At 68.9% G+C, this 57,671-nt stretch carries 52 protein-coding genes and 1 pseudogene (1 of these 53 running past the window's edge); 23 read left to right on the forward strand and 30 right to left on the reverse strand.

The window, feature by feature from the left end:
• Positions 1-116: 116 nt before the first annotated feature.
• Together ACWF9G_RS27700 and ACWF9G_RS27705 are read right to left on the reverse strand one after the other, a co-directional pair.
• Positions 117-542, reverse strand: coding sequence for a hypothetical protein (locus ACWF9G_RS27700; RefSeq protein ID WP_452518896.1), 426 nt, complete (start codon positions 540-542; stop codon positions 117-119).
• 29 nt (positions 543-571) lie between these two features.
• Positions 572-928 carry a nuclear transport factor 2 family protein gene (locus ACWF9G_RS27705; RefSeq protein ID WP_452518898.1) on the reverse strand — a complete coding sequence of 119 codons (357 nt, stop codon included), beginning with the start codon at positions 926-928 and terminating at the stop codon, positions 572-574.
• A 158-nt stretch (positions 929-1,086) separates the two neighbouring features.
• On the opposite strand from ACWF9G_RS27705, the gene ACWF9G_RS27710 reads away from it, so the two are divergent.
• A complete protein-coding gene (locus ACWF9G_RS27710; protein ID WP_452518899.1) occupies positions 1,087-3,981 on the forward strand; it encodes an AAA family ATPase in 2,895 nt (964 codons plus the stop codon).
• Positions 3,982-4,007: 26 nt separating this feature from the next.
• On the opposite strand, the gene ACWF9G_RS27715 is transcribed toward ACWF9G_RS27710, so the two are convergent.
• On the reverse strand, positions 4,008-4,223 hold the full coding sequence (locus tag ACWF9G_RS27715) for a hypothetical protein (RefSeq protein WP_378853724.1): 216 nt from the start codon (positions 4,221-4,223) through the stop codon (positions 4,008-4,010).
• Between the two features lie 96 nt (positions 4,224-4,319).
• Here ACWF9G_RS27715 and ACWF9G_RS27720 point away from each other — a divergent pair, with 96 nt between their 5' ends.
• Both ACWF9G_RS27720 and ilvA read left to right on the forward strand, forming a co-directional pair.
• A complete protein-coding gene (locus tag ACWF9G_RS27720) occupies positions 4,320-4,754 on the forward strand; it encodes a nitroreductase family deazaflavin-dependent oxidoreductase (RefSeq protein WP_452518901.1) in 435 nt (144 codons plus the stop codon).
• A gap of 97 nt (positions 4,755-4,851) precedes the next feature.
• On the forward strand, positions 4,852-6,204 hold the full coding sequence (gene ilvA / locus ACWF9G_RS27725) for a threonine ammonia-lyase IlvA (RefSeq protein WP_379310128.1): 1,353 nt from the start codon (positions 4,852-4,854) through the stop codon (positions 6,202-6,204).
• Positions 6,205-6,208: 4 nt separating this feature from the next.
• On the opposite strand, the gene ACWF9G_RS27730 is transcribed toward ilvA, so the two are convergent.
• The gene (locus ACWF9G_RS27730) at positions 6,209-7,459 is read right to left on the reverse strand and encodes a serine hydrolase domain-containing protein (protein WP_452518903.1); all 1,251 of its coding nucleotides are present in this window, start codon (positions 7,457-7,459) and stop codon (positions 6,209-6,211) included.
• Positions 7,460-7,535: 76 nt separating this feature from the next.
• Positions 7,536-9,287 carry a malto-oligosyltrehalose trehalohydrolase gene (gene treZ / locus ACWF9G_RS27735; RefSeq protein ID WP_452518905.1) on the reverse strand — a complete coding sequence of 584 codons (1,752 nt, stop codon included), beginning with the start codon at positions 9,285-9,287 and terminating at the stop codon, positions 7,536-7,538.
• A 172-nt stretch (positions 9,288-9,459) separates the two neighbouring features.
• Between treZ and ACWF9G_RS27740 the strand changes: the two genes are divergently transcribed.
• Positions 9,460-9,678: a hypothetical protein gene (locus tag ACWF9G_RS27740; protein ID WP_379310131.1), complete on the forward strand. Its 219-nt coding sequence runs from the start codon at positions 9,460-9,462 to the stop codon at positions 9,676-9,678.
• Positions 9,675-10,295: a hypothetical protein gene (locus tag ACWF9G_RS27745; protein ID WP_452518908.1), complete on the forward strand. Its 621-nt coding sequence runs from the start codon at positions 9,675-9,677 to the stop codon at positions 10,293-10,295. Before ACWF9G_RS27740 ends, ACWF9G_RS27745 begins: the two co-directional genes overlap by 4 nt.
• A 37-nt stretch (positions 10,296-10,332) precedes the next feature.
• Here the strand turns inward: ACWF9G_RS27745 and ACWF9G_RS27750 are convergent, their stop codons facing one another.
• On the reverse strand, positions 10,333-12,342 hold the full coding sequence (locus ACWF9G_RS27750; RefSeq protein WP_452518909.1) for a hypothetical protein: 2,010 nt from the start codon (positions 12,340-12,342) through the stop codon (positions 10,333-10,335).
• 101 nt (positions 12,343-12,443) lie between these two features.
• Positions 12,444-15,989, reverse strand: coding sequence for a DNA polymerase III subunit alpha (gene dnaE / locus ACWF9G_RS27755; RefSeq protein WP_379310134.1), 3,546 nt, complete (start codon positions 15,987-15,989; stop codon positions 12,444-12,446).
• 363 nt (positions 15,990-16,352) lie between these two features.
• Here dnaE and ACWF9G_RS27760 point away from each other — a divergent pair, with 363 nt between their 5' ends.
• Entirely contained in the window at positions 16,353-17,534 is a 1,182-nt protein-coding gene (locus ACWF9G_RS27760; protein ID WP_452518911.1) for a sensor histidine kinase, read from the forward strand.
• Positions 17,535-17,585: 51 nt separating this feature from the next.
• Here ACWF9G_RS27760 and ACWF9G_RS27765 read toward each other — a convergent pair whose 3' ends face one another.
• From ACWF9G_RS27765 to ACWF9G_RS27775, 3 genes are read right to left on the reverse strand one after another with little or no spacing between them, the layout of a single operon-like run.
• Complete coding sequence (locus tag ACWF9G_RS27765; RefSeq protein WP_452518913.1) at positions 17,586-18,026, reverse strand: hypothetical protein; 441 nt, start codon at positions 18,024-18,026, stop codon at positions 17,586-17,588.
• Positions 18,023-18,610, reverse strand: coding sequence for a hypothetical protein (locus tag ACWF9G_RS27770; RefSeq protein WP_452518914.1), 588 nt, complete (start codon positions 18,608-18,610; stop codon positions 18,023-18,025). The genes ACWF9G_RS27765 and ACWF9G_RS27770 overlap by 4 nt, the downstream gene beginning before the upstream one ends.
• 25 nt (positions 18,611-18,635) lie before the next feature.
• Entirely contained in the window at positions 18,636-19,763 is a 1,128-nt protein-coding gene (locus ACWF9G_RS27775; RefSeq protein WP_452518915.1) for a hypothetical protein, read from the reverse strand.
• Between the two features lie 166 nt (positions 19,764-19,929).
• On the opposite strand from ACWF9G_RS27775, the gene ACWF9G_RS27780 reads away from it, so the two are divergent.
• The 7 genes from ACWF9G_RS27780 to ACWF9G_RS27810 all read left to right on the forward strand — a co-directional run bounded on the left by ACWF9G_RS27780 (position 19,930) and on the right by ACWF9G_RS27810 (position 27,913).
• The gene (locus ACWF9G_RS27780; protein ID WP_452518917.1) at positions 19,930-20,727 is read left to right on the forward strand and encodes a LytR/AlgR family response regulator transcription factor; all 798 of its coding nucleotides are present in this window, start codon (positions 19,930-19,932) and stop codon (positions 20,725-20,727) included.
• The gene (locus ACWF9G_RS27785; RefSeq protein WP_452518919.1) at positions 20,724-21,089 is read left to right on the forward strand and encodes a hypothetical protein; all 366 of its coding nucleotides are present in this window, start codon (positions 20,724-20,726) and stop codon (positions 21,087-21,089) included. The genes ACWF9G_RS27780 and ACWF9G_RS27785 overlap by 4 nt, the downstream gene beginning before the upstream one ends.
• Positions 21,090-21,314: 225 nt before the next feature.
• Positions 21,315-23,069: a sodium/solute symporter gene (locus ACWF9G_RS27790; protein ID WP_452518921.1), complete on the forward strand. Its 1,755-nt coding sequence runs from the start codon at positions 21,315-21,317 to the stop codon at positions 23,067-23,069.
• Positions 23,070-23,218: 149 nt separating this feature from the next.
• Positions 23,219-23,575 carry a DUF485 domain-containing protein gene (locus tag ACWF9G_RS27795; protein ID WP_379083629.1) on the forward strand — a complete coding sequence of 119 codons (357 nt, stop codon included), beginning with the start codon at positions 23,219-23,221 and terminating at the stop codon, positions 23,573-23,575.
• The gene (locus ACWF9G_RS27800; protein WP_379310143.1) at positions 23,572-25,206 is read left to right on the forward strand and encodes a solute symporter family protein; all 1,635 of its coding nucleotides are present in this window, start codon (positions 23,572-23,574) and stop codon (positions 25,204-25,206) included. The genes ACWF9G_RS27795 and ACWF9G_RS27800 overlap by 4 nt, the downstream gene beginning before the upstream one ends.
• Before the next feature lie 72 nt (positions 25,207-25,278).
• A complete protein-coding gene (gene acs, locus ACWF9G_RS27805; protein WP_452518923.1) occupies positions 25,279-27,222 on the forward strand; it encodes an acetate--CoA ligase in 1,944 nt (647 codons plus the stop codon).
• Positions 27,223-27,280: 58 nt separating this feature from the next.
• Positions 27,281-27,913 carry an LON peptidase substrate-binding domain-containing protein gene (locus ACWF9G_RS27810; protein ID WP_452518925.1) on the forward strand — a complete coding sequence of 211 codons (633 nt, stop codon included), beginning with the start codon at positions 27,281-27,283 and terminating at the stop codon, positions 27,911-27,913.
• A gap of 6 nt (positions 27,914-27,919) precedes the next feature.
• On the opposite strand, the gene ACWF9G_RS27815 is transcribed toward ACWF9G_RS27810, so the two are convergent.
• A complete protein-coding gene (locus ACWF9G_RS27815) occupies positions 27,920-28,894 on the reverse strand; it encodes an NAD(P)-dependent alcohol dehydrogenase (RefSeq protein WP_452518927.1) in 975 nt (324 codons plus the stop codon).
• A gap of 175 nt (positions 28,895-29,069) precedes the next feature.
• On the opposite strand from ACWF9G_RS27815, the gene ACWF9G_RS27820 reads away from it, so the two are divergent.
• Positions 29,070-29,489, forward strand: a complete 420-nt coding sequence (locus ACWF9G_RS27820) for a QcrA and Rieske domain-containing protein (RefSeq protein WP_452518929.1) — start codon at positions 29,070-29,072, stop codon at positions 29,487-29,489.
• On the opposite strand, the gene ACWF9G_RS27825 is transcribed toward ACWF9G_RS27820, so the two are convergent.
• A complete protein-coding gene (locus ACWF9G_RS27825; RefSeq protein WP_379309846.1) occupies positions 29,490-29,960 on the reverse strand; it encodes a VOC family protein in 471 nt (156 codons plus the stop codon).
• Positions 29,961-30,114: 154 nt separating this feature from the next.
• Here ACWF9G_RS27825 and ACWF9G_RS27830 point away from each other — a divergent pair, with 154 nt between their 5' ends.
• On the forward strand, positions 30,115-30,969 hold the full coding sequence (locus ACWF9G_RS27830; protein WP_452518931.1) for an LLM class F420-dependent oxidoreductase: 855 nt from the start codon (positions 30,115-30,117) through the stop codon (positions 30,967-30,969).
• 4 nt (positions 30,970-30,973) lie between these two features.
• Here the strand turns inward: ACWF9G_RS27830 and ACWF9G_RS27835 are convergent, their stop codons facing one another.
• Entirely contained in the window at positions 30,974-31,669 is a 696-nt protein-coding gene (locus ACWF9G_RS27835) for a hypothetical protein (RefSeq protein ID WP_379309848.1), read from the reverse strand.
• On the reverse strand, positions 31,666-32,619 hold the full coding sequence (locus ACWF9G_RS27840) for a hypothetical protein (protein ID WP_379309849.1): 954 nt from the start codon (positions 32,617-32,619) through the stop codon (positions 31,666-31,668). The genes ACWF9G_RS27835 and ACWF9G_RS27840 overlap by 4 nt, the downstream gene beginning before the upstream one ends.
• Positions 32,620-32,704: 85 nt before the next feature.
• On the opposite strand from ACWF9G_RS27840, the gene lspA reads away from it, so the two are divergent.
• From lspA to ACWF9G_RS27855, 3 genes are all read left to right on the forward strand, one after another.
• Complete coding sequence (gene lspA, locus ACWF9G_RS27845) at positions 32,705-33,322, forward strand: signal peptidase II (protein ID WP_452518933.1); 618 nt, start codon at positions 32,705-32,707, stop codon at positions 33,320-33,322.
• Between the two features lie 73 nt (positions 33,323-33,395).
• A complete protein-coding gene (locus tag ACWF9G_RS27850; RefSeq protein ID WP_452518935.1) occupies positions 33,396-34,322 on the forward strand; it encodes an RluA family pseudouridine synthase in 927 nt (308 codons plus the stop codon).
• A complete protein-coding gene (locus tag ACWF9G_RS27855; RefSeq protein WP_452518936.1) occupies positions 34,315-35,055 on the forward strand; it encodes a hypothetical protein in 741 nt (246 codons plus the stop codon). The genes ACWF9G_RS27850 and ACWF9G_RS27855 overlap by 8 nt, the downstream gene beginning before the upstream one ends.
• Positions 35,056-35,110: 55 nt before the next feature.
• Here the strand turns inward: ACWF9G_RS27855 and ACWF9G_RS27860 are convergent.
• Positions 35,111-35,562, reverse strand: a pseudogene (locus tag ACWF9G_RS27860) (hypothetical protein); the annotation flags it as partial.
• A gap of 253 nt (positions 35,563-35,815) precedes the next feature.
• Here ACWF9G_RS27860 and ACWF9G_RS27865 point away from each other — a divergent pair.
• Entirely contained in the window at positions 35,816-36,610 is a 795-nt protein-coding gene (locus ACWF9G_RS27865; RefSeq protein ID WP_452518937.1) for a hypothetical protein, read from the forward strand.
• An 86-nt stretch (positions 36,611-36,696) separates the two neighbouring features.
• Here the strand turns inward: ACWF9G_RS27865 and ACWF9G_RS27870 are convergent, their stop codons facing one another.
• The 3 genes from ACWF9G_RS27870 to ACWF9G_RS27880 all read right to left on the reverse strand — a co-directional run bounded on the left by ACWF9G_RS27870 (position 36,697) and on the right by ACWF9G_RS27880 (position 39,523).
• Complete coding sequence (locus tag ACWF9G_RS27870; protein ID WP_379309855.1) at positions 36,697-36,870, reverse strand: hypothetical protein; 174 nt, start codon at positions 36,868-36,870, stop codon at positions 36,697-36,699.
• Positions 36,867-37,019 carry a hypothetical protein gene (locus ACWF9G_RS27875; protein WP_452518938.1) on the reverse strand — a complete coding sequence of 51 codons (153 nt, stop codon included), beginning with the start codon at positions 37,017-37,019 and terminating at the stop codon, positions 36,867-36,869. The genes ACWF9G_RS27870 and ACWF9G_RS27875 overlap by 4 nt, the downstream gene beginning before the upstream one ends.
• Before the next feature lie 80 nt (positions 37,020-37,099).
• Positions 37,100-39,523: a cation-translocating P-type ATPase gene (locus ACWF9G_RS27880; RefSeq protein WP_452518940.1), complete on the reverse strand. Its 2,424-nt coding sequence runs from the start codon at positions 39,521-39,523 to the stop codon at positions 37,100-37,102.
• Between the two features lie 35 nt (positions 39,524-39,558).
• Between ACWF9G_RS27880 and rarD the strand changes: the two genes are divergently transcribed.
• Positions 39,559-40,482 (forward strand): EamA family transporter RarD, encoded by a 924-nt coding sequence (gene rarD, locus ACWF9G_RS27885; RefSeq protein ID WP_452518942.1) that lies wholly within the window; start codon positions 39,559-39,561, stop codon positions 40,480-40,482.
• 170 nt (positions 40,483-40,652) lie between these two features.
• Positions 40,653-41,573 (forward strand): ADP-ribosylglycohydrolase family protein, encoded by a 921-nt coding sequence (locus ACWF9G_RS27890; RefSeq protein ID WP_452518943.1) that lies wholly within the window; start codon positions 40,653-40,655, stop codon positions 41,571-41,573.
• Between the two features lie 127 nt (positions 41,574-41,700).
• On the opposite strand, the gene ACWF9G_RS27895 is transcribed toward ACWF9G_RS27890, so the two are convergent.
• From ACWF9G_RS27895 to ACWF9G_RS27905, 3 genes are all read right to left on the reverse strand, one after another.
• Positions 41,701-44,946 carry an arabinosyltransferase domain-containing protein gene (locus ACWF9G_RS27895; protein ID WP_452518945.1) on the reverse strand — a complete coding sequence of 1,082 codons (3,246 nt, stop codon included), beginning with the start codon at positions 44,944-44,946 and terminating at the stop codon, positions 41,701-41,703.
• 109 nt (positions 44,947-45,055) lie between these two features.
• Positions 45,056-45,553 (reverse strand): hypothetical protein, encoded by a 498-nt coding sequence (locus ACWF9G_RS27900; protein ID WP_379309861.1) that lies wholly within the window; start codon positions 45,551-45,553, stop codon positions 45,056-45,058.
• A gap of 108 nt (positions 45,554-45,661) precedes the next feature.
• Entirely contained in the window at positions 45,662-45,946 is a 285-nt protein-coding gene (locus tag ACWF9G_RS27905) for a hypothetical protein (RefSeq protein WP_379309872.1), read from the reverse strand.
• A gap of 36 nt (positions 45,947-45,982) precedes the next feature.
• Here ACWF9G_RS27905 and ACWF9G_RS27910 point away from each other — a divergent pair, with 36 nt between their 5' ends.
• Positions 45,983-46,519 (forward strand): RNA-guided endonuclease InsQ/TnpB family protein, encoded by a 537-nt coding sequence (locus ACWF9G_RS27910; RefSeq protein WP_452518964.1) that lies wholly within the window; start codon positions 45,983-45,985, stop codon positions 46,517-46,519.
• On the opposite strand, the gene ACWF9G_RS27915 is transcribed toward ACWF9G_RS27910, so the two are convergent.
• A complete protein-coding gene (locus ACWF9G_RS27915) occupies positions 46,402-47,703 on the reverse strand; it encodes a DNA polymerase IV (RefSeq protein WP_452518966.1) in 1,302 nt (433 codons plus the stop codon). The two genes, ACWF9G_RS27910 and ACWF9G_RS27915, sit on opposite strands and share 118 nt — an antisense overlap.
• 180 nt (positions 47,704-47,883) lie before the next feature.
• Between ACWF9G_RS27915 and ACWF9G_RS27920 the strand changes: the two genes are divergently transcribed.
• Positions 47,884-48,759 carry a UTP--glucose-1-phosphate uridylyltransferase gene (locus tag ACWF9G_RS27920; protein WP_379309862.1) on the forward strand — a complete coding sequence of 292 codons (876 nt, stop codon included), beginning with the start codon at positions 47,884-47,886 and terminating at the stop codon, positions 48,757-48,759.
• A gap of 367 nt (positions 48,760-49,126) precedes the next feature.
• Here ACWF9G_RS27920 and ileS read toward each other — a convergent pair whose 3' ends face one another.
• The 8 genes from ileS to ACWF9G_RS27960 all read right to left on the reverse strand — a co-directional run.
• On the reverse strand, positions 49,127-52,258 hold the full coding sequence (ileS, locus tag ACWF9G_RS27925; RefSeq protein ID WP_452518947.1) for an isoleucine--tRNA ligase: 3,132 nt from the start codon (positions 52,256-52,258) through the stop codon (positions 49,127-49,129).
• Between the two features lie 277 nt (positions 52,259-52,535).
• On the reverse strand, positions 52,536-52,760 hold the full coding sequence (locus ACWF9G_RS27930; RefSeq protein ID WP_452518949.1) for a hypothetical protein: 225 nt from the start codon (positions 52,758-52,760) through the stop codon (positions 52,536-52,538).
• 83 nt (positions 52,761-52,843) lie between these two features.
• A complete protein-coding gene (gene wag31 / locus ACWF9G_RS27935; protein ID WP_452518951.1) occupies positions 52,844-53,704 on the reverse strand; it encodes a DivIVA-like cell division protein Wag31 in 861 nt (286 codons plus the stop codon).
• Between the two features lie 60 nt (positions 53,705-53,764).
• A complete protein-coding gene (locus ACWF9G_RS27940) occupies positions 53,765-54,067 on the reverse strand; it encodes a YggT family protein (protein ID WP_189033702.1) in 303 nt (100 codons plus the stop codon).
• Between the two features lie 89 nt (positions 54,068-54,156).
• On the reverse strand, positions 54,157-54,912 hold the full coding sequence (locus ACWF9G_RS27945) for a cell division protein SepF (RefSeq protein WP_189033701.1): 756 nt from the start codon (positions 54,910-54,912) through the stop codon (positions 54,157-54,159).
• 107 nt (positions 54,913-55,019) lie between these two features.
• Entirely contained in the window at positions 55,020-55,757 is a 738-nt protein-coding gene (locus ACWF9G_RS27950; RefSeq protein WP_379309866.1) for a YggS family pyridoxal phosphate-dependent enzyme, read from the reverse strand.
• Between the two features lie 52 nt (positions 55,758-55,809).
• Positions 55,810-56,541, reverse strand: coding sequence for a peptidoglycan editing factor PgeF (gene pgeF / locus ACWF9G_RS27955; protein ID WP_379309867.1), 732 nt, complete (start codon positions 56,539-56,541; stop codon positions 55,810-55,812).
• Positions 56,542-56,598: 57 nt separating this feature from the next.
• Positions 56,599-57,671: the end of an AAA family ATPase gene (locus ACWF9G_RS27960; protein WP_452518953.1), read on the reverse strand. 1,870 nt of this gene lie beyond the right edge of the window; 1,073 of the gene's 2,943 nt are visible here — the last part of the coding sequence; the start codon falls outside the window, past its right edge — the gene reads right to left on this strand; the stop codon is at positions 56,599-56,601.

Below are 57,671 nucleotides of genomic sequence, written 5' to 3' on the forward strand. Positions count from 1 at the left end.
GGCGCGCCGGGCGGGGCCGCGGCGCGGGGGCACGGCCCCTGTCGTGGCCGGCCCCCCGCACCCCCGGGGGGCCCCCTATGGGGGGCCCCCGCGTTTCCGGTCCGCGTCGCAGGTGGTCAGTGGCCGGTGCCGCGCAGGCCCCGGTACTGCAGTGCGGCGAAGGCGCCGACCGTGACCGCCTGCATCACCGCCCAGACCGCACCGGCCACGGTCAGCCCGAGGGCGCCGGTGACCAGGGCGAGCAGACTCGCGACGACCCAGGTCGCGTTGCCGATCGCGACCGCCGCCGCGCCGGACCGATGCACGGGCGACTTCCGGCCGACCACGGCGACCGCGAGGCCGTAGGCGGTGAGGAAGGCGCCGATGGCGAGGCCCGCCCGGGAGTCGAGGCCGAGCAGTCGTTCCAGCGGCTGTGCCAGCGCGAGGTAGGCGAGGCCGTTCACGGTGGTCACGACGGCGTCGAGGCGCAGCGACAGCCGCAGCAGCGGCTCGCCCGGAGCGAGGAGGGCGGACAGGCGGGACGGGGCGGTGGCGGTGGTCATGGCGGATCTCCTGGTTCGGGAAGGGTGGATCAGGCGGAGGCGGGGACCTGGTCGAGGAAGCCGTAGACGCTGTCGATACGGCCGTCGGCGAGCACGGCGACGTCGAAGCCGATCACTACGGGGTCGCCGTCGGCGGGGCCGAGGCCCCAGGTGAAGCGCACCTGGTCGTGGTGGGCGTCGACCGGTCCGGCCAGGCGGAAGGTCCAGTCGGGGAACTGGGTCTGCACGCCGGCGATGGCCGCCTCGAGTTCGGCGTGGCCGGTGACCGCGACCAGGGGGTCGACATAGCGAGCCTCCGGGGTGAACAGGCGGGCGACAGCGGAGCGGCGGGCGCCGGGCTCGCGGGTGTTCCATGCCTCCAGGTACTGCGCGACGACGGTGTTCATCTCGACCTCCGAAATATGCTGTGAGCTGGTGTTTCGCTGGTTGTTCCTGCGATGACACCTACGTTATGGCGCACCGGGGGTCCGTCGAATCAGTCGCCTATAGGTACTTCTCGCGGGGTACGCACCGCCGGTACCGGTACGGCGATACCGTGGTGCGCATGCTGCACGGACGCGAAGCCGAACAGGCCACGATCGACGACCTGCTGACCGGGGCGCGGGCCGGGCGCAGCGGGGCCCTGGTGCTGCGCGGCGAGGCCGGGATCGGCAAGTCCGCGCTTCTGAATTACGCAGCGGCGCAGGGCATTCCGACGGTGCGCAGCGCGGGGATCGAGTCGGAGGCCGAATTGCCCTTCGCCGCACTGCATCTGCTGGTGCGGCCCGGGATGGAGCTGGTGCGGCAGTTGCCGCCGCGGCAGCGCGACGCCATGGAGGCCGCGTTCGGTCTCGGCGACAGTGCACCCGCCGACCGGATGCTGATCGGTCTCGCACTGCTGACGCTGTTGGCCGAGGAAGCCGCGGAGGGCCCGCTACTGTGCCTGATCGACGACGCACACTGGCTGGACCGGGCGACGGCGGAGACGCTGTTGTTCGCGGCGCGCAGGCTCGACGCCGAGGGCGTGGTGATGCTGTTCGCCACCCGCTCCGGCCCCGACGACTTTCCCGCGCCCGGCCTGCCCGAACTGGCACTGTCCGGGCTGCGCGCGGATGCGGCGGCGGCGCTGCTCGACGCGGGGCCTACCCCGCTCATCCCGGCGATGCGCTATCGACTGCTCGCCGAATCCGGGGGCAATCCACTTGCGCTGCTGGAACTTCCGTCGGCGGTCTGCGAAGCGGGCTCCGACGACCTCAACCCGCTGCCGCTGACGCAGCGGCTGCAGCTGGCGTTCCACGGCCGGGTCGCCCGGCTCCCTGTCGCCACCAGAACGGTCCTCCTGGTCGCCGCGGCCGCGGGCGCCGAGGACCTCGCTCCGGTGCTGCGCGCCGCGGCGACTCTCGGTGCGGCGCTACCTGATCTGCAATCGGCCGAGGACGAGGGTCTGATCAGCACCGACGGACAGGTACTGACCTGGCGACACCCGCTCTCGCGCGCCGCGGTCTACCAGGGTTCGGCGCTGTCCGACCGTCTCGCCGCCCATCGCGCACTCGCCGACGCCCTCACCGACGATGACGTGGCCGACCTGCGCGCGTGGCATCTCGCCTGTGCCGCAACAGGTCCCGACGAGCAGGCGGCGACCGCGCTGGAGCACACCGCCAGCCGGGCCAGGCACCGCAACGGATTCCACGGCGCGGTCGCCGCCTACGACCGGGCCGCGGCGCTCAGCGTCGACACCGGCGCGCGGCTGCGCAGGCTGGTCCTCGCCGCCGAAACCGCCACCGAGGCCGGGCTCACCGACCAGGCCGCCCACCTCGCCGGCCGTGCCACGGCACTGCACGTCGACGCCGAAGCCCGACTGCGCAAGCGAGCCCTGACCACCGCGGCCGCCTTGACCGAACAGGCGGCGCGAACCGACCAGTCGGTGCCGACCGACAAGGCCGCGCTGACCCACCAAGCCGCGCGAACCGACGCCGCGCGAACCAAGGCCGGGCGAACCGACGCCACGCTGACCGAGGAGTCCGCGCGGCTGGCCGACCGGGCGGCGCGGCCCGCCGAGGGCGACTACGACCTGCGCCTCGAACTGGTTCGCGCGCAGGCCGAATTCGCCGCGGGCAAGCCGGGTTCCGCGCATCGACGGTTTATCGCGGCGGCGATCGCGGCACGCGAGACAGATCCGCGGGGCGCGGCGCGCATCGTCACCCGGGCGGTGCACACGGCCTGGTATCTGGGGCCCGCCGAACTCGACGAGGTCGCCGCGCTGCTGACCACGCTGCGGCTCGACGAAGACGATCCGATCACCCCGATCGCACGGTACCTCACAGGATCGGTGTCCGGTCATCGCACGGTCGACCTGCGCGCCGCGGCGACCGTCGCCCGCGCGAACGGCGCCGACAGTCCCGCCGACCTCGTGCAGCTGTGCGGCAGCGGACTCGTCGTCGGACAGGACGACCAGGTCGGTGACCTGGCCGACGAGCTCATCGGCGAGAGCCGTGAGCAGGGGCGGATCGCACTGCTCGCGCCGCTGCTGTTCTTCCGTTCCGAGGCCGCGCTGTTCGGTGGACGGCCAAGCGAGAGCAGGGTCGCGGCAGAGGAGGGACTGCGGATCGCCGAGGACATCGGTCAGCCGCAGTGGATCAGTCAGATCACCGCGTTCCTGGCCTATCTGGCCGCAGTGCGCGGTGACGAGCATTCCTGCCGCGTCCACGCCTGGCACGCTGTCGCCGAGGAGTTCGGTGGCGCGCAGTCGGTCGGAGCACCCTGGGCGCACGCGGCTCTGGCGCTGTTCGAGCTCGGCCGGGGCAGGCTCGAACAGGCCAGGACCGAGCTCGAGCACATGACCGTCGAACCGGCCCGACATCACGTCAGCGGGCTGCGCACACTCGTGGATCAGATCGAGGTCGCGACCCGGCTAGGCGCCACCGACCAGGCGACCGAGGCGCTGGCGCGGCTCACCGCGTGGTCGGCACGGGCGGGACAGGACTGGATCGCGGCACTGGCGGCAAGGGGCAGCGCGCTACTGGCCGACGGACCGGAAGCCGAACCGCACTTCCTGGCCGCACTCGCGGGCAACCGTCCGTTCGACGAGGCCCGCACCCGACTGCTGTACGGCGAGTGGCTGCGCAGGGAAAAGCGCAAGGTCGACGCGCGCGGCCAGCTCGAACAGGCCCTGGACCTGTTCGACCGGCTCGATGCCACGCCGTGGGCCGAGCGAACCCGCACCGAACTGGCCGCGCTCGGGGTGGGGGTCGGCGCGAAAACGAGCGCGGGCCCGCTCAGCGTGCTCACCCCGCAGGAAACGCAGATCGTGCGCCTGGCCGCGCAGGGACTGTCGAATCGGGAGATCGCCGCGCGCTTGGTCCTGAGTCACCGCACGGTCGGGCATCATCTGTACAAGGCGTATCCGAAATTGGGTGTGCTCTCGCGCGGGGAACTGAGCCGCCTCGACCTCGCCGAGTGAGCTCGCGACCTTCGAGCGGTTTCGACCTAGCGCAGTGAGTGCGCGCGGACGGCGCCGACCGACCAGCGCAGAGCGGCGACGGCGGCCGCGGCCAGCACGGCGGACTGCGCCGAACCGAGGATCAGCAGCAGCAGGGCACCGACGACGAGCCCGGCGACCAGCGCCTCGAGCTTGTAGACCGGCCAGGCACTGCCCGCGATGTCGACCGTCGCGGATGCTGCCGATGGGGTGACCACTGCCATGTACACAGGATAGACGGACACCGAAGTTCGGGCTACCGAACTTTCCTGGACAGGCTTGTCGGGAACATCACACGGCCGGCAATCGTTGTGCAAACCATGCCACTGACAGGAGAGTACGCACCGAGTACTTCGGACTGGGCCCGTAAGCAGGCCGAGACCTACGAGAACTCCGGCGGAGCCGCAGGCACGTCGATGCAGGGCAAGCCCGTCGTCCTGCTCACCACCAAGGGCGCCAAGACCGGCAAGCTGCGCAAGACGCCGCTGATGCGCGTCGAGCACGACGGTGAGTACGCCGTCGTCGCCTCGCTGGGCGGCGCGCCGAAACACCCGGTCTGGTACTTCAACATCACGGCCGAACCGCACGTCGAACTGCGCGACGGAACGGTCACGAAGGATTACACCGCTCGCGAGGTCTTCGGCGAGGAGAAGGCGCTGTGGTGGGAGCGTGCGGTCGAGGTGTGGCCGGACTACGCCGAGTACCAGAAGAAGACCGATCGCCAGATTCCGGTCTTCGTCCTCTCCCCGCGCTAGCGTCCGCGCCCACCGAACCCGTCGTCCGGCGGGTTCGGTGCAGGCCACGGGAGGCGCGCTCTCGGGGCGCCGTCCCCGGCTCGGTAGCATTTACCGGGTGTCCCCCATCGCTGACGTTGCCGAAGTGTCCGTAACCCGTCCGCCGCTGACCGCGGATGAGATCGACGCCGCCGCCAAGCGAATTTCCGACATCATCGAGCCGACTCCGCTGCAGTACTCCGCGCGGCTGTCGGCGAGCACCGGTGCGCAGGTGTACCTCAAGCGCGAAGACCTCACCGCGGTGCGCTCGTACAAGCTGCGCGGCGCCTACAACCTCATGGTCCAGCTCACCGCCGCCGAGCGCGCGGCGGGTGTCGTCGCGGCCAGCGCGGGCAACCACGCGCAGGGCGTTGCCTTCGCCTGCCAGGCGATGGGCGTACGCGGGCGGATCTACGTGCCGACCACCACCCCGAAGCAGAAGCGCGACCGCATCCGCGTGCACGGCGGCGAGTTCGTCGAGCTCATCGCCGTCGGCGAGACCTACGACGCGGCCGCCGCGGCCGCCGCCGCCGATGTCGCCCGGACCGGCGCGACCATGGTCCCGCCGTTCGACGACCCGCGCACCGCCGCGGGCCAGGGCACCATCGCCGCCGAGTTCCTCGAGCAGCTCGGCACCGCACCCGATCTGGTCATCGTCCCGGTCGGTGGTGGCGGCTGCCTCGCCGGCATCGGCACCTACCTGCGGGAACGCGCGCCCCAGACCGGCCTGCTCGGTGTCGAACCAACGGGCGCGGCCTCGATGACCGCGGCGCTGGTGGCGCACGGCCCGGTGACGCTGCCCGAGATCGACCCGTTCGTCGACGGCGCCGCCGTGCGCCGCATCGGCGACCTGCCCTACCAGACGGCCGCCGCGTTCGGCGGACAGGTGGTCTCGCACGCCTCGCTCCCGCTGCTCACCACCACCGATTCCCCCACCGGTACAGCGTCTTTCCGGATGATGCACGTCGACGAAGGCGCCATCTGCACCGCGATGCTCGGCCTGTATCAGAACGAGGGCATCATCGCCGAGCCCGCTGGCGCGCTGGCCACGGCGGCGCTCGCGGAGGTCGACATCGAACCAGGGACCACGGTGGTCGTCCTGGTCTCCGGCGGCAACAACGACGTCTCGCGCTACGGCGAGATCATCGAACGCTCGCTGGTGCACCGCGGACTCAAGCACTACTTCCTCGTCGACTTCCCGCAGGAACCCGGTGCGCTGCGCCGCTTCCTCAACGATGTCCTCGGCCCCGACGACGACATCACCATGTTCGAGTACGTCAAGCGCAACAACCGGGAGACCGGGGCGGCGCTGGTCGGCATCGAACTCGGCACTACCGACGATCTGGCGTCACTGCTGCATCGCATCGAGGAGTCCCCGATCCAGGCCGAGCGCCTTGAACCGGGTTCTCCCGCCTATCGCTACCTCACCTGAGCGGTTACGCGGCCGCGCGGTCGATCTTCGGCCCGCGGCTGCGGGTGGCGTTCGCCCCGGCGACGGCCAGCGGCAGCAGCCAGCCGAGGGCCAGCTGGTCATAGGGCAGCAGTGCCTGGTCGAGCCGGTTGTGCACGAAGGCGATCGACAGCCCCGAGCGCGGGTCGACCCAGCCGAAGGAACCGCCGAGCCCGATGTGGCCGAAGCCGTTCCGTGCGCCGGGCATCGGCAAGGAGTGGTAGCCGAGATGCCACATCATCGGCAGATAGAACAGAGCGTGGTCGAGCTGGTAGGTCTGCACGCGGCGGATCGCCGCGTGCGTGCTCGGCTGCAGGAACGGGCGGCCGTCGACGGTGCGGCCGTCGGCCAGCGCCGCGTACATCGTGGCCAGGCCCGCCGCGGTGCAGACGCCGTTGCCCGCGGGCATCTCGGTGTCGAGGATCGTCGGCTCGTCACCGTCGAGAATGCTGTCGAGACCGACGACGAACAAGCACCGCGCAGCGGCGCCGAGTGGGCCGGGGACGCGCATGCCGACGCGGTCGAGGAATCCGGCGGCGATCGGGTGGCCCGCCAGTTTCAGGTGCGCCCCGGCCAGTCGCGCGTACTCGGTCGACGAGCCGGCGGCCGGACGGCCGAGATGGATGCCGTCGATGCCGAGCGGATCGGTCACCTCGGTGCGGATGAGGTCGCTCATGCCCTGACCGGTGACGGCCCTGGCCAGGCCCGCGAGCAGCCAGCCGTAGGTCAGCGCGTGGTAGGTCGGGACGCCGAGCAGCCGGTCGGGCGCGGCCAGCGCGAGCCGGTCCTCCATCAGCTCGTGATCGAGGGATTCGGCGGCGGTGGCGGCGACCGCGGGCAGCGAGGACAGCCCGGATCGGTGGGTGAGCACGTCGGCGACGGTGATCGCGCCCTTGCCGTTGGCGGCGAACCGCGGCCAGTATTCGGCGACCGGCGCCTGGTAGTCGATCAGGCCGCGGTCGGCGAGCCGGTGGATGACGGTCGCGGTGACGCCCTTGGTCGCGGAGAACACGATGGGCGCGGTGTCGGCCGTCCACGGCCGGTCCCCGGCGCTGCCGGTCCACAGATGGGCCAGTGGTTCCCCGTGCCGATAGATCGCGAGGGCGCCGCCCGCACCGCGGCGATGGCCGATCAAGGTGGCGAAGGCGCGCACCAGCGGACCGAATCCGGCCGGGGCGAAACCGCCGACACCGGCCGGAAGGGCAGCACTGTCCTGCCCGTAAGCGTCGTTGCTCATCGTATTACCGTACGGTCGTCAGTTCGCCTAGGCAACGGCCGGACACCGACCGTGCCCTAGCCGTGCCCTGGACGTATCACTCGGTGACCACGGTGCCCGCGCCGTCACCTTCTTCGAGCACGGCGAAACTGTGGCCCGAGATGAGTGTCCCCGCACCGGATTCGGTGGCGGGTGCCCAGGCGAGCAGGACCCGGCCGTGCACCGGGATCACCGCCTCGTCCTCGGCCAGGTTGCACACCACCGAGATCCGGCCGCGACGCAGCACGAACCAGCGCTGCGCCTCGTCGTAGTCGGCCCAGACCCGTTCCAGCCAGGGGTCGGTGAACTCCGCCCTGGATCTGCGCAGCGTGAGCAGGGCGCGATAGCAGGCGAGCAGCCGGGCGTGGGGTTCGCGGGCCGGTTCGGTCCAGTCGAGCTTGGAGCGGGTGAAGGTGTCCGGGTCCTGCGGGTCGGGCACGTCGCCGGTGGCCCAGCCGTGCTCGGCGAACTCGGCCCTGCGCCCGGCCGCTGTGGCGGCGGCGACGACCGGATCGGTGTGCGAGGTGAAGAACTGGAACGGCGTGCGCGCGCCCCACTCCTCCCCCATGAACAGCATCGGGGTGCTCGCCGAGAGCAGCACCAGCGCCGCTTTCACCGCGAGCTGGCCGGGGGTGAGGTAGTCGCTCGGCCGGTCGCCGACGGCTCGGTTGCCGATCTGGTCGTGGGTGCAGGTGTAGCCGAGCAGGGCACTGCCGGGAATCAGGTCGCGGCGCAGTGGCGTGCCGTGGGTGCGGCCGCGGAAGCTGGAATACGTTGCGGCGTGGAAGAACCCGTGGGTGAGGGTCTGCGCGAGGCAGGCCAGCGAGCCGAAATCGGCGTAGTAGCCCTGTCGTTCGCCGGAGACGGCGGTATGGACCGCGTGATGCAGGTCGTCGTTCCACTGACCCGCCAGGCCGTAGCCGCCCGCCGCGCGGGGCGTGATCAGGCGGGGGTCGTTGAGGTCGCTCTCGGCGATCAGGCTGAGTGGGCGGCCCAGATGTGCTGACAGGGCGGTGGTTTCGACGACGAGCTCTTCGAGCAGGTGGGTGGCGGTGCGATCGACGAGGGCGTGGACGGCGTCGATGCGCAAGGCGTCGATGTGGAAGTCGCGCAGCCAGCGCAGGGCGTTGTCGATGATGTGGCGGCGGACCGCGTCCGAGCCGGGACCGTCCAGGTTGACGCTCTGCCCCCAGGTGTTGCGGCCCCCGGTGAGATAGGGACCGAAACGCGGCAGGTAGTTGCCGGAGGGGCCGAGGTGGTTGTAGACGACGTCCAGGCAGACCGCGAGGCCGCGGGCGTGGCAGGCGTCGACGAAGCGTTGCAGGCCGTCGGGCCCGCCGTAGCTCTCCTGCACCGCGTACCAGAGCACGCCGTCGTAGCCCCAGTTGTGGGTGCCGTCGAAGGCGTTGACCGGCATCAGTTCGACGGTGGTGACGCCGAGGGCGACGAGGTGGTCGAGTCGCTCGATCGCGGCGTCGAAGGTGCCGTCGGCGGTGAAGGTGCCGATGTGTAGCTCGTAGAGCACCGAGCCGGCGAGCTGCCTGCCGGTCCAGCCCTGATCGGTCCAGACGCCGGGATCGAGGTCATGGACGGCGGAGAGTTCGTGCACACCGTCGGGCTGACGCGGCGAGCGCGGGTCGGGCAGGGCCGTCGGATCGCCGTCGATCGTGAAGCCGTATCTGGCGCCCTGACCTGCGTCTGCCTTGACCGACCACCAGCCGCCGCCGTTGCGGCGCATCGGGTGCGTCACTCCGTCCAGTTGCAGCCGCACCGCCCCCGCCCCCGGCGCCCACACCCGAAACTGCCTCATGGCCCCAGCATCGCATGCGCGCGGTGATCAGGCAGGATGACCAGTGTGCTCGCGCCGCCGAGCCGATTCCGGGCTCGACGGGCTGTCCGATCCGGCTCGGCGAATGTTCGACGGCTCGATTACCTTGGGGCCGAAGCGTTTTCGAGATCCTACTGCCATCCAGGAGGGCGCGATGACCGACTCCCCCGCCGTCGACCTCAGTCGACTGCTGAATTCCCCGCTGCCACCGAGCTTCGCCGAGCTGACCCCCGAGCAGCTCGCCGACCTGACCGGACTGGTCGAGGCAGGGCTGCAGCACCGGATCGACGCGCTCACCGCCGATGCCTTCGGCGCCCTCGACAACCTGCCCGTCTTCCTGCGCGGCGCGGTGCGCAAGGTGGTGGGACTGTGACCACGTCCGCCGTCGCCATCTCCCGCCTCGCCGCCGCGCTCGACGTCCCCGACGAGCGCCTGAGCTTCCTCGCCGACCGCCCCGCCGCCGATATCGACACCTTCCGCAGGCTGGTGACCGGCTATTTCTTCGACGCCACCGCGGACGGTCTCGGCATGATCCTCGCCGCGGTCCGGGTGCTGCCCGCCCCCGTCGCCGCCAAGGTAGCCACCCACAACGACAGCGTGCTGATGACCGCCCACCTGGCCAGCGTGCTCGACATCCCGCGCGCGATCTCGGTGGCGCGACGGCTGCGCCCCGAGTTCCTCGCCAGGGCAGCAGCCTTCCTCGACCTGCAGCGGTCGGCGGAATTGATCGCGGGTCTGCCGGTGGACATGTCGCTGGCCGTGAGTCGTGAACTCGCCGCGCGTGAGGATTGGCTCACGCTCGGCTCGATCATCGAGATCGCCACCGACGAGCAGCTGACGGCCTGCCTCCGTGGTCTGGATGCCGACGCGCTGCTGCACGCCGCGCGGACCGTGGCCGATACCGCGACGCTGGAGCGCGCGGCGGCGGTGGCTGCCGAACCGCTGGCGACGCAGCTGCGGGATATCGCCGCCGCGGTCACCGAGGCCTGATCCGCGCACGGGGCCGGGCTGCCGTGGCTGACCGATGTCAATCGTGCGCCACCACACCGACGGGCCCGGCGCCGAAGCACAGTTCGGCGCCGGGGGTGAGTGCGCGCACGCGCAGTGCCGAGCCGCCGCCGAGCATGCGGAGATAGACGGGATGCAACCCGGCCCGCACCTCGGCGACGGTTTCGGCGCCGCCCTCGAACGACACGGCGATCGAGCCGTCCTGATCGGCGAGGTAGTTGAGCTGGGCGGTCCATTCACGGATCTGCATCGGACCGTCCAGCGGCAGCCGCACCGCCGCTCCCCCGGCCACCCGGTAGCCGCAGCCGGGTTCGGGGGCGGACACGATCGAGCGATTCCACCAGACCTGGGCGTCGACGAGGTCTCCGTCGTCGGTGAACATCCGCAGGTGCGGCGTCGACCGGGCGAAAGTACCGGGCCCGGCGAGCGAAGCGAAAACTTGGTCAGTCATGTTCTGCGGAAAGGCCAAGGGATTCAGCACCTTCCACGGGACCTCTTGCGGCAGCAACGGTGCATCCACGCGCGGTAGCGCGGCACGCACGCCGGTGACGTACGTGCGGGCGGGACTCGGTTCCCACGATCGGGTGAAGGTGACAGTCGACAGCACACTGCTCGCCACGAAGATCACGGCCACCGCCACGCCCGCGATACGTCGCACCGGAAGTGCCCGCTCCGCGAGCTCGGCGCTGCGGCGAACATCCCGGTATCCACGAGCGTCGGCGTCGACGCGAAGGTCGCCAACACCGCCCATATCGCCGGCGTTGCTCACGTCGGCAGCTCTGCCCGTGTTGCCCATGCCAGCAGCGACGATGTGACTTCGGGAAGGCGTCGACGCGGCCGACAAATCGGCCGATGCGGCAGCAGTTCTTGTATCGCGAGGTACGTAGCGCGGGGCAATCATGATCAGCGCGAGACCCAGACAGGCGATGACGGCGAAATCCGCGAAGTAGCGGATGGACTGCAGCAGTAGCGCCGCGGTGCCCGGCCCGTCGCGCAGCACCACCACGGGCGCGACGGTCAGCACTGTGTAGGCGGCCATGCACGCCCAGACCACGCCGACCCGGCGGCGCGTGCGGATCGTCCACGCCGCGAACAGGATCAGCACCGTCCAGCACAGGGCGACCGCGATACCCGGCGGGTCCGCCCACGGGGTGGCCGGTTGCCAGCGTTCCCAGCGCCACGGTCCGCCGAACAGGGCGGGGACCAAGCCGTCCGAGAGCGCTTGCCGCAGCAGGGCGGTGGGTTGTTCGGGCCGGGAGAGTCCGCGTGGGCGCTGGATGACGAGCAGGAAGAACGCCGACCAAGCAAGCAGCACCGCGCCGGCCGCCGCCCACAACGCGGCACCGCGCCGGGCGGCCGCGCGCACCGAGTTCCCCGACACGTACGCCAGCAGCGCCACCACGACGAACGCGACCGGCAGCACGACGACCGCCTTCTCGAAGCACAGCAGCGCCACCGCGAACACCGCGGCACCCGAGACCGCGTAGCGCCTGCGCCCGGTCCGCACGAGCAGCACCGCGTCCGTGCTCACCCAGGCGAGCGCGATCTGCAACGGCAGCGCGTTCACCGCCGCCGACCACCAGGCGAACGCGGGCACCGTCAACGGCACGAACAGGTAGAAGACCAGCGGCACCAGCATCCGCGCGCCGGTCCCGAGCAGCACCACGACCAGCCGCAGCACCGCCAGCGACGCCAGCAATTGCAACACGACCAGCACGCCCGCCGCCGCACCCCAGTGCAGCGGCGCCACCGCGGTCACCGCCCAGGTCAGCACGAACGCCAGCGGCATCACATGCCCGTCGTGACTGGTGAACAGCAGCTCGGCCGACCACAGCGGATGCCTGCCCACCTCGCCGATCAGGATGAAATCGTCCCAGTAGAAGAACCCCGACGCGGCGACCCAGGTACGCAGCACCAGCTGGAACGCGATCAATCCGGCCGCGACAAGCAGCACAGCGCGCGGCGGCACGCGCGGCCGTGACGGCATCGCGGGCCGCGGTGGTGAGTCGAGTCGAGTCGCTGTCGTCACGTCTCTCGACGCTAGCCCGTCGTTCGCGGTGTTTCTATCAGCACCCGCCGGGGCAACCCATGATCGGCTCTTCCCGGCGGATCCAGTGCGATGACCGAGGGTCAGCCCAGGCAGCCGGGACCGAGCAGTGCCTTCAGATCACCCATCAACGCCGAGGACGGGGAGACCCGCCAGCTGTCGTCGAGCTTCAGCAGGGTCGTCTTCTCGCGCGCGCCGACGTGGCGGACGTGCACATCCGAGGTGCCGGGGTGGCGCGACAGAACCTTCTTGAGTTCACCGATCTTGTCGGGCGTGCACATGCGCGTCGTCATGACCACCGCGACCGGTTTGGCGACACCGATGGCCGACAGATCAGGCACCACAAGGTCGTTGGCGATCAGCGAGATCCGGTCGTCGCGGACGGAGACGCGGGCCTTGACCAGCACCACCGCGTCCTCGACCACGTCCATGCCGTACACCGAGTACGACTGCGGGAAGAACAGCACCTCCACACCACCGGTGAGGTCCTCGAGCTGCGCGGAAGCCCAGGCCAGGCCGTTCTTGTTGATACGCCGGTTCACCGAGGCGAGGATGCCGCCGATGGTCACCTGCGCGCCGTCCTTGACGTCGCCTTCCAGGATCGCCGGGATGGGGGTGTCGACCTGGGCGGCGAGCACGTGCTCGACGCCGTTGAGCGGATGCCCGGACACATACAGGCCCAGCATCTCCCGCTCCAGCGCGAGCTTGTGCTTGGTCTCCCATTCGTCCTCAGGGACCTTCACGTTGAACACCGAGGCCATCGAGTCGTCGCCGTCGTCCAAGCCGCCGAACAGGTCGAACTGGCCGATCGCCTCGGCCTTCTTCGTCGACATCACCGCGTCGATCGCATCGGAATGGATCAGCAGCAGGCCCTTGCGCGGATGCCCGAGGGAGTCGAAACCGCCTGCCTTGATGAGCGATTCGGTGACCTTCTTGGAGCAGGCGATCGCGTCGATCTTGTTCAGGTAATCGGAGAAGTCGGTGAACTTCGACTTCTCCTTGCGGGCGGCGATGATCGAGGACACCACGTTGGCGCCGACATTGCGGACCGCGCCGAGACCGAAGCGGATGTCCTTGCCGACCGAGGCGAAGTTCTGTTCGGACTCGTTGACATCCGGCGGCAGCACCGTGATGCCCATCTTGCGGCAATCCGACAGGTAGATGGCGGCCTTGTCCTTGTCGTCGCCGACGGAGGTGAGCAGACCGGCCATGTACTCGGCGGGGTAGTTCGCCTTCAGATACGCGGTCCAGAAGGAGACCAGGCCGTAGCCTGCGGCGTGCGACTTGTTGAACGCGTAACCGGCGAACGGAAGGATGGTGTCCCACAGCGCTTTGATCGCGGGCTCGGAGAAGTCGTTGCCGAGCATGCCCTCGCGGAAGCCCGCGTAGGCCTCCTCCAGCACCGAGAGCTTCTTCTTACCCATGGCGCGGCGCAGGATATCGGCCTGGCCGAGGGAGTACCCGGCGACCTTCTGCGCGATCTGCATGATCTGTTCCTGATAGACGATCAGGCCGAAGGTGTCGGCGAGGATCTCTTTCAGCGGCTCTTCGAGCTCGGGGTGGATCGGTTTGACTTCTTGCCGGTTGTTCTTGCGATCGGCGTAGTCGTTGTGGGCGTTCATGCCCATCGGGCCGGGGCGATACAGCGCCAGCACGGCCACGATGTCCTCGAAGCCGGTGGGCTGCATGCGGCGCAGCAGATCGCGCATGGCACTGCCGTCGAGCTGGAACACACCGAGCGTGTCGCCGCGGGCGAGCAGTTCGTAGGTGGCCGGGTCGTTGAGCGGCAGGTGATCCATGTCGAGATCGATGCCGCGGTTGGCCTTGATGTTCTCCAGGGCGTCACCGATGACGGTGAGGTTGCGCAGACCGAGGAAGTCCATCTTCAGCAGGCCGATGGCCTCACACGACGGGTAGTCCCAGCCGGTGATGATCGCGCCGTCCTGCGCGCGCTTCCACACCGGGATGGCGTCGGTCAGCGGCTCCGAGGACATGATGACCGCGCAGGCGTGCACGCCTGCGTTGCGGATCAGGCCTTCCAGGCCGCGGGCGGTCTCGTAGATCTTGGCGACATCGGGATTGGAGCCGATGAGCTCGCGGACCTCGGCGGCTTCCTTGTACCGCTCGTGCTCCGGGTCGGTGATGCCGGAGACCGAGATGTCCTTGGCCATGATCGGCGGCGGCAGCGCCTTGGTGATCTGGTCGGCGATGGCGAAACCGGGCTGGCCGAACAGGACTCGCGCGGAGTCCTTGATCGCGGCCTTGGTCTTGATGGTGCCGAAGGTGATCACCTGAGCGACGCGGTCGCTGCCCCATTTGTCGGTGGCGTAGCGGACCATTTCACCGCGGCGGCGATCGTCGAAGTCGATATCGATATCGGGCATCGACACGCGCTCGGGGTTGAGGAACCGCTCGAACAGCAGACCGTGCGGGATCGGGTCGATATTGGTGATGCCCATCGCGTAGGCGACCAGCGAACCGGCGGCCGAACCACGGCCGGGGCCGACGCGGATGCCGACGTCGAGTGCATGGCGGATCAGGTCACCGACGACGAGGAAGTAGGCGGGAAAACCCATTTCGCAGATGACGCCGAGCTCGTAGTCGGCGCGCGCGAGGTAGTCCTGCGGCGGGCCGTCGGGGAACCGGCGATCCAGGCCGTCGAGGACTTCCTTGCGCAGCCAGGTGGCCTGGGTGTGGCCCTCGGGCACCGGGAAGATCGGCATCCGGTCGCGGTGGGCCCACACGTCGTCGTAGGACTGCACGCGTTCGCCGATGCGCTCGGTGTTGTCGCAGGCGCCGGGGACTTCCGCGTCCCAGATGGCGCGCATCTCCGCGGCCGACTTCAGGTAGTAGCCGTCACCGTCGAACTTGAAGCGGGTCGGGTCCGAGAGCGTCTTGCCGGTCTGGATGCACAGCAGCGCTTCGTGATTGGTCGACTGGTCCTTGGTGACGTAATGGCAGTCGTTGGTGGCGATCGGCGGGATGTCGAGCTGCTTGCTGACATTGATCAGGCCCTCGCGGACCCGGCGCTCGATCGACAGACCGTGGTCCATCACCTCGAGGAAGAAGTTGTCCTTGCCGAAGATCTCCTGCCACTTCGCGGCGGCCTCGAGCGCCTCGCGTTCATGACCGAGGCGCAGCCGGGTCTGCACCTCGCCCGACGGGCAGCCCGTCGTGGCGATGATGCCCTCCGCGTACTGGGCGATGATCTCCTCGTCCATGCGCGCCCACTTGCCCAGCTGGCCCTCGATCGAGGCCAGGCTCGACAGCTTGAACAGGTTGCGCAGGCCGGTCGCGTTCTCCGCGACCATCGTCATGTGGGTATAGGCACCCGAACCCGAGACGTCGTCACTCTTCTGCCCCGGATCACCCCACTGCACCCGCTTGGTGTCGAACCGCGAACCCGGCGCGATGTAGGCCTCGATGCCGATGATCGGCTTGATACCCGCCTTCTTGGCCGAGTTGTAGAACTCCGAGGCGCCGTACATGTTGCCGTGGTCGGTCATGCCGACGGCGGTCATGCCCAGCCGTTCCGCCTCCGCGAACAGCGGCGAAATCTTCGCCGCACCATCGAGCATCGAGTACTCGGTGTGGTTGTGCAGGTGAACGAACGATCCGGACGAGGCCAAGACGGTCCTTCCTCCCAGGGTGTCGACGGGGGTTGGCCTTGGCATTCTATGCACGGGGGTCCGACAACTTTTCCCGTGCCACACGGGCGCCCGGTCCCCGCCTCGGCCCGGTCCGGCGTGTCGTGGCGAAGGTCACCGGCGAGTCCTGGACAACGTCTGTTTTCCGCTAGTTCCTCGGCGGTGAACCCGACGCGCGGCCGCCTGTCGACGATCACCGGCGCACGGTGTCGGCCTGCGGCAATAATCGGCGCATGTCCGCACCGGGTGGCGAGGGGTGTCCGGCCGAGTCGATGATGGTCGTGCCCGGCGGCCGCCGCGGATGCATGGTGGCCGGTTCATGACGCGGGCAGACGGGAGCGCACGGTGACGACCACGGCGGTGGTGCTGGCGTGTGTGGTGATCGTCCTGATCACCGGGTGGCTGGTGTGGCGGCGGACGCAGCGGGTGGTGACCACGCCTGCTCAGCGGGCCGTTCATCAGGCGTTGCATACCGCGTCGCTGGCCGCGGTGCCGTTGCGGCGGGGGTTGACGGCGGAGGCGGCGCGGGAGGCCGCGCCGCATCTGCGGGCGCTGGCCGGGGCCGAGGCGCTGGGGGTGGTGGATGCGGAGGCGACGTTGCTGGCATGGGATGGGCCGCATACGGGGATGGTCGAGGCGTTCGCCGAGGCGGCGCGGCGGGCGATCGCCGACGAGCGGGCGGTGTTGGTCAGTGGGGACGAGCATTCGCTCATCGCGCAGCCGCTGCTGATCGATGCGGGGGCGGCGGTGGGGGCGCTCGGGATGGTGACCACCGGGAAGCCAGGGCCCGGCATGCTCGGGGCGGCGGGTGAGGTCGCCCGGTATGCGTGCGGGCAGCTGGAGCTGGCCGAGCTGGACGCTTCTCGGGCCCGGGTCGACCGGGCCGAACTGCGTGCGCTGCGCGCCCAGATCAGCCCGCATTTCATCTACAACGCGCTCAACACGATCGCCTCGTTCGTCCGCACCGATCCCGACCGGGCCCGCGAACTCATCCTCGAATTCGCCGACTTCACCCGCTATTCCTTCCGCGCCGCAGGCGAATTCACCGTCCTCGCCGACGAACTGCGCAATATCGAGCGCTACCTCGCCCTGGAACAGGCCCGCTTCGGCGACGCACTCGACGTGCGGTTGCAGATCGCGCCGGAAGTACTCGGCGTGGTGCTGCCGTTCCTGGCGCTGCAGCCGCTGGTGGAGAACGCGGTCCGGCACGGTCTCGGCGGCGGGGCTCGCGGCGGACAGCTGAGCATCGTCGCCAGCGACGAGGGCACCGACTGCCTGATCAGCGTCGAGGACGACGGCATCGGCATGGACCCCGAACTCCTGCGCTCCGGCGCCCTCGACGCCGTCGACACCGACACCGGCCCCGCCCGCACCGGCGAAGCCGCCCACGTCGGCCTCGCCAACGTCGACGACCGCCTGCGCGCCGCCTTCGGCAACGACTACGGCCTGGTCGTGGACACCGCCCCCGGCGCGGGAACGAAAGTCAGCATGCGAGTCCCGAAATTCCGCGCTGGAATCCGCGCCTGATCTGCCTCCGCCATCAGGGTCTCGCTGCCGTCATCCCCCGCTAACCACGAATCAGCAGTCTGTATGAACGAAGATCCGTCTTTTTTCGTCGCCGTCGGCGTGGATGACGACGTATCGTCTCGGATCCCGGTAGCCCTCGACGGAGTGTTCGTTTCCGGCGTCAGTCGTCAGCAGATCGCCCATCCCGGTCGCGTCCCAGTAGGACTTCCACGACGCGGGAACCCCTGGAGCGAACTCCGCAAATCCGGATCGTTGTTTGAATTCGCTGACTGATCCGATGGGAATGTCGACCACGGCTACTGAGGTCGACTCTCTGAAACGGGTGTCATGCTCGTACCACACGACTTCCACATTCTCCGGGAAGAATATGTTTGCACACGTCGACAGGTGACTCAGTCCGTCCGCTGGGTCGGCGGAACACCCTCCGATCCCGACAACAATTATGCACGTGGCGACATACGGGACGACAAATTTTCCGCTGAAGTTCCTCACAGCTTCTCGACCTGCCTGAACTGTAGGGTGGCCTCGCCGTGGACGCGGAAACTCCGCGCCCAACCAGCTTCTTCGAGGTGGCGCATCTCGTTGTTGACGATGCCTCCTGGGCTGGTCTCCGAGTCTTTGTCGAAGTTGTAGAACTCGTAAACATAGCTCTTGTAGATGATCTCGGCCTGGAGGCCGCTGTCCGCTTCGGAGACCATTGTGTCACTGCTGACCGCCACATCGTAATGGCCCAATGCGTTGTCGATGTCGTCATCGTCTCCTGGCTTTACACCAAGCCATGCTGAGGTCAACTCCTGCGTGACACCGACCTGGGGGTTCTGGCGTGCCTGGTTCTCGATTTCCTCCAGGCATTGCGTAATAGCTTCTCTTGCGCCACTCGTGGCCATCACCCGCTCGTAGTGGCCAGAGCTGATCTCGTAGATGAAACCGGCTTCGTTGTTTCCGAGGTAGGTGCCGAGGAGATCCTCGGAGAAATCCCATCCCCTGAGGTCGAAATACGCCTGCGCCGAGGCGGCGTCTACACTGGCCGCAGCAGCGACTGTCTTATCGTAGGCGCTGGTTTTCGAGCCGTACACCGCGCGGTCCGCGGGCAGATCGGGATCAGGAGGGCGACGCAATGCTGCTCTCCCACCACACGTTGTTTCCGAACCCGTAACGGCTCGCACCGAAATCGACAATCACTTTGTCGGGCACCTCGTATTCAGTCGCGGAGAAGGTCGGGGCTGTTTGTCCCGGCGTGTAGTCGAGCGCCTGGGCGATCTTGCCGATCATGGTCGTGATCGCATCACGCCGGGCGTCAGATTCTGCTTTCAGCGCATCGACTGCCGAAACGATCTGCGATTTGTAGGAATCGTTCATCGGTCGATCGATGAGTTGCGCCCACGCTCCGAGCGGGAGGGTGAAACCGAGGAAGCTCATCGACTGGGACAGCCCGCTGCTCCATCCCATCGCCTGGTTGTAGACCAGACGTTCGAGGCAAGTCCCACCGTTTGTGACGATCTTCGCCACGACGTCCAGGTCGGTGCTGCGGGTGGAGATGGCCTGCGCGAAGGCGTTCGTACTCGTCGCGAAGGACGCCGAGGTGTTCCCGGACCAGCTGCCTTGCAGCCACCGGACGCCGCTGGACAGATTTTCCGATGCCACAAAGTCGTTGATGCCGAGCTGTCGAATCCGGCTGCCCAGGGTATCCAGCGTTTCCCAGTCCGCGGCCAGCGGGACGAGGTAGTCGGCTGTCGGCTTGATCCCGATCGCCCGGCTCAGCGGATCGTCGAAGTGAGTGAGTAGCTCGATCGCCGAGTCGACAACCTGGCGCACAGTGAACTGGCCGTCCTCGATCGTTGACAGCGTCGGCAACTGCAGACCTGTGAATCGGGTGACTCCGCCACCGACCGATGCCCCGCCGATAGCTAGATCATTCGTCGTGCTCGCTGTGGAAGTCGAGATCGCTTGTGCGGAACGGTCGTCGGTTCCTTGGAACTGACGGGAAGCCGCGGAAAGGATGGTGCTGTACGAAGAGAGGTTGGTCAGATCTTGCTGGTGCGATGTGGTCAACGTTCCCTGAAAGCGCTCGAACGACGATGTCAGCGATGCGAGCAACCCGGTCGTTCCGCTGGGCAGCGAGACTTCCGGCAGCAAGCGCGAAGCATTGGACGAAAAGTTCGATCCCAAGTCCTGCAGATCCAATCCGAATCCGTCGAGGCTGGATAACTGCACGGTGAAGTCGTTCATACGTTCCCCCTCGGCGCAACGGTAGCAGTCTAGTGATGCGACTCGCTGAATGATCAAGTGCCACTGGGGAGCTGCCCCGGAGCGGAAACGGCCGACGCTCGAGCCGGAGAGAACACGGAGGATACCGTCCTCGGCGATCGCGGGCGGCGGTTACCATGGACAGGCTGTGACCTGGAACACCGATGAAACCCCGACCGCTCTGCGGGTGCTCGCCGTCGATGACGAGAAGCCGGCGCTCGATGAGCTGGTGTATCTGCTGAGCACCCAGAGCGGGGTCGGGGAGATTCATCGGGCGGGTGAGTCGACGAGTGCGTTGCGGTTGTTGCGGGCGCATCCGATCGACGCGGTGTTTCTCGATATCGATATGCCGGGGCTCACGGGGATGGAGCTGGCGGGGATTCTGTCGGAGTTCGCCGAGCCGCCCGCGGTGTTGTTCGTGACGGCGCATGACGATCACGCGGTGGCCGCGTTCGATCTGGGGGCGGTGGATTACCTGCTGAAACCGTTGCGGGCGGCGCGGCTGGCCGAGGCGGTGCGGCGGATCGTCGGCGCCAGGGTGTCGGTGCAGGCCGCGGCACCGCCGGAGCCCGCGCATCCGAGCGAGGTGATTCCGGTGGAGCTCGGCGGGGTGACCACCTTGGTGAACCGGGCCGATGTTGCCTGGGTCGAAGCCGACGGGGATTACGCACGGCTGCACACCGGCACCGGCTCGCATCTGGTGCGGATCCCGCTCTCCGCGCTCGAATCACGGTGGGAGGATGCCGGATTCCTGCGCGTGCACCGGTCGTACCTGGTCGCGTTGCGGCTGGTCACCGGGCTGCGCACGGCGGGTAACGGCACGGTGGTGTGCCTGCGTGCCGAAAGCGCGGCCGGTGCGGTGGAGCTGCCGGTGAGCCGGCGTCAGGTGCGCGAACTCAAGCAGCGGCTGGTGCACGGTCCGCGACAGAACTGGTCGCAGAGGTGACAGCTCCGCAGCGCCCGCCACGGGAACGGGTGGTGCTGGCGCAGCGGCGTGGGGCGCGTCAGGTGCGTACCCGCACCGAGGTGGTCGAGCAGACAGATCTCGGCGCGGCACTGATCGGTGGACTGATCCGGGCGCAGCTGGGTCTCGCTCTGCGCCTCGGGCTGGTCGTGGTCGCCGGGTTCGGCGCGTTACCCGTGCTGTTCAGCATCGACGCGATCGCCGAGACGACGGTCGCCGGTATCCGCCTGCCCTGGCTCGTCCTCGGGGTGCTGGCCTTTCCGTCGCTGTACACGGTCGGCCGGGTGTACGTGCGTCTAGCCCAACGCAACGAGGACGACTTCCTGGAACTGGCCGGGGACTGAAACGATGCCTCCGCACCGGCCCACCACACCGCATGGTCACGTCCGCATCGGCCGAGCACCCGGATCGCGCCTGTCGCCGGGTCGGCCGACCACCATCGTGAGCACCACCCCATCGGTTCCAGCGCCTCGACGCACTGCACGCGGCGGAGGGGTGATCGAGGGCGAGGCCCCACCGCTCGCCGCGGCCAGGTCGAGGGTGCGCGGCGCGACGACAGCGAGCGAGCGATGAGTCCCGACAACCCCGCGCTCACTGTCGCCGCCCTCCTGATGGCCGCACTCGCCACCGTGGGGATCGGGTTCTACGGAGTTCGCCTGTCGCGCACGACTTCCGACTTCCTGGTCGCCTCACGGACAGTGGGCTCGCGGTGGAATGCGGCGGCGATCTCCGGCGAGTACCTTTCCGCTGCTTCCTTTCTCGGTGTAGCGGGGCTCATCGCCAAATATGGTGCCGATGCGCTGTGGTATCCGGTGGGCTTCACCGCAGGCTACCTCGGCCTGTTGATGTTCGTCGCCGCGCCGCTACGCCGATCGGGCGCCTACACCGTGCCCGATTTCGCGGAGTTCCGCCTCGGCTCGATCCGGTTGCGGCGCATGGCCGCCGGACTCGTGGTGCTGGTGTGCGCGGTGTATCTGATCCCCCAGTTCCAGGGCGCCGGGCTGACGCTGCACATCCTGCTCGGGGCGCCGCACTGGGTGGGCGCGGTCGCGGTCGGGGCGATCGTGCTGGCGAATGTGATCGGCGGCGGCATGCGGTCGGTGACGTTGGTGCAGGCGTTCCAGTACTGGCTGAAGCTGACGGCGGTGGCGGTGCCCGCGCTGGTACTCGGCCTGCATTTCCTCGCCGACGAACGGCCGGTCGGCACCCCGGCGCCGCCGCTGGTCGACCAGCGCACCACGGTCGACATCTCCACCGACGTGGTGGTGCACCTGGATGTTTCACAGCAGGTGACCGTCACCGGCACCCTCGATGGGCGCACCGAAGACGGGCCGGTCCTGCTCACGCCCGGCAACCACACCCTGGCGGCGGGCACCGAACTGGTCCTCGAACCGGGGTCGGCGGTCCCGGTGGTCGCCGGCGCGCCCGCCGACGGCGCGAGCTGGGTCGCCGCGGGCGGCGGATTCGGTGGCGAACATCCGCAGTATCAGGTGTTCTCACTGATCGTGGCGACCTTCCTCGGCACCATGGGTCTGCCGCATGTGCTGGTCCGCTTCTACACCAACCGGGACGGCCCCTCGGCCCGCCGGACCGCGCTGACCGTGATCGGGCTGGTCGGCCTGTTCTATCTGTTCCCGATCCTGCTCGGCGTCTTCGCCCGCCTGTACGTGCCGCAATTGCTGATCACCGGGGCCTCCGACGCCGCGGTGGTCCTGCTGCCGGGGGCGGTGCTCGGTGGACTCGGCGGGCAGCTGCTCGCCGCCCTGGCCGCCGCGGGTGCGATCGCGGCGTTCCTGTCCACCTCCTCGGGCCTGCTGGTCAGTCTCGCCGGCGTGCTCAGCACCGACGTGCTGCGCGGCCGGATCCGGGACTTCCGCGCCGCCGCACTCGTCGCCGGGCTCGTCCCGCTGACACTGGCGCTGACCGTCGCCTCGCTCGACCTGTCCCGCACGGTCGCGCTCGCGTTCTCGGTGGCCGCGTCGACCCTGTGCCCACTGCTGGTGCTCGGCATCTGGTGGCGCGGGCTGACCGCGGCGGGCGCGGCCGGCGGGCTGCTCACCGGCGGGATCACCGCGGGCGGCGCGACCGTGCTCGCGGTACTGGGCGGGGTCTCCCCCGAGCTGGCCGGCGGCTGGGCGTCGGCGATCGTCGACTATCCGGGCGCGGTCAGCGTGCCGCTGGCGTTCGCGGTGACGATCCTGGTCAGCCTGCTGACGAAGGGTCAGGACACACGGACGATCGCGGGGATCTTCCTGCGCATGCACGCGCCGGAACGACTCGGCATGAGCGCGGACCGCGACCCGGAAACCGCCGCCCACCGGTGATCTTGCGCTGACCGTTCGTCGCGCGAGAGCGACCGTTCACCGCACGAGCGACCACCTTCACCGAGTGACCCACGCCACACCATCCCGCGCACATACTCGGCCCCTTACGGTCATCCCACGCACGACCCCCTCACGCTAGGACCACAGGCATGACCGAAACCGACACCGAAGAAGCGCCCGACCGGCGCACGCCGAGTGCCGACGAATGGCTTGCCGTGCAGGCGAGCCCGCAGTTCCAGGATCTGCGCAACCGCCTGCGCCGCTTCGTCTTCCCGATGACCGCGCTGTTTCTGGTGTGGTACCTGAGCTATGTGCTGCTCGGCGCGTACGCGCACGACTTCATGGCGACCAAGGTCTTCGGCAACATCAACGTGGGTCTGCTGCTCGGCCTCGGGCAGTTCGTCTCCACGTTCCTCATCACCGGGCTCTACGTCCGTTTCGCCAATCGTGAGCTGGACCCGCGCGCCGCGGCCATCCGCGAATCTCTCGAGGAGGGCCGGGCGTGAACATCCTCGCCGCGGATACGACGGTGGGTAACCCCCTCGCCAATATCGCCATCTTCGCGCTGTTCGTCGCGGTCACCATGGTCGTGGTGATCCGGGCCAGCCGCAACAATGCCAGTGCCGCCGACTATTTCACCGGCGGACGTGGCTTCTCGGGCCCGCAGAACGGCATCGCCATCGCCGGCGACTACCTGTCGGCGGCGAGCTTCCTCGGTATCGCCGGCGCGATCGCCGTCTACGGCTACGACGGGTTCCTGTACTCCATCGGGTTCCTGGTCGCCTGGCTGGTCGCGCTGCTGCTGGTGGCCGAAATGCTGCGCAACACCGGCAAGTTCACGATGGCCGACGTGCTCAGCTTCCGGTTGAAGGAAGGCCCGGTGCGCACCGCGGCCGCGCTGACCACCCTGACGGTGTCGCTGTTCTACCTGCTCGCGCAGATGGCGGGCGCTGGTGGTCTGGTCGCGCTGCTGCTCGACATCTCCTCGCGCGCAGGGCAATCAGTCGTGATCGCGATCGTCGGCGTGCTGATGATCGTCTACGTGCTGGTCGGCGGCATGAAGGGCACCACCTGGGTGCAGATCATCAAGGCGGTGCTGCTGATCGCGGGCGCCGCGCTGATGACGGTGCTGGTGCTGGCCAAGTTCGGCTTCAACTTCTCCGACATCCTCGGCGCCGCACAGGAATCGGTGAGCGAGTCCGCCAACAAGGCCGTCGCCGCGCGTGACGTGCTCGCGCCGGGCGCCCAGTACGGCGGCAGCGAAACCTCGAAGCTGAACTTCCTGTCGCTCGGCCTGGCGCTGGTGCTCGGCACCGCGGGTCTGCCGCACGTACTGATGCGCTTCTACACCGTGCCCACCGCGAAAGAGGCTCGGCGCTCGGTGGTCTGGGCGATCAGCCTGATCGGCGCGTTCTATCTGTTCACCCTGGTGCTCGGCTACGGCGCGGCGGCCATCGTCGGCCCGGACAAGATCCTCGCCGCGGCAGGCGGGCAGAACTCGGCGGCGCCGCTGCTGGCGTTCGAACTGGGCGGGGTGATCCTGCTCGGCGTGATCTCGGCGGTCGCGTTCGCGACGATCCTCGCCGTCGTGGCCGGTCTGACGATCACCGCGTCGGCCTCGTTCGCCCACGACATCTACGCCAGCGTGCTCAAGAAGGGCAATGTCGACGAGCGCAAGCAGGTGCGGGTCTCGCGGATCACCGCCGTGGTGATCGGTGTGCTCGCGATCGGGCTCGGCATCCTGGCCAACGGCCAGAACATCGCGTTCCTGGTGGCGCTGGCGTTCGCGGTGGCGGCGGCGGCGAACCTGCCGACGATCCTGTACTCGCTGTTCTGGAAGCGGTTCAACACCACCGGCGCGCTGTGGTCGATGTACGGCGGCCTGATCTCGACCATCGTGCTCATCGTGTTCTCCCCCGCGGTGTCGGGCACCAAGACCTCGATGATCACCGGGACCGATTTCCACTGGTTCCCGCTGTCCAACCCCGGCATCGTGTCCATCCCGCTGGCGTTCGCGCTCGGCGTCGTCGGCACCTTCGCCGGTGGCCGTGGCGAGCAGGTCGACACGGCCAAGGCCGCCGAGATGGAAGTACGAGCGCTCACCGGTGTCGGTGCGGAGAAGGCGATCTCGCACTGAGGCCGTCCTGCCCGGGCCGGTGGTGACCCCACCGGCCCGGGCCTTACCCCTGTTGTCAGAAGGAGATTTCTCGTGACCGGTGCAGTCACCGACCCCACCCGACCCGACCACGCGACCAGCTATCCGCCCGCGGCGGAGTTCGTCGCGCAGGCCAATGCCGACGCCACGCTCGCCGAGCGGGCACTGACCGATCGCGACGGTTTCTGGGCCGAGCAGGCGAACCGGCTGCACTGGCAAACGCCGTTCACCCAGGTGCTGGACTGGAGCGAAGCCCCGGTCGCGCGCTGGTTCGCCGACGGTGAGCTCAATGTCGCCTACAACTGCGTCGACCGGCATGTCATCGACGGGCACGGCGACCAGGTCGCGATCCATTGGGAGGGTGAGCCGGGCGATTCCCGCGACATCACCTATCAGGAGCTGCTCGACGACGTATCACGAGCTGCCAACGCTTTCACCGCGCTCGGGTTGGTGGCGGGCGATCGGGTCGCGGTGTACATGCCGATGGTGCCCGAGGCGATCGTGACCATGCTGGCCTGTGCGCGTGTGGGTCTCACCCATTCGGTGGTGTTCGCCGGCTTCTCGCCGACGGCGCTGCGCCAGCGGGTCGACGACGCGCAGGCGCGGTTGATCGTCACGACCGACGGGCAGTGGCGGCGCGGGAAACCCGCGCCGTTGAAGTCGGCGGTCGACGAGGCGCTGGGCGACGATCCGACCTCGGTCGAGCATGTGCTGGTGGTGCGGCGCACGGGTCTGGATGTGCCGTGGACCGAGGTTCGTGATCTGTGGTGGGACGAAACCGTTTCTCTCGCTTCGCCTTCGCACGAGGCGCAGCCCTTCCCCGCCGAGCACCCCCTGTTCATCCTCTACACCTCCGGCACCACCGGAAAGCCCAAGGGGATCCTGCACACCACCGGCGGCTACCTCACCCAGGCCGCCTACACCCACCACAACGTCTTCGACCACAAAGCAGGCGACGACGTCTACTGGTGCACCGCCGATATCGGCTGGGTCACCGGCCACAGCTACATCGTCTACGGACCACTGGCCAACCGCGCCACCCAGGTCGTCTACGAAGGCACCCCGAACTCCCCCACCGAACACCGCCACTTCGAGATCATCGAAAAATACGGCGTCACCATCTACTACACCGCGCCGACGCTGATCCGCACCTTCATGAAGTGGGGCCGCGAGATCCCCGACGCCCACAACCTGTCCACCCTGCGACTGCTCGGCTCCGTCGGCGAACCCATCAACCCCGAAGCCTGGCGCTGGTACCGAGACGTCATCGGCGCCAACAAGACCCCCATCGTCGACACCTGGTGGCAAACCGAAACCGGCGCCATCATGATCTCCCCGCTGCCCAGCGTCACCGCCACCAAGCCCGGCGCCGCCACCGCACCGCTGCCGGGGATCTCGGCGAAGGTCGTCGACGACGACGGCACACCGCTGGGCAACGACGCCTCGGGTCTGCTCGTGCTGGATCAGCCGTGGCCGTCGATGCTGCGTGGCATCTGGAACGACATGGATCGCTACCGCGAAACCTATTGGCAGCGTTTCGCTTCCGAGGGCTGGTACTTCGCCGGTGACGGCGCCAAGCTCGACGCCGACGGCGACCTGTGGATCCTCGGACGCGTCGACGATGTCATGAACGTCTCCGGACACCGCATCTCCACCGCCGAGGTCGAATCCGCGCTCGTCGGGCATCCGGCCGTGGCCGAGGCCGCCGTGGTCGGCGCGAGCGACGCGACGACCGGTCAGGGCATCGTCGCCTTCGTCATCCTCACCGGGTCGGCAGCACCGGACGACACGCTGGTCACCGAGCTCAAGGCCGCTGTCTCGGTGGAGATCAGCCCGATCGCCCGGCCGCGCGAGATCCATCTCGTGCCGGAACTGCCCAAGACCCGCAGCGGCAAGATCATGCGCAGGCTGCTGCGCGACGTCGCCGAGGGCCGCGAACTGGGCGACACCTCCACCCTGGTCGACCCGACCGTGTTCGAGGCGATCGCGAAGGGATGATCAGCGGGCGAGCATGTCGGATCGGCACGGCACGCGGGATAGCGGGCATGCTGTGACGGTGGAGATTCCTATGTTTCCGCTCGGGGCGGTCCTGCTGCCCGGCGAGCCGCTGTCGCTGCAGATCTTCGAACCGCGCTATGTCGCGCTGGTCGAGGACTGCCTCGACGGACGCCGGGAGCCGGAGTTCGGCGTCGTTCTCATCGCGCGCGGGCACGAGGTCGGCGGCGGTGACGTGCGCACCGATGTCGGCGTCGTCGCCCAGATCACCGACGTCGTCGAACTGTCGGGCTCGCGGTTCCGGCTGCGCTGCCTCGGCGGCGACCGTATCCGCGTCGACCAGTGGCTCACCGACGCGCCATATCCCCGTGCCGAGGTGCGGGTGTGGCCGGACGAAGTGGGCGCCGACGATACCGATCTGCTGGCGGACCTGCGCAAACGCGCCGACCGCCTGCACACCCTGACCGCGCAGCTCGCCCGCCGCTCCGGCATCCGGCGCCCACCGCCGTCGGCGTCGCTGGAGGACCTCTCCGACGACCCGACAACCCGCTCCTACGAGCTGGCCGCCCGCCTGCCGATCGGCCCCACCGATCGCCAGGCGGCGCTGTCGGCTGCGGACCCGCACATCCGGTTGGCGAACCTCATCACCGCGGTCGACGACGCGATCGCGATGATGGAGTTCCGGTTGCAGTGATCGCGCTCAGCCGACGGTGATGGCGATCTTCGCCCTGGCGTGTTCGGTTTCCATGTAGTGAATCGCGGCGGGGACTTCGTCGAGAGGGTACGTCCGGTCGATGATCGGACGTACCTTGCCCGTGTCGACGAGTTCGCGGAGTTCGGCGAGTGCTTCGCGGCTCTGCCGTGCGAGCGGGACCCGGATCGCCGGGCGCACGAACGGGCGGCTCAGCTGGGCGCGGGCCATCAGTCCGATCGGACCGAATGTGGTTCCCCCGCTGTAGTTCCCGCCGCCGGACAGCACCAGGGTGCCGGTCGGCTCGACCAGGCGCAGCAGCTCGCGCAGGGCGCGGCTGCCCGCCAGGTCGAGCACGGTGTCGTAACGTCCGGTCACCGTGTCGCGGGTGTAGTCGACCACCTGGTGCGCACCGAGTTCACGGATCAGGCCGACATTGCGGGTGCTGCACACCCCGGTCACCTCCGCGCCCGCGGCGAGCGCGATCTGCACGGCGAAGGTGCCGACACCGCCGGAGGCACCGATGATCAGCACCCGCTGCCCCGCCTCGACGTCGCGCAGCAGGGTCAGCGCGGTATTGGCGGCCAACGGCAGCGTCGCCGCCTCTTCGAAGGTCAGCTTCGCCGGTTTCGGGCCGACCACCGACCCGTCCACCGCGAGGTATTCGGCGAACGCGCCGCTGATCGATTCCCCGTACACCTCGTCCCCCGGCCGCAGATCGGTCACCCCCGCCCCGACCGACTCGACGATCCCCGCGAAATCGCCGCCGTTGATCGGCTGCGCCGGCCCGCGCCGCGCGAACACCGACCGATCCATCCACCGCGCGATCAGCGGATCGCCCCGCATGACATGCCAGTCCCGCGCGTTCACCGAGGCCGCCCGCACCCGGACCAGCACCTGTCCCTGCGCCGGCTCCGGCCGCTCGACCTCCGCCACGCTCAACATCGCCGATGAGCCGTATACCCGCTGCACGATCGCCTTCACCTGCGTGACAGTAAGCCCGCCTGCCACCTACCCACATCAGGGAATCCCCCGAGGTCTCCACTGATTCGGCGCGGGTTCGAACCCGGGGCGGGTGGGTCACGTTGAAACGGTAAGGAGCGGGTCGGATTCGGCCGACCGGTGGCTCATAGCGACAGTTGTGATCGGAGTTCCACCAATGACCAGCAATGAGATGCGGATCGATCGCAGGACGGCGATGGTCGGCGCCGGGGTACTCGCGGCGGCCGCGACGCTGACCGCCTGTTCGGCTGAGAAGGACGGTGCGCCCGCGAGCGCGCAGGCGCCGGTGGGTGGGCCCGCGGGCGCGCTCGCCAAAACTGCCGACGTGCCGGTCGGTGGCGGGGTGATCGTCGGTGACACCGTGATCACCCAGCCGACCGCGGGCAATTTCGTCGGCCTGTCGTCCACGTGCACGCACGCGGGCTGCCAGGTCGGGAATGTCTCCGACGGCACCATCAACTGCCCGTGCCACGGGAGCCGGTTCGGGCTCGACGGCAGCGTCAGCGGTGGGCCTGCCACCCAGCCGCTGCCGGCGAAACCGATACGGGTGGAGGGTGATTCGATCGTGGCGGCCTGATCAGCCCGCCGCGTTCATCATCTCCTCCATGCGCCGCTGCATCTCCTCCTCCGACACGTCCTCGATGTGAGTGGCCACGGTCCAGCGATGGCCCCACGGGTCTTCGAAGGAGCCGCTGCGGTCGCCGTAGAACTGGTCGGTCATCGGGTTGATCGCGGTGGCGCCCGCCTCGAGAGCGGCCGCGAAGGCGGCGTCGGCGTCGGACACGTAGACCATCAGGTTGACCGGCGAACCGCCGACCTCTTTCGGATCGGGGAAACCGATGTCGGGCGCCGGGTCGCCGATCATGAGAACGGAGTCGCCGACGAGCAGTTCGCAGTGGGCGACGGTACCGCCGGGGCCGGGCATGCGCATGCGTTCGGTGGCGCCGAAGACCGCGGTGTAGAAGTCGATCGCGGCCGCCGCACCCGCGCACGAGAGGCCGGGACAGATACGCGGATAGCCTTCGGGGAAGGGGGAAACATCAGACATCGGATACCTCCGGGTCGAGGTTGATGCTCGGACGGTCCGAGCCTATTCCCCTCGCCCTGCCGGGGAAAGGCTGTCGGGTCCGCGGTCTTCCGGCAGGCCCGAAAGACTGATAGAACTTGTTTCAGTTTTGTTGTCTGATCCGGAGGGCCGGAACATGCGGTACGGGCTCGTGTTGTTCACCAGTGACCGGGGCATCACGCCCGCCGACGCCGCGCTGGCGGCCGAGAACGCCGGGTTCGACGCGTTCTACGTGCCCGAGCACACCCACATCCCGGTGGTGCGCGCCGCGGCCCATCCCCAGACCGGCGACGCGTCGCTGCCCGACGACCGGTACCTGCGCACCCTCGATCCCTGGGTCGCGCTGGCCACCGCGGCCGCGGTCACCGAGCGGATCACGCTGTCGACGGCGGTCGCGCTGCCCGCCGAGCATCATCCGATCACCCTCGCCAAGACCATCGCCTCGCTCGACCACCTGTCCGGCGGCCGGGTGGAGCTGGGCGTCGGATTCGGCTGGAACACCGACGAACTCGCCCACCACGGCGTCCCGCCGAAGAAGCGCCGCACCGTGCTGCGCGAGAACCTGGACGCGATGCGCACGATCTGGTCGCAGGAGGAAGCCGAATTCGAGGGCGAGTTCGTGCGTTTCGGGCCGAGCTGGTCCTGGCCGAAGCCGATCAGCCCGACCATCCCGGTCCTGCTCGGCGCGGGCGGCACCGAGAAGTCCTTCGGCTGGCTGGCCCGCCACGCCGACGGCTGGATCACCACCCCGACCGAGGGCGACCTCGGCGACAAGATCGCCCTGCTGCACCGGGTGTGGCGGGAAGCGGGCCGCGAGGGCACGCCGCGGGTGATCGCGCTCGCCGGACGCCACGATGCCGCCCAGCTCGCGCAGTGGGCCGAACTCGGCGTCACCGAGACCGTCTTCGGGGTGCCCGACCGCTCGGCCGACGAGGTGCGCGGCTATATCGCCCATCTCGGCGGCAAGCTCGCGGTACCCGTCACCGGGTGACGGCTCAGCCGCGCAGTTTGCGCACCTGCGCGGCGGTCAGGTCGGCCAGCACACCGGGGTCGACGGTTTCCGGCGCGGTCACCACGACCTGGACGAGGGTGTTGCCGACCTGGACCAGGGCCGTCGACGAGGTGAGCGTCAGGCCCTCGCTGTCCGCGGTGAGGGTGAAGGCCGAACTCGCGTCGCCTGCGGGCGGCTGGGTCAGCGCGGTGGTGCGGTAGTCGATGTGCACGCCCGCGTCGTCGCCGGAGTAGGTGACGCAGCGGCGAGGCTGTGCCTGCAGCGCGTCGAAGGCCGCGGACAGGGCGGCATCGGGATAGCTCGCGGCGTCGATATCGATGGTGGCGTAGCTCGGCCCGGCGAACTGGACCGACGCGGCGGCCGATGACCCCGGCCATTGTTCGGCGATCGGCGAGAGCAGGCGTCCGCAGTCGGGTGGGTCGGTCGGCGCCGCGGGCGGGACGGCGGTGTCGTCGGCGGGGGCGCGCGGTGGCACGACACTGAACTCCCCGGGCAGATCGCCCGCCGCCAGCAGGCTCGCCGACAGTTGCGCGGGATCACGGACGACCGTGCCAGAGCCCGGCGCCGCGGTGATCGCCGAGGGGAAAGACCCGGTGGATTCGTCGTCGGATCCGCACCCGGCGAGCACGGCGCACGCCGAGGCGGCCACGCTCGCGCGCAGCAGGGCCGAACGCATCATTCGGTCCAGGAAACGCGGGTCGACTGCGTCTGCACGAGGGTGCTCACGCTGCGCGAGTCACGGTAGATCTGCTGACCGCCGACCTCGATCGCCCCCGACACCGGAAGCGGTAGACCGAGGTCGACGGTGATCGTGCCGGTGCCCTCCATGACGTAACCGTCGATGTCGAGGGAGCCCGCGTCGTTGGGCAGCATCCAGACCTTGTCGGTCGGGGTCTGGCTCACCTGGAGATCGATGGTGAGCCGGTCGCCGTCGCGGCTGGTCAGGGTGGCCGTGGTGATCTGGTCGAGGGTGACGCCGCCGGTGATCTCCTGATGCACCGTCCACACCGCGCCGACGCCGACCGGCTCGTCGGGGAACGCGATCGAGCGGTACACGGCCTGATAGAAGGCCTGCTCCAGCGCCGCGCGTGCCGTGTTCGGGGTGTCGGGGGACGGCGCGAGACGCAGCTCGGTGATCGCGCCGAGGTCGCTCATCTCCAGGCCGGCGTGGGAGCCGTCGGCGGTGGTGAACGCCTTGTTCAGGGCCGGGTCGGGGGTGGTGACGGTGCCGACGGTGAGGTCGACGCCGTCCTCGCCCGCGCAGGCCGTCATCGGGATGGTCAGCGCGGCGGGCGAGAAATCGCGGGCTGGCTGATCGTTGACCTGCTGCTGGATGTGGTAGTCGGTGCGCAGCGTCACCTCCTGGGTGGTGCCGACCGCGTAGCGCGGACGCAGCAGATCGCGCGGCTCGTCGCCCGCCGACACCAGCGTGGTGACGGCCGCCGAGATCGGCACCGTCACTTCCTTACCGATGCCGAGCGGCTCGGTGCCCTCCACGTCGGCCGGCGACGCCGACCGGTCGGCGCACCCGGCGCCGAAGGTCGCGAACCCGAGCACGAGCGCCACGAGTAACACCCCGGGGCGCGCGATGCGGGGCAAGCGAGAACTAGACAACACCGTCACAGCCATCAGGGTACGACCGCTTCCTGAGTAACAGCTGGGACTCCCGGGCACCGCGGCGCAGCACCGATCGCCACTAGGGAATGATGGTCGCGTGAGTGAAGACCGGCCAACCGACAACGCTGGCGTTCCCGAGACCGGCGACGACGCAGCGGCACCGGCGACCGACGCCGCGCCGAAGACCGCAGGCGAGGCCAAACCCGCTGGTCCCCGCCGGTTGCCGATGCTGCTGATCATCGCGGTCGTGCTGTTCGGGCTAGACCTGCTGACCAAATGCCTCGCCGTCGCCCTCATCGATCCCGGCGAATCGGTGCCGATCATCGGCGATTTCGCGCGGTTCACCCTGGTGCGCAACCCGGGCGCGGCGTTCTCGATGGCGACCGGCATGACCTGGCTGCTGACCCTGATCGCCGCCGCGGTGGTGGTCGGCGTCATCCGGATCGGGCGCACGCTGCGCTCGCTGTGGTGGGCGATCGGCCTCGGCATGGTGCTCGGCGGCGCGCTGGGCAACCTGGTCGACCGGATCTTCCGTTACCCCGGCCCGCTGCAGGGCCATGTCGTCGATTTCGTCGCCGTCGGCTGGTGGCCGGTGTTCAACGTCGCCGACTCGGCCATCGTGTGCGGGGCGATCCTGCTGGTCGCGCTCACCGTGTTCGGTTTCGAACCGGACGGCACCCGCAGCGGTCGCAAACACACCGAGGAGACCGCATGACCGAGTCAGGGCCCGGAGGAGGCAGCGTGCGTAACCACGTAGGGCCCCTCGGGCATGCGCAGGAGGACGCAGCATGAGGGAAACCAGGACGATGCCCGTGCCCGACGGGCTGGACGGGATGCGGGTCGACGCCGGCCTGTCCCGGCTGCTCGGGTTGTCGCGCACGGCGGTGGCCGCGCTGACCGAGGAGGGCTCGGTGCAGCTCGACGGTGTCGCCGCGGGCAAGTCCGACCGGCTGACCGCGGGCGCCTGGCTGGAAGTGGTGTTCCCCGAACCCAAGCGGGAGCTGGTCGTCGAGGCCACCCCGGTGGAGGGGATGAAGATCCTCTACGCCGACGACGACATCGTCGCGGTGGACAAGCCGGTCGGCGTCGCCGCGCACACCGGCGTCGGCTGGACCGGGCCGACCGTGGTCGGCGGGCTGGCCGCCATGGGCTACCGCATCTCCACCTCCGGCGCGCACGAACGCCAGGGCATCGTGCACCGGCTCGACGTCGGCACCTCCGGCGTGATGGTCGTCGCCCAATCCGAACACGCCTACACGGCGCTCAAGCGCGCCTTCAAGCAACGCACGGTCGACAAGCAGTATCGTGCACTCGTGCAGGGACATCCCGATCCGAGCAGCGGCACCATCGACGCGCCGATCGGGCGGGCGCGCGGCAACGACTGGAAGTTCGCGGTCACCGCCGACGGGCGTCCCAGCGTCACCCATTACGACACGGTCGAGGCGTTCCAGTCGGCCAGCCTGCTCGACATCCACCTGGAGACCGGCCGCACCCATCAGATCCGGGTGCACTTCTCGGCCGTGCGCCATCCCTGCTGCGGTGACCTCACCTACGGCGCCGACCCGACCCTGGCCAAGCGCCTCGGCCTGGAACGGCAGTGGCTGCACGCCCGTCAGCTCGGCTTCCACCACCCCGCCGACGGTCGCTGGCTCGAGATCACCAGCGAGTACCCCGACGACCTGGCGAACGCCCTGGACGTACTACGCAATGCCTGACGACCCGCGGTCGTCCGAACCGGCGCCGGACACGGTGCCGGACGACCGCGGGGCCACCGAGCCCGGCTCGGAGCGGCGATCGCCCTGGCGTATCCCGCTGATCCTGGCCGCGGCGGTGGTGCTGGCCGTGGTCGTCGTGGTACTCGGCATCGTGAATCCGCGACCATCCACGGGTATCACGACCGATCGGCTCGGTCCGGCACAGGGCGAGCGGGTCGACGACTACCTGAACGAGTCGCGAAACTCGCTGTCCGGCAACGACACCGACCTCCATTGGGCCCTGGTGTCGTTCACCGACTACCTCACCCCGCAACAGATTCCGGCCGCCTCCGGCGGATTGCGGATCTCCGGCGTGATCCAGCACGTGCCGATCGACCGGGTGCAGACACCGGTGATCACCATCGCCACCCCGGCGGGCGACGAACCCGCGGTGAAATCCGCCGACGCCGCGGCGGGGCTGCTCGCCGCGCAGCGGTACCGCGATCAGCGCGGCGCCGATATCGCCCGGGTCACCGCGGCCAGGCTGCGCGAAGGCTGCGCGTGCACGGCCGGACTCGTGGTGCGCGGCACGCTCCCCCAATTGCGTGAGCTGGCAGCACAACCCGGCGTGCGGGCGGTGCAGGCACTGCCCGGCGACGCGATCGCCGGGCGTTTCGCGGTGTCGCCGTTGCTGCCGGAAGCCACCGACGTGATCGCCCCCGCCCCTGACGACGGGCCGGTTCCCGCCGAGTAGCCCTTCGGCCGAATTCCGCAATCAGCTCTGCTCAGCCGGGCGCGGTTCTGACTCGTCATCGGTAGCAGTCCTGGTACCCACGGCTGGTCAGCACCGAGATGTCGCAATAGGTGGCGCGCGGGTAATAGGCGCCCATGCTCGTCGCGAGGTCCGCACCGCGGGCTTGCGCCGCCTGCACCGACCACGGGTAGAACTGCGGTGACGGCAGCATGTTGCGAAGGAACACGACCTTGTTCGGCACCGACGTCGAACCCCATGCCAGTACCGTCAACGCCGGATCATGGACCTGTGCGGCCTCCGCGGGCGCCGCCACCACGTAGGTGTAGTAACCCTGGTCGTCGAGATGGGTCTGGAAGTCCGAGGCGCAGGAGACCACCGGGTACGGCGAAACCTTGTCGTTCTGGCACATCGCGCCCAATAGCGCAGTTGCGCACCGGGTTGGGCCGGTGGCGCCCCCGCCCGGCTGTCGGGGAAGGTGGGCGCTTTACCTCGGATGACCAGTACACGGGGTGTTCAGCGAGAAGTATCGGGCCGACGGATACGTGCCGGCCAGGCTGATCGAATCAGTGGAGCCGAGCAGGTACGGCAGTATCCAGTAGGTGGCGTTCTCGTCAGGAAACGCGACATTGAAATTGTGACTGTTCGACATCAGCCGCCAAGAGCACACCAGCCCCATGTCGTATCCCTGTGGCTCCGCCCAGGAGCGCGACAATTCTCGTAGCAACCTTGGAGAATCGATGATCGGATTCTGGAGGAATCGATGAAGCCGCACCACATATCCGCGCTCACATTCGTCCTCGCGGTCTCGACCGCCTGCGCGCTGACCGCGTGCGGCAGCGACGACAGCGCGAGTCGCGCAACCCCCGTCACGTCGATGACGAACTCGGCGGGCGATGTCCGGTACGGGCCTGGGCCGTCGATCGATATCGGCGGTGCGCAGACCAACCTGCGCGACGTGCGCTACTGCGAGATACTTCCGGTGACCAGGGACAAGGAGCAGTTCACCGCGACCGTCTACAACACGATCGGGCTCAACACCTGCCCCGAGGATCAGTGGCAGGCCATCACCAAGGACGCGGTGAAGCAGGCATACCCCGCCATCGACGCGGACCTGAACGGACCACGCCACTGGGTCCTCGACGGTATCGACGCCGAGGCGGGCAGCGACAGCGCGTCGAACGACAGCTGGTACTTCGGCGGCATCCAGATGGGCAAGCGCGGAAGCCTGCAGGCGATGGCCCGCGAAGCGATCAGCGACAGCAAGCCGTACAACGTCAAAGAGGTGACGCGGCACACCACATGGACCTACGACGCCGGCCAGCCGGTATTCGAACTGACCGCCCCGGACGGCTCGATCTACACGATGCAGTCCTACGCGCAGATCGTCGATCCGAATCTGTCGTACAACGACTTACCGACGCTCACCGACAAGATTCACCTGCCACAGGGCTGGACGTACAACGTGCGGATGCTGGATTCACCGCTCAACATCATCGCCGACGGAACGGCCTACGTGGTTCAGGACGACCTGAAGAACTCCTATATGCGCCGTTGACGCTGACCTGGATTCCGCCGTGCTGCCTTCAAACATCGAGTCCGATCCGGCGACGATATGGATGGCACTCCGAAAACAGCACTGGCCTAAGGTAGTTCGGCGTCGCCGCCTTGCTCCGCCAGCTCCCACAAGGCGCGCGCTCGGTCCACGTCTCCGGCCTGATCGTAGGCATCAGCCATCAGTTCCAGCGCCGCTGAGTCGAGCCGATCAATCTGCACCAGAAGCCGGGAGAAGAGCTCGTCCAGCTCGTCGGGGGTCACTGGAATGTCCGAAGCGATTCGGGGTCGGCGAGGTGGTCCCCCCCGGCCAGTTGTTCCGGCACCCGGCTGGGCAGCGGCATGACCGCGGCCGGGTTGCCCGAGAACGGTGCGTCGGCGAACGCGTCGATCTGGTGCAGCAATACCTCCATAGTGCGCAAAGGTACTCCAACACCGAATGTTCGTCGGGCACAAGGGTTCTCGAGGCGGACCCGGCCTGGTCAGCGGTGGGTCACGCGCCCTGGGCCCCGACCGCGGGAACGAACTTGCCGGTGTTGCCGGACAGCCGCGACTGCACCCACCACGCCAGCTCGACCAGCACGATGCCCACCGCGCCGCATACGAACGCGGCCAGCGTCAGCCGCAGGTTCGACGGGTCGAGTTTGAAGAACTCGCGGGTGAACGGAATCGTGAACAGCGCGATGTAGGCGAACACCGACACCGCGATCAGCACCACCTTCCACCACACATACGGACGGGCCACCAGCGCGAGCACCCACACCGCGATCATGATCAGCGTGATCAGCGCGGTGGTGCCCGCCTGGACCTTCTGCGTCTCCGAGGCTTCCGGACCGGCGTAGGCGATCAGGTAGGCGACGAACGTCGCGACGCCGATCACCACACCCGATGGCACCGCCAGGCGCATCACCCGGCCGACGAAACCCGTGCGGGCGCGCTCGTTGTTGGGCGCCAGCGACAGGACGAACGCCGGGATGCCGATGGTGAACCAGGCCGCGATCGTGACGTGGCGCGGCAGGAACGGATAGCCGATCGGGTCGTAGCCGAAGATCTGCGAACCGACACCGGCCAGGCCGACCAGGAACGCCAGCAGCACCGAGTACACGGTCTTGGTGAGGAACAGATTCGAGACGCGCTCGATATTGCCGATCACCCGGCGGCCCTCGCCCACCACATACGGCAGCGTCGCGAACTTGTTGTCCAGCAACACGATCTGGGCCACCGCACGGGTCGCCGGGCTGCCCGCGCCCATCGCGACGCCGATGTCGGCGTCCTTGAGGGCGAGGACGTCGTTGACGCCGTCACCGGTCATCGCGACGGTGTGTCCGCGTGATTGCAGCGCGCCGACCATGGCGCGCTTCTGGTCGGGGCGGACGCGGCCGAAGGTGGTGTCGCGGTCGAGGACGTCGGCCAGTTCCTCGCGGTCCTCGGGCAGGGTGCGCGCGTCGACGGGATGGTCGCCGCCGGGCAGGTCGAGCGAGGAGGCGACCGCGCCGACCGAGACGGCATTGTCGCCGGAGATCACCTTGATCGAGACATGCTGGCTCGCGAAGTATTCGAGGGTCCCCTTGGCGTCGGGGCGCACCTTCTGCTCGAGCACGACCAGCGCGGCGGGCTCGACCCGGCCGGGGGCGTCGCCGGAATCGACCGGGCGGTCACTCCTGGCCAGCAGCAGCACGCGCAGGCCCGACGAGCCGAGCTGTTCGGCATGCTCCGCGTCGGCGGAGGTCGGATCGAGCAGGACATCGGGCGCGCCGAGCAGCCAATCACCCTGGGCGCCATAGGAGATGCCGCTCCACTTCTTGGCCGAGGAGAACGGGGCGATGGCGGTCTGCGACCAGCCCGGCGCGTCCGGCAAGGCTTCGGCGATGGCCTGCACGCTGGCATTGGGGCGCGGGTCGTCGCTCGCGAGGGCGGCCAGCGCCCGGCGCACCTGAGCTTCGTCGAACGCGCCGAGCGGTTCGATGTGCGACAGGCGCATGCCGTTCTCGGTGAGGGTGCCGGTCTTGTCGGCACACACCACGTCGACGCGGGCCAGGCCCTCGATCGCTGGCAGTTCCTGCACCAGGCAGTTGCGTTTGCCCAGGCGCACCACGCCGACCGCGAACGCGATCGAGGTCATCAGCACCAGACCCTCTGGCACCATCGGCACCAGCGCGGCGACCATGCCCGAGACCGCGGGCCGCCAGGACTCTTTGCTGGAGACCAGCTGGTTGTAGATGCTCAGCGCGCCCGCCGGGATCAGCAGGTAGGTGATGAACTTGAGGATCTTGTCGATGCCGGAACGCAGCTCCGAATGCACCAGGGTGAACTTGCTGGCCTCCTCGGCCAGTTTCGCCGCGTAGGCGTCCTTGCCGACCTTGGTCGCGCGGTAGGCGCCCGACCCCGACACCACGAAGCTGCCCGACATCACCGGGGCGCCGACACCCTTGTCGATCGGGTCGGCCTCGCCGGTGAGCAGCGATTCGTCGATCTCGAGCGCGGCGGCTTCCTCCACCTCACCGTCGACGACGATCTGGTCGCCGGGGCCGAGCTCGATCAGATCGTCGAGCACGACCTCGCCCGGCGCGATCTGCTCGGCGACGCCGTCGCGGCGGACCGTCGGCTTGGCCTGGCTGACGATCGCCAGCTGATCCAGGGTCCGTTTGGCTCTGATCTCCTGGATGATGCCGACCGCGCTGTTGGCCACGATGAGCAGGCCGAACATGCCGTCGATGATCGAGCCGGTGGACATCACCAGCAGGAACAGCACACCGAGAATGGCATTGATGCGGGTGAACACGTTCGCGCGGACGATGTCGCGCACCGACCGGCTGGCTCTGGCCGGCACATCGTTGGTGCGCCCGTCGCGGCGGCGTTGTTCGACCTGTGCTGCGGTGAGCCCGGTCGCCGCGGGCTCCTGCACGGAAATGGACATGCTCGTCAGGCTACGTCAGTCGTAACATGGGATGAATGCAGCGCAGCTCGTCCCCGCCCGGTGTCGTCTTCGGAACAAGCGCCTATCTGATCTGGGGATTGTTCGCCGCCTTCTTCGGACTGCTTGCCTTCGCCTCGCCCGCCGAAGTGGTGGCGCAGCGGATCATCTGGACGCTGGCGGTGGTGTTGCTGCTGCTCACGGTGACCGGGCGGCTGCGAGGACTGCGCGGGATCGACGCCAGGACCTGGCGGATGGCGGCGATCGCCTCCGCGGCGCTGTCGCTGAACTGGGGTGTGTACGTCTTCGGCGTCACCACCGGTCACATCGTGGAGTGCGCGCTGGGCTACTTCATCAATCCGCTCGTGACGGTCGCCATCGGGGTGGCACTGTTCCGGGAGAAGCTCACCAGAGCGCAGTGGGTGGCGCTGGGGCTCGGCGCGCTCGCGGTGGTCGTGCTGACCGTCGACTACGGCCGGCCACCGGTGATCGCCCTGATCCTGGCCTGCTCGTTCGCCACCTACGGCCTGGTGAAGAAGGTGATCCGGCTCGACGCGCTGCGTGGCATCGCGGCCGAGGGCATCGTCGCCGTCCCGTTCGCCCTAGCCTTCCTGATCGTGCTGCTGGCCACCGGCCGCAGCGAGTTCACCTCCAGCCCAGCCCATTTCGGCCTGATGCTGGCCACAGGGCCGGTCACCCTCGTCCCGCTGCTGTTGTTCGCCGTCGCGGCCCAGCGCGTCCCCCTCTCGATGATGGGCATCCTGCAGTACCTCACCCCGGGTATGCAGATGGCCTGGGGCGTCGCCGTCATGCACGAACCGATGCCCGCCTCCCGCTGGGCGGGTTTCGCCCTGATCTGGGCCGCCCTTGTCGTCTTCACCACCGACGCCCTCCGCCGCGCCCGCCGGGCACGGCGCGCCGGCTCGATCGCCGAACCAGTCGGCGAAGTCGCCACGCGCTGAGGCGGTCGCAGTTCAGGCGTCGAAACGACGTCGGGACCTCGATTGGTCCGCGGCGGCAGTGGGCAGAAAGCGGGCGCGTCTGGGGGCGAAAGCTTGGGGTATCTCGCATTCCGACCGGTAGGGTCGACTGCTGGACAATCGGAGAGTGGGCGCCCGAGAGGGGTGGGTCTGTGCAGGACGCGGGGTTTTCGGATCGGGTGGCGGGGGTGCTGGTCGGTGGGGCCGCGGGGGATGCGTTGGGGGCGGGGTATGAGTTCACCAAGCCGGGGTCCGCGGTGGTGATCGATATGGTCGGGGGTGGGCCGTTCGAGTGGGCGCCGGGTGAGTGGACCGACGATACGTCGATGGCGTTGGCGATCGTGTTGGCGGCGGTGAACGGGCCTGGGATCGATCTGGATGCGGTGGCGGCGGGGTTTGTCGCGTGGTTCGACTCCAAGCCGCCGGATATCGGGAATCAGACCTGGAAGGTGTTGTCGGCCAGGCCTTCTTCCGCGCTGGATATGCAGGTGGTGGCGATGTCGCTGACCGGGCGGACCGGTGGGAACGGGTCGTTGATGCGGACCGCGCCGGTGGCGCTCGCCTATCTCGACGACGCGGACGAATGTGTGGCGGCGGCGGGTCGGGTCGGGATGCTCACGCACTACGACGAGCATGCTGTCGAGGCGTGCAAGATCTGGACATACGCGGTGCGGCATGCCGTGCTGAACGCCGACTTCGGTGGGGTGCGCGAATACGTCGGCGGCTCAGCGCAATCGGCCTATTGGACCGAGCGCCTTGACGAGGCGGAGCACGGTACGCCCGACGACTTCCCGAACAACGGCTGGGTGGTGCACGCCCTGCAGACCGCCTGGTGGGCGATCACCACGACCGACCAGTCGACACCGGAGCATCTGCCCCGCGCACTGGAAGCCTGTGTCCGCGCGGGCAACGACACCGACACCACGGCCGCCATCGCGGGTGGCCTGCTCGGCGCGCGCTGGGGCGCCTCCGCCGTCCCGGCCAGGTGGCGGGCCATGCTGCACGGCTACCCCGGCCTGACCGGCGCGGACCTGCCCGATCTGGCACAGCGCATCGCCGCATACGCCCCCTGACCAGGCCGGTCGGTCGCCGCGCTGAACGTTCACCATCCCCCGATCGGTCGAAATCTGGACCATCGGAGCGATTGCTGAACGCTCAGCGCATGCTGACAGCGCGCGCGTTCGATCGCACAGGTAGGGCTTACCAGGCCGTGATGATCGGCCCCGGAGTCCATGTCCCCCACCGATTGTCGGAGTCGACCGTCGGATTCGCGGGCACCGCGCCGTTGTCCAAGGGCAGGTACTGCTCGATCGAGCCCCAGTCCCGGTCCCAGTCGTTGTTCAGGTAGGTCGGCAGGGTGCGGGCCGTGAACAGGAGCTGGGTCCAGCCGAGCGGGCCGCCACCGTCGTGGCCCTGCCACAGGTTGGTGATGGTGGCGCCGTTGCGGTCGGGCAGGATGCGGTATTCGGGCAGGGCCGAGATTCCGTTGTAGGTGGGCAGGTGGTTCTGGCACGGGAAGTGCAGGCCCACAGCCCAATCCAGCAGCACCGGGGTATCGCGGCCGACGAGCGCGTTGAGCGTGGTGGTCTGCGGCATGCGCGGCGGGGTGACCGCCAGCCACTGGTCGGGGCCGAGATCCTTGTCCTGGGCGACGAGCCGGACGACGCCGGTGTCGGCGGGGAGCTGGTCGAGCGGGACGCGCAGGTTGCGCCAGGTCGGGGCGGGGCCGATGTCGATCGGCATGACCTGGCCGGTCACGGTGACCGTGCCGTCGGGGGCCGCGGTGCCGTATTCGACGAGGAGTTCCTGACCGGGGTGCACGATGCCGTCGGCGTCGACCGACCGGATCCTGCCCGCCACCGAGACCGCGAGCAGCGGGCCGCGCGGGCCGTCGGGCAGGCGGAACCAGCCGGTGGTCAGCGCGGCGGGTTCCTGTGCGCCGGAACGGTAGCTGCCGAGCACGGGGGTGGTCGCCGGGTCGAGCCCGAACGGGAGCTGCAGTGAGCCCTGCCGGGATTCGGAACCGGCGGAGGTCGAGGCGTCACGCAGCTCCTCCGGGTCGTCGGACACCGAATTCGCCTGTCCCGTGGTCGATTCCACCTCGTCGGAGGTCAGCACGGGTGCGACGCCGTCGGGGCGGAAGCCGGTCGAGCCGGCGCCCGCCATCGTGGTGGCGACATCGCCGGTCAGCGGGGCGAGCATGGACGCGTTCGGGTCGGTCTCGACGAGCACCTCGTCGGCCATGCCGCACCCGCCCGCGAACGCGGCGTCGAAGTTGGAGCCGGCCACCGAGTAGGCGGGGTACTGGGCGATCGTGGCTTTCGCGAAGGAGGCCAGTTCGAACAGCACCATCAGCGCGGCCGCGACCGCGAGGACCGGCACCGCCGCCAGCCGCCCCGCCCGTGGCTTCGGGTTCGGGTTCGGGTGGATGTGGAACCACGCGGCGACGGCGAGTGCCAGGAAGGTCAGGCCGGCGAACACGGTCGACAGGCCGAAACCCGCGACGGTCGGCGGCTTGTCCCACCAGGGAATTCCCCACGAGGACACATACCAATAGCCGTTGGCGCCGACGAAGGTCATGGCCATGGCGAAGAAGACCGCGGCGGCGAACAGCGCGCGATTACGCAACGGCCGCAGCACATCCGAGCTCACCGCGACCGCGGTCACCGCGGCGACACAGGTGGCCAGACCGGCGAATACACCGAACTGGTGGGTCCACTTGGTCGGCGAGAACATCATCAGCACCATGGCGGCCAGGGTGATACCGAGCATGCGCCGGGTCGGGCCGACCGCGGTGCCGGGGATGTGCCCGCCGCGGCGCAGCATGACCGCGGTGCACACGACCAGGCCGAGCAGCATGGCGAACACGCCGAAGCGCCGGGTCAGCCAGCCGTCGGCATTGAGTTGCAGCAGGTACTGGTAGCGCAGGAACTCGAAGAACCAGGACTCCCCCGGCCCGATCTTGCCGTGCACCTCGAACATCTCCAGCACGCCGGCCAGAGTCCGGTCGGCGAACACCACGGTCAGCACCACCGTGCCCGCCGCCAGGATCGGCAGCAGCAGCGCGAGATAGCCGACCGACTTCGCGCGCTGCACGATGACCGCGGTGACGACGCGCGCGCCTGCCACGAGCGCGCCAAGGCAGATCAGGCCCGACGGCGCGCCGGTGAGGGTGAACGCGGCGACGATCACCGCGACGGCGAAGGGCAGCAGCCGCCGGGTCGCGATGGCGCGTTCGACCGAGACCCAGGTGACCAGCACGCCGAGCGCGACCACGAATTCCGCGCGCAGGCCGTTGTTGTAGGGCAGCCAGAAGGCCAGGAACACCAGCGCCGCGGTCCAGGTCGCGACCCGCTGACGGCCCACCGCCACGCCGAGCCTGGGCAGCACTTCCCGGCTGATCAGCCACCAGGTGAGCAGGCCGGCGCCGAGGGCGGGCAGGCGGACCAGCGGGCTGACGGCGGAGATATGGGTGATCCAGCCGATGATGTCGGTGTAGGGCGTGTAGAACGGGCCCTCGTCGACGCTGAACCAGCGGTAGTAGTTCGACATGGTGCCGGAACTGCGGGCGCCCCTGGCCATGCCGAGGATGTAGCCGTCGTCGGAGGTGTTGGCGCCGATGAAATGCCACACGACCAGGACGGCGAACACCAGCCAGTCGACCGGTCGCAGCCGCCACCAGCGCTGCGGCAGGAACCGGCGGGCCGAGCGGCCGTCGAGCGCGTCCAGCCGGTGCAGGGCGAACAGCGACAGCGCGGTCGCGAGCAGGCACAGCACGATCGCGGCGAGCTTGATCCAGGTCGGCGAGGTCGTGTAGCGGGAATCGGCCACCACCTGCACCGCCAGGTCGGCGGGCGGTGCCCCGGTCAGCTCGCTGAAGACGCCGACCACCTGGGGTCGCAGATCGGCGGGCACGGTCGCGCCGGACGCACCGAGACCCGTCGCGGTGACGGCGGCTTCCTGCGGCGAGATCGCGACGGAGATCGCGCAGGTGTTGCCGAGTACGTCGGCGAGTGGCGCCGTCCACAGCAGTGTCGAGCGCGACACCACATCGACGCGGCCGGGCCGGTCGGGAGTGTCTGCGACGACCTTGACGACGAAGCCGTACTTCTCCATGTCGGCCGACTGGTGCGGAATCGTCGACACGGCGACGCCGCCGCTCTCGGCGAGCGTGCTCAGCGCGGCGCACGGCACGGTGGCCGACAGCGCCGCGGGAGCGTAGGCGACCAGCGGGGATTCGATCGAGGTGGTCGTGCCACGCTGCGGCCAGGAGACCGTGGCGGTGTCGACCCGGACCGGCAGGAACGGGATGGCGATCGCGCTCAGCACGCCGACGAGGGCGGCGACGAGAGCGACGATGCGCGCCCACCCGCCGAGCCGGGCCCGTCGTGCGGGCTCCGAAGCATCCTTGGGCGGATGCCCCTGCCGCACGATCGTCTCTACCACGGGGCCCGATAGTAGCGGCGCGGACCGCGGCGGTCGAAACACGTGCTGATCACCCACGGCCCGGTGCCCGAAAGCCCCTGCCGAAGGCGTGGGCTTTCGGGTCGGTAACTCAGGCGCAGGCGACCGACTGCTGACCCAGGTTGGTCAGCATGCCGCAGGCCCACGACTTCTGGACCTTCCACTTGCCGTCCTCGGCCACGAACGGCACGTCGACGACATTGGTCTGACCATTGACGGTGAAGTTGGCCTTGGCGTTGACGCTCTCACCGAAGGAGGTCACCTCGGTGACCTGCACCTGCACATTGGCGTCCTTGGCCGCCTGCGCCAACCGGTTCGGCAGCTCGGGATCGGCCGAACCACCCTGCACGAAGTCCGTCTTCTCCTCGTTCGGGACCGAGGGATCCAGCGCGGTGTTCAGCTGTGCATTGAGCTCCTCCACAGTCGGCACCGGGGGCAGTTCCGCGGCGGCTGTGGCCGTGGCCTTGACGCTGGTGGTGGTCTTGGCGGCGGGCTTGTCACCCTTGTCGTCGCTGCACGCGCTCAGCCCGAGGGCGGCGACCACGGCCAGTCCGGCGATCGCGACACGTCCGGTCGTACGAAGCTTCAACTGCTCGTCCTTTGCGTTCGAGGTGGGAGTTCCATCGCGGTAGCCGAGGCTACCGGAGATCCACCGACGGGCCGCTCTACAGGCCGGTGCGGACATCGGCATCTTCTGTCATAGCCCAACGGTATTGTCCGACTGTGCAGCTGCGATACAACTTAAGGGTGCGCGGGTGGCGCCACCGAAGTACCGGTCCCGCAAGGACAATCGGCAATCGATCCGGTTCACGCGTAATGCCAGGTTCACGGTGACCTCATGCCGGAAGCTGAGGCTGCCGAAGATCGGCGATGTTTCGGTGCGCTGGTCACGGGCGCTGCCGTCGGATCCGTCGAGTGTGACCGTGATCAAGGACGCGTCGGGCAGATACTTCGCTTCCTTCGTGGTCGAGGTCGAGCCCACGACAAGTCCACGGCGATCATCCGCGACAACCAAGCGGTGTACGTCGAGGACTTGTGCGTCAAAGGTTTGGCGCGAACTCGATTGGCGAAGTCGGTTCACGATGCCGGGTGGGGCATGTTCACCCGTATGTTAGAAGAGAAAGCGGCTAGATATGGGCGGGTCTTCGGCAGAGTGGATCGCTGGTTTCCGTCGTCGCAGCTGTGTTCATTGTGTGGTGTATCGAGCGGTGTGAAGCCGTTGCATGTCCGCTCGTGGACGTGTGTTTGTGGCAGCACTCACGATCGGGATCTGAACGCCGCGATCAATATTCTGGCCGCAGGGCGTGCGGACAGACCAACGCCTGTGGAGCTGGTGTCAGACGTGCCCTCGGGTGCGCGACCGGCGGCCACCGGAAGCGCGGCGCAGCCCGTGCAGGCCGGAATGCCTACCCTTCGGGGCGGGGGGGACGTCAATACTCAGGAGAGGCTGGCGAGCGGGTCGGCCCGTGTCAGGCGCTCGTCGTCGGCTGGAAACGTCCGCGCCGGGCCCGGGCCTGTCGAGCTCGTCTCGAAGCGGACGGTCACCACGCCGTAGCCCGCGCCCTGGACCCAGCCGTGCCCGAATTCGGGGTGGCTGACGTCCATGCCCGGAAACCAGTGTCCGGCAGGAGGGTTGTGCTCGTCGGGGGGTGGCGTGGTGTCTTCGACCGCCTCTGCGACGAGGTCTTGCGGCACTGCCTGGTCGAGTTCGGGGAACAGTGATTCCTGGCGCACCAGCGACAGTCCGCCGTAGCCGACGCCGACCAGCCGGATCGGGCCGAGTTCGGTCGGATCGATCGCGGATCGTTGCGCGGCCGCGGACAGGGTGGCGAGGTCGGCGGTGGCGTAGGGCAGGGTGAACGACCTGGTCACGATGCTCATATCGGACTTCTTGAGTTTGAGCACCACGGTGCGGGCCGCCCGGCCGTCGTGTTCGAGCCTGCGGTGCGCGGATGCCGCCATGGCGGTGATGGCGGTACGCAGGTCGGGCAGGGTGACGATGTCGCGTTCGTAGGTGTTCTCGGCGCTGATCTGCTTGGCCTCGGCGCGCTCGGTGACCGGGCGGTCGTCGATGCCGCGGGCGAGCCGGTGCAGCGCGGCGCCCATGCTGCCGCCCAGGATCGAGGCGGCCTCGGATTCCGGCAGCGCCGCGAACGCGCCGACGGTCTCGATGCCGAGGCTGCGCAGCCTGCTCTCGGCGACCGGGCCGATCCCCCACAGTTTGCGTACCGGCAGCCCGGCAAGCAGTCCGCCCTGTTCCGTCGGGGAGATCACCCGCATACCGTCGGGTTTGGCCAGGCCGGAGCCGATCTTGGCGAGCTGCTTGCCGGTGCCTGCGCCGATCGAGGCGGTGAGTCCGGTGCGCGCGTTGACCAGTTCGCGCAGCATCGCGCAGTATTCCTCGACCCGCGCCACGCTCGCACCGGCCAGCTCGGCGGGTTCGGCGAAGGCTTCGTCGAACGACAGGGTCTCCAGCACCGGAATGCGACCGCGGAGCGTCTCGAACACCTGGGCGCTGAGCACCGAATACACCGCGCCACGCGGCGGCACCACGACCGCCGACACGCCGATCAAGCGCCGGGCCTGATGCATCGGCATGGCCGAGCGCGCGCCGTAGACCCTGGCCTCGTAGCTGGCGCCCGCGACGACACCGCGCTGACCAGCGCCGCCCACCAGAACGGGCCTGCCACGCAGGGTCGGCCGGGTCAACTGCTCGGCCGAGGCGAAGAACGCGTCCATATCGATGTGCAGCACCCAGCGGCGGGCGGTGACCGCCGCATCGGCCCTGGCAGGGACGCCTGCGGTGGCGGTGGCGTCGGTCCTCACGCCCGCAATCTACGCGGGACCGCCGACAGATTCGGCAGCCGGTTGACAGCCGTGACACAGCGATCACCCAGCCCGGTATGTGATGATCGGTGGATGAAGATCCGCAAGGCTGTCATTCCGGCTGCGGGAATCGGCTCCCGGCTGCTTCCGCTGACCAAGGCGACGCCGAAGGAGATGCTGCCGGTCGGCGACAAGCCGGTCATCGAGCACACCGTGCGCGAGCTGGTCTCCTCCGGGATCACCGACATCACCATCGTCGTGAGCAGCGGCAAGTCGCTGATCCAGGATCACTTCCGCCCGAACCCGGCACTGGTCGCGCAGCTGCGCGCCGACGGCAAGTCCGCCTACGCCGACGCGGTGGAAGAGGTCGGTGAGCTCTCGCGCGCCGGTCACATCACCTATCTCGACCAGCACGGTCCGTACGGCAACGGCACGCCCGTGCTCAATGCCGCCCGGAACCTGGGCGACGAGCCGATGCTGGTGCTGTGGCCCGACGACGTGTTCGTCGCCACAGTGCCGCGCGCCCAGCAGCTCATCACCGCCTACGAGTCCACCGGCTGCCCGGTGCTCGCGCTGATGCCGATGGCGCCGGGCGAGTCGCAGCGCTACGGCGTGCCCGTGGTGCGCGAGGACCTCGACGACGGGCTGCTGCGCATTTCCGGCCTGATGGAGAAGCCCAAGCCCGAGGACGCGCCGTCGGCCTACGCGGCCATCGGCGGGTACGTGGTGACGCCGGGCATCATCGACGAGCTACAGGTGCAGACCGACAACTGGTACACCCACCAGACCGGCGAGGTGTACCTGACCGACGCGATCAACAACTACGCCGCCAAGCACGCGGTGTACGGACAGGTCATCCAGGGCCGCTGGTACGACACCGGCAACCCGGCCGACTACCTGGTCGCGCAGTTCGCCTCGGCGCTGGCTCATCCCGAGTACGGGCCGCTGCTGCGCCAGCTGGTCGACTAGGCGTTCACGCTCGGCCATGACAGCTGGTCGGCTATCGGGCGGCATCGCCTGACCGACCCGCTGATCCGGTGGCGCGCCGGGGATGACTCGCTCCCGGCGCGACACCGTTTCCACAGGACAATCATCACGAGCAGTCACTGTCACCTGAGCGTGTTCCATGCGCATCAGCAGCAACGCGTCAGATTGTGCCCGACGGCCCGGCGAATGTCCCACATTTCAGCAACTTCTCAGCATCGAGCGTGTCGCCGAGTGATCGAGCCTGCGAATCCGAGTGTGCCGCAGTCGATTCGACCCGGCCGAGGGGCCGACACCATGACCGCGAGAAAGGGGCGGGACCGTATCCGGCCCCGCCCCTTTCTCCGGCGATCTACGCCTTGCTGACCGAAGCCCGCACTCCGCCGGTGAGCTCGGCGGCATCCGGGCCCGCCGCACCGAACGTCAGCGTGGTGGCCAGGATCTCCCCGGCGATCAGGTCGCGGTGGGTCTGGGCCCACTCGGCCCGTTCGGCGGGCACGTCCAGCACCACGCTGATGCGGTCCGACACGTCGAGGCCCTGTGACTTGCGGGTCTCCTGCAGGTCGCGGATGAGGTCGCGGGCCCAGCCCTCGGCCTCCAGCTCCTCGGTGACCACCGAGTTCAGCACCACCAGACCGGCATTGCCCGGCAGGGCGGCGGTGGACTCGGGTTCGGCGGCCACCAGACGCTGGGTGTATTCCTCGGGCAGCAGGGTGATCCCGGCGGCGGTGACGACACCGTCGGCCGACTCCGTCCACTCCCCCGCCTTGACGGCCTTGATCACCGTCTGCACCTGCTTGCCGAGGCGCGGACCGGCGGCACGCGCGTTCACGGCCAGCTCGAACCGGCCGTGCACGGCGACGTCGGTGGTCAGGTCGACCTTCTTGACGTTGACCTCGTCGGCGATCAGCGCGGTGAACGGCGCGAGCCGCTCGGCGTCGGCCGCGGCGATGGTGACCTCGGCCAGCGGCAGCCGCACCCGCAGGTTCTGCGCCTTGCGCAGGCTCAGCACGGTGGAGCAGACCACGCGCACCTCGTCCATGGCGGCGACGAGTTCGGGATCGTGCGGCAGCTCGGTCTCGGCAGGCCAGTCGGTCAGGTGCACCGAGCGCTCGCCGGTGAGCCCACGCCAGATGACCTCGCTGATCAGCGGCAGCAGCGGCGCGGCCAGGCGGGTGACCACCTCGAGCACCGTGTGCAGCGTGTCCACCGCGTCGCGGTCCTCGGACCAGAACCGCGACCGCGACCGGCGCACATACCAGTTGGTGAGCGCGTCGGCGAAGGAGCGCAGCTCGTCGGCGGCGCCGGCGATGTCATAGGTCTCGAGCGCCTCGGTGATCACGTCACGGGTGACCGCGAGCTTGGCCAGGATGTACCGGTCGAGCACGTTCGGCGAATCCGTGCGCCACTGTCCGGGCTTGGAGGCGTAGAGCTGCAGGAAGGTCCACGCGTTCCACAGCGGGCGCAGCGCGTGGCTGACACCTTCGCGGATGCCGCGCTCGGTGACGATGAGGTTGCCGCCGCGCAGGATCGGCGAGCTCATCAGGAACCAGCGCATCGCGTCGGAGCCGTCGCGGTCGAAGACCTCGTTGACGTCGGGGTAGTTACCCTTGGACTTCGACATCTTCAGCCCGTCGTCACCGAGCACGATGCCGTGCGCGGCAACGGTTTTGAACGACGGCGAGTCGAACAGCGCGGTCGAAAGGACATGCAGCGTGTAGAACCAGCCGCGGGTCTGCCCGTTGTACTCGACGATGAAATCGCCGGGGAAGTGGCTGTCGAACCACTCCTTGTTCTCGAACGGGTAGTGCACCTGGGCATAGGGCATCGAGCCCGACTCGAACCAGCAGTCGAGCACCTCGGGCACCCGGCGCATGGTCGAGTTCCCGGTCGGGTCGTCGGGATTGGGCCGGGTGAGGTCGTCGATGTAGGGCCGGTGCAGATCCTGCGGGCGCACGCCGAAGTCGGCCTCCAGCTCGTCGAGCGAACCGTAGACGTCGACGCGCGGGTAGGCCGGGTCGTCGGAGACCCACACCGGGATCGGGCTGCCCCAGTAGCGGTTACGGCTGATGTTCCAGTCGCGCGCGCCTTCGAGCCACTTGCCGAACTGACCGTCGCGGATGTGCTCGGGCACCCAGCTGATCTGCTTGTTCAGCTCGACCATCCGGTCGCGGAACTGGGTGACGGCGACGAACCAGGACGGCACGGCCATGTAGATCAGCGGCTGGCCGGAACGCCAGCTGTGCGGGTAGGAGTGCTCGATCGTCTCGTGCCGCAACAGCTTTCCCGCGGCCTTGAGGTCCTTGATGATCACCGGGTTGGCGTCGAAGACCATCAGGCCCTCGTACGGCGGCACCATCGAGGTGAATTTGCCTGCCGGGTCGAGCGGCTGCACGATCTCGATGCCGTTGGCCCCGGCCACGTCCATATCCTCCTCACCGAAAGCCGGTGCGAGATGGACGATTCCGGTGCCGGAGTCGGTGGTGACGTAGTCGGCGGTGAGCACGCGGTGCGCGTGCGGGTGGCCGACGAAGAAGTCGAACGGCGGGCGGTAGGACAGGTCGGCCAGGGCCGCGCCGTCGTACTCGCCGAGCACCTCCGGCTCGTCGCCGAACTCACGGGCGTAGTGCGAGACGCGTTCGGCCGCAAGCAGATAGCGCTTGTCGTCGGCGCCGCGCACGTGCACGTACCGCACGTCGGGGTGCACCGCGATCGCCAGGTTGGACGGCAGGGTCCACGGCGTGGTCGTCCAGATCAGCGCGTTCGCGCCGTCGAGCGCGGCGAGGGGATGCTCGGCCGGGACCACCAGCTGCATGTCGACGGTGACCGCCGGGTCCTGGCGCATCTTGTAGGCGTCGTCGAGGCGGGTCTCCTGGTTCGACAGCGGCGTCTGCTCGTACCAGCTGTAGGGCAGCACCCGGAAGCCCTGGTAGATCAGGCCCTTGTCGTAGAGCGACTTGAACGCCCACATCACCGACTCCATGAAGTCGAGATCGAGGGTCTTGTAGTCGTTGTCGAAGTCGACCCAGCGCGCCTGGCGGGTGACGTAGTCACGCCACTCGCCGGTGTAGCGCAGCACCGAGGACTTACAGGCGGCGTTGAACTCGGCCAGCCCCATCTCGTCGATCTGCGCCTTGTCGGTGATGCCGAGCTGCTTCTCGGCCTCGATCTCGGCGGGCAGGCCGTGGGTGTCCCAGCCGAAGCGGCGGTCGACCAGCTTGCCGCGCATGGTCTGGAAGCGCGGGATCAGGTCCTTGACGTAGCCGGTGAGCAGGTGGCCGTAGTGCGGCAGGCCGTTGGCGAAGGGCGGGCCGTCGTAGAAGACGAACTCGTCGTTGCCGTCCCGGTTGCGCAGGCTGGCGCGGAAGGTGTCGTCGCCGGCCCAGTAGTCGAGCACCTGCTGTTCGAGTTCCGGGAACGACGCGCCGGAACCGGCGCCGAAGTCGACCCGGGGGTATGCACCGGTGGTTGTCTCGTCCGCCATCGCGGATCTGCTCCTCGTGCCGCCGCGCCGTCGGCGCGAATCCTGGGCACGGGGACGATGCCGACGCCGGTGCGCCGTACCGCGGTACCACCCCGTTTGCCCGTTCCGCCCCTGGTGGGAAGCGGTGCGGGCCTCTCGTTGTGTGAGCTGTGACGGGCTCACCCGTTCGGTTCTACTGAGCGCGAGCGCCGTTCTTCCGAAGGCTCCCCGGTGATGGCCGGATCAGTGCCGTGTGTTCTTCGATTCTAGCGGGGACCGTCCAGCGAATATTCCGCGGTCAGTCCCGCCGGCTGCGCCACTCGGCACGCTGCGCGTGGTGCCGTCCGGGCCGGACCGGGTCGTTCTCGGGTTTTCGCGAGGCCAGCGCGCTCACCAGCAGCGTGGCGGCACCGATCATGCAGATCAGAATGCACCCCCAGGCCCACAGCACCGAACCGGTGGCGAGCGCCGCGACGAGCAGACCGAAACCGATTGCCGCGAGGACGAGCGTCAAGACGAGCATGCTGACTCCCAAGAAACCCGAGCAGCCCGATGAAAGCTGGGCGTTCCCGGATCACGCGGCGTGCCGCGCGACCCGGGTTCAGTTTACTTGCCGCCCTTGGCGAAGGAGGCGGGAGCCAGACTGTTGGCAGAACCGTTGGTTTCGCCGGCGAACTCGCCACCGTCGACCGGAACGGCCGACCCGCGGTTCTCCAGCTCCTCCAGCTGCGACTCCAGGTACGACTTCAGCCGCACGCGGTACTCGCGCTCGAAGGTCTTCAGCTGCTCGATGCGGCTTTCCAGCACCGTGCGCTGCTGGGTGATGGTGGCCATGATCTCGGCGTGCTGGCGCTCGGCGTCGGCGGTGAGCGCCTCGGCCTTGTCCTTGGCCTGCCGGATCTGGGTGTCGGAGCGGTTCTGCGCGTCGGCCAGCATCGCGTCGGACTTCTGGCGCGCGTCGGCGATCATCGCTTCCGAGCGGGTGCGGGCGTCGCCGACCAGTCGCTCGGAGTTTGCCCGCGCGTTCGAGAGCAGTCCCTCGGCCTCGGTCTTGGCGTCGGTGGTGAGCCGGTCGGCCATCTCCTGCGCCAGGGTGAGCACCTTCGCGGCCTGCATGTTCGCGTCGGGACCGGAGTTGTCCCTGACCGGCGCGGCGACCGGCATCGGCGCGGACGGTGCGGCGGGCACCGGTGGCGCGATAGGTTCTGGGACAGGCGGCGGAGCCTGCTGGACCGGCGCCTTCACGGCGTTGACCGGGGCGGATGCGCGGTTCTTCTTGGCATCGGCCAGCTCGGTGTCGAGCTCGGCGACCCGCTGGCGCAGGTCGGCGTTCTCCTCGATCAGGCGCGAGAGCTCCTGCTCGACGAGATCCAGGAAGGCATCGACCTCGTCCTCGTTGTAGCCGCGCTTACCGATCGGCGGTTTGCTGAACGCGACGTTATGCACATCGGCGGGAGTCAGCGGCATCGAAGGATCCCTTCACGCGTCTTTTGGAGAACTAGCAAGCGGTCTTCTCGATTCAGTATGTCACACGGAGGTCACGGGCTGCCCGAGCCTACCCACGATGGACATCAGGATGAACACCACGAAGAGCAGGACCATTATCGACAGATCGAGCCGAATACCCCCGAGGTTCACAGGAGGTATCAACCGCCTCAGAAGTTTCACCGGCGGGTCGGTCACCGTGAAGATGACTTCCAGCAGGATCACCACCACACCGGTAGGGCGCCAATCGCGCGCGAAACTGCGAATGAACTCGACGATCACCCGGCTGATCAACAACAGCCAGAAGATGAAAAGCACGAGGTACAGAACCGCGAACAGGGCCACGGCTTCACTCTGCCGCAAAATCGTCGGCTTGCAAAATGGCCGCGCCGCGCGGTGCGCGGGCGGCCATCACGATGTTGCGGATGTGGCGTCTATTTCTGGTTGTAGAAGCCGTTTTCGGCGATCCGGCGGCGCTCTTCCGCCGATACGTCGACATCGGCCGGTGAGAGCAGGAACACCTTGGTCGCCACCTTGTCGAACGAACCGCGCAGCGCGAACGCGAGCCCGGCCGCGAAATCGACCAGCCGTTTGGCATCGGCATTGCTCAGGTCGACCAGGTCCATGATGACCGGGTTGCCCTCGCGGAAACGCTCACCGATGATCCTGGCCTCGCTGTAGTCCCTCGGACGCAGCGTGGTGATCTTGGACAAGGGACCTCCGTCCTCGAAGATCCCGGGCCGCCGCGCTGCCGCGGGCTCGGGGCGCAAGCGCTCCTCGAGCCTGCGCTCCTCGGCGTCGGGATCGACCGCGAGCGCTCCGCGGGTGGAGCCGCGCATGCCGGGTGCGACACCGCCCGCCCGGAACGAGCGACCCGACGACGGGGCGGTCTCGATCCTGGTCGGACGCCGCGGCGCCTCGTAGCGATCGTCGGCATAGGTGTCGGCGACGTAATCGTCACGGCGCGCCTGGTAAGCCGACTTGTAGGCCGGCTGCGGGTAGTCGTCGGCCTCGTCCTCGAAACGGTCGGAGCCGTAACGGTCTTCGGCGTAGCGGTCGTAGCTGCGCGGGCGGGTGCGGCCTGCGCGCTCCTCGGCGCCGCGGGGGGCGTGATCGTCGACGTAATCGTCTTCGTACTCGTCGAGCGGAACCATGCCGAAGTACGCCTTGAACTTGTGCAGCGTGCTCATCTGGACGACCTTCCTTCGGCCCCGGTGGCGGCCGGGTGTTGAAGTTCTTGCTCAGCGCCTCGTCGGCCCAATCGTATGTGTCGAATGTGACTGATGAGGTTTCTTTGCTACGCCGAGGTTATCGGTCGCGCGCCCATCAGGGCGGTACCGACACGCACACAGGTCGAACCGTGTTCGACCGCAACTTCCAAATCACCCGACATACCTGCAGAAAGTTCGGTGGCATCGGCGTGTTGCGCGAGCAGCGAAGTGTGCAAAGTCGCAAGATTCGCAAAGGACGCATCAGTCGCGGCGTCAAGGGGCGGAATCGCCATCAGACCGGCCAGATCCAGGCCGGGGGCCTTCGCCACGAGGTCGGCCAGGGCGGGCAGATCGGCCGGTGCGACACCCCCGCGTCCGGGGTCGTCGTCCAAGCTCACCTGCAGCAGGACACGCAGGGGCGCGGTACGCTCACCGGCTGCCAGTGCGTCCTGCGCGGCCCGGTCCAGCGCGTTTGCCAGTCGTTCGCTGTCGACCGAGTGCGCGGTGTGCGCCCAGCGCGCCACCGCGCGCGCCTTGTTCCGTTGTAAACGGCCGATCATGTGCCACTCGATGTCGTCGTAGGCCAGCTGGTCGACCTTGGCCGAGGCCTCCTGCTCGCGCGACTCGCCGAACTCGCGCCTGCCGAGGCGGTAGAGGATGTCGACGTCGGCGGCAGGAAAGAACTTCGTCACCGGGAGCAGGCGGACCGAGCCCGCCGGGCGGCCCGCGGCGGCGACGGCGGCGTCGATGCGCGCGAGCAGGCCGTCGAGCCTGGCCGACAATTCCGCGGTGCGGGCGGTGTCCTGGTCGGCGGTCGAGGTCATGCCGAACCTTCCTGCGTGGTCACGCGCGCTACCGGCTGAGGGCGCCGAGCGCTCATGCGGGGCTGTCCATCCAGATCACGCCGGCGATGCGGCCGGTCGGGGCGCCACGGCGGTGGCTGAACAGGGTTTTGTCCTCGATGGTGCACCGCGGGTCGAGCGCGATTCCGCCGACGCCCGCCTCGGTGAGCTGCCTGCTGATGCCTGCGCGCAGGTCGAGGCCGGGGGTCTTGCGGACCGTCGTGGTGGCGCTGCCGGGCAGGTGGGCCTCGACATCGGCGCGCATCGCCGCGGGGACTTCGTACTGGCGGCCCGACGCGGCGGGGCCGAGGAAGGCGCCGATCCGGTCGACGCGCGCGCCGACCGAGACCATCGCCTCGAGCACCCGGGGCACGATGCCGATCCTGGCGCCGATGCGGCCCGCGTGGACCGCGGCGATGACGCCCGCCTCGTCGTCGGAGAGCAGGATCGGCACGCAGTCGGCGGTGAGGACCACCAGGGCGAGGTTCGGCACGGTCGTGACCAGCGCGTCGGTCACCGGCACCGGTTCGGTGCGCGGTCCGTCGACGATCTCGACAGTGCGTCCGTGCACCTGCTCCATCCACACCAGCCGGTCCGGTGTGAGCCCGATGCCCTCGGCCAGGCGAATCCGATTGCGGCGCACGGCTTCCGGATCGTCGCCGACGTGATCGCCCAGGTTGAAGGAGTCGTACGGGGCGGCGGAGAAGCCACCGGCGCGGGTGGTGGTCACCCGGCGGACGGTCACGGTGGGCGGTGCGGAAGTCATGACTTCGAGCGTAGTGCGGTCGGGGCGGTGTGGGTCGCCCGCGCGTGGTGACGTCGGTCAACCTCGGTGCGTGGACACCGGTTCGTCGAGTTCGTCGAGCTTGCGCGCGATGCCGGCGCGGCTGGTCAGACCGAGCTTGCGCAGGACGCGGCCGAGGTGGTCTTCGACGGTGCGTGGACTCAGGTAGAGGTGGGCGGCGATGTCCTTGTTCGCGTGGCCCTTGGCCGCCAGTTCGGCGACTTCGCGTTCGCGTCTGGTCAGGCTGGTCGCGGCGACCGGCTGACTGCCTGCCAAGCTGCGCTGTGCTGTCGTCGTCTCGGCCAGCAGCCGCTGTGCGCCCGCGGCGGCGAACACCGCGCGCGCCGCGGCGAATCGGCTCGTGGCCAGGCCGAAGTCGCCACGGCGGCCCGCGACGATGCCCGCGACCAGTTCGGCTTGCGCCCGGTTCACCACCATCCCGGCCCTGGTGAACGCGGCCATCGCCGCCTCGGCCGATGCGGCTGCCGTATCCAGGTCACCGACGGCGGCGGCATAGTCGGCTCTGGCCAGCGCCGCCGCCCCGATCTGGCTGCCCAGACCCCCGGTGTGGGAGGGAGTGGTGCCCGTAGCGTCGTGCGTTGGATCCGCTGGGGCGGAAACACCCTCCGTGGCAACGACTTCGCGGGCATCGGAAGCCGCGGATTGGGTGTGCGCAGCGGCTTCCGCTCGGGTGACCAGGGCGGCGGCCATCCTCAGGTCGCCGTCGGCGACGGCGGCGTGGGCGGCGCGGGCCAGGTGGGTCGGGTGCAGTGGGCCGGGGCGGGTGCCGAGCGGCGGGATGCTCGGGTCCGGAGCGTCGGGGATCGGGAGATTGGGCGCCTGGACGGCCTGCGGCGGGAGGCCGAGAGTGCGGGCGGTTTCGGCGAGGGTGGTGTCGACGACCTGGCGCCACCAGCGCATGACGGGACGTGGGAGGGCGGCGACGGCGTGCCACTGGGTGGTGGCCGTGTCGGTGGGGGCGGTGAGTTGCAGGGTGCGGAGCTTGACCGCGCCGGCGAAGGCGAGCAGGTCGGGGTAGTAGAAGGTGGTCGCGGCGTCGGTGGCGTCGTCGGCGGCGGTGATCGCGGCGTCGAGGCGGCCGAGTTTGGCCA

Source organism: Nocardia sp. NPDC055029 (assembly GCF_053608525.1).

Bases quoted from the DNA above. Each gene is read 5' to 3' on its own strand.
- ACWF9G_RS27790 (WP_452518921.1), top strand. From the start codon at position 21,315: ATGAGTCCCGACAACCCCGCGCTCACTGTCGCCGCCCTCCTGATGGCC.
- wag31 (WP_452518951.1), bottom strand. From the start codon at position 53,704: ATGCCGCTGACTCCCGCCGATGTGCATAACGTCGCGTTCAGCAAACCG.
- ACWF9G_RS27850 (WP_452518935.1), top strand. From the start codon at position 33,396: ATGAGGGAAACCAGGACGATGCCCGTGCCCGACGGGCTGGACGGGATG.
- ACWF9G_RS27950 (WP_379309866.1), bottom strand. From the start codon at position 55,757: ATGACCTCGACCGCCGACCAGGACACCGCCCGCACCGCGGAATTGTCG.
- ileS (WP_452518947.1), bottom strand. From the start codon at position 52,258: ATGGCGGACGAGACAACCACCGGTGCATACCCCCGGGTCGACTTCGGC.
- treZ (WP_452518905.1), bottom strand. From the start codon at position 9,287: ATGAGGCAGTTTCGGGTGTGGGCGCCGGGGGCGGGGGCGGTGCGGCTG.
- pgeF (WP_379309867.1), bottom strand. From the start codon at position 56,541: ATGACTTCCGCACCGCCCACCGTGACCGTCCGCCGGGTGACCACCACC.
- ACWF9G_RS27700 (WP_452518896.1), bottom strand. From the start codon at position 542: ATGACCACCGCCACCGCCCCGTCCCGCCTGTCCGCCCTCCTCGCTCCG.
- ACWF9G_RS27795 (WP_379083629.1), top strand. From the start codon at position 23,219: ATGACCGAAACCGACACCGAAGAAGCGCCCGACCGGCGCACGCCGAGT.
- ACWF9G_RS27865 (WP_452518937.1), top strand. From the start codon at position 35,816: ATGAAGCCGCACCACATATCCGCGCTCACATTCGTCCTCGCGGTCTCG.
- ACWF9G_RS27930 (WP_452518949.1), bottom strand. From the start codon at position 52,760: ATGCTCGTCTTGACGCTCGTCCTCGCGGCAATCGGTTTCGGTCTGCTC.
- ACWF9G_RS27775 (WP_452518915.1), bottom strand. From the start codon at position 19,763: ATGAACGACTTCACCGTGCAGTTATCCAGCCTCGACGGATTCGGATTG.
- ACWF9G_RS27915 (WP_452518966.1), bottom strand. From the start codon at position 47,703: ATGGACGCGTTCTTCGCCTCGGCCGAGCAGTTGACCCGGCCGACCCTG.
- ACWF9G_RS27720 (WP_452518901.1), top strand. From the start codon at position 4,320: ATGCCACTGACAGGAGAGTACGCACCGAGTACTTCGGACTGGGCCCGT.
- ACWF9G_RS27880 (WP_452518940.1), bottom strand. From the start codon at position 39,523: ATGTCCATTTCCGTGCAGGAGCCCGCGGCGACCGGGCTCACCGCAGCA.
- ACWF9G_RS27820 (WP_452518929.1), top strand. From the start codon at position 29,070: ATGACCAGCAATGAGATGCGGATCGATCGCAGGACGGCGATGGTCGGC.
- ACWF9G_RS27715 (WP_378853724.1), bottom strand. From the start codon at position 4,223: ATGGCAGTGGTCACCCCATCGGCAGCATCCGCGACGGTCGACATCGCG.
- rarD (WP_452518942.1), top strand. From the start codon at position 39,559: ATGCAGCGCAGCTCGTCCCCGCCCGGTGTCGTCTTCGGAACAAGCGCC.
- ACWF9G_RS27830 (WP_452518931.1), top strand. From the start codon at position 30,115: ATGCGGTACGGGCTCGTGTTGTTCACCAGTGACCGGGGCATCACGCCC.
- ACWF9G_RS27945 (WP_189033701.1), bottom strand. From the start codon at position 54,912: ATGAGCACGCTGCACAAGTTCAAGGCGTACTTCGGCATGGTTCCGCTC.
- ACWF9G_RS27920 (WP_379309862.1), top strand. From the start codon at position 47,884: ATGAAGATCCGCAAGGCTGTCATTCCGGCTGCGGGAATCGGCTCCCGG.
- ACWF9G_RS27875 (WP_452518938.1), bottom strand. From the start codon at position 37,019: ATGGAGGTATTGCTGCACCAGATCGACGCGTTCGCCGACGCACCGTTC.
- ACWF9G_RS27825 (WP_379309846.1), bottom strand. From the start codon at position 29,960: ATGTCTGATGTTTCCCCCTTCCCCGAAGGCTATCCGCGTATCTGTCCC.
- ACWF9G_RS27835 (WP_379309848.1), bottom strand. From the start codon at position 31,669: ATGATGCGTTCGGCCCTGCTGCGCGCGAGCGTGGCCGCCTCGGCGTGC.
- ACWF9G_RS27705 (WP_452518898.1), bottom strand. From the start codon at position 928: ATGAACACCGTCGTCGCGCAGTACCTGGAGGCATGGAACACCCGCGAG.
- ACWF9G_RS27855 (WP_452518936.1), top strand. From the start codon at position 34,315: ATGCCTGACGACCCGCGGTCGTCCGAACCGGCGCCGGACACGGTGCCG.
- ACWF9G_RS27730 (WP_452518903.1), bottom strand. From the start codon at position 7,459: ATGAGCAACGACGCTTACGGGCAGGACAGTGCTGCCCTTCCGGCCGGT.
- ACWF9G_RS27840 (WP_379309849.1), bottom strand. From the start codon at position 32,619: ATGGCTGTGACGGTGTTGTCTAGTTCTCGCTTGCCCCGCATCGCGCGC.
- ACWF9G_RS27710 (WP_452518899.1), top strand. From the start codon at position 1,087: ATGCTGCACGGACGCGAAGCCGAACAGGCCACGATCGACGACCTGCTG.
- ACWF9G_RS27740 (WP_379310131.1), top strand. From the start codon at position 9,460: ATGACCGACTCCCCCGCCGTCGACCTCAGTCGACTGCTGAATTCCCCG.